Consider the following 57,671-nt stretch of genomic DNA (forward strand, 5'->3'; position numbering starts at 1 on the left):
CAAAACCTCCAGGACACGTTCCTGAACAGCGTACGCAAGTCGAAGACGCCGCTCACCATTTTCCTGGTCAATGGCGTGAAGCTGCAGGGCGTGGTCAGCTGGTTCGACAATTTCTGCGTCCTGCTGCGTCGCGATGGCCAGTCGCAACTGGTCTACAAGCACGCCATTTCCACCATCATGCCGGCGCAGCCCGTCCAGCTCTATGAGCCCAGCGCCGACTCCGACGACTGAGACGCTTGTCAAAATCCACATCACGGTCGATTGACCACGCCGCGCCGGTCCTGAAGGCGCTCGTCATCCATCCGGCGCGGCAACTGCGCGGTCAGGCGGCCTCCGAAGCCCGGGATCCCAACTCCCGGCTGGAGGAGGCTGTCGGCCTCGCGGTGGCGCTCGACCTTGAGGTCGTGGAGGCGTTGATCGCGCCCCTGCGCGCCGTCACGCCGGCGACCCTGTTCGGCAAGGGCAAGGTCGAGGAGTTCGCGGGCATCTGCGAGGTCGAGCATATCGACGTCGCGGTGTTCGACGACCAGCTCACCCCGATCCAGCAGCGCAACCTCGAAAAGGCGCTGGAGGTGAAGGTCGTCGACCGCACGGGCCTGATCCTTGAGATCTTCGCTCGCCGGGCGCGGACCCGCGAAGGCCGATTGCAGGTCGAACTGGCTAGGCTCGAATACGAGCGCTCGCGTCTCGTCCGAACCTGGACCCACTTGGAACGTCAGCGCGGCGGCACCGGCTCGACCGGCGGTCCCGGCGAAACCCAGATCGAAATCGACCGTCGCCTGATCGCGGGGACGATCATCAAGCTCAAGAAGGAGCTTGAAGAGGTGCGCCGCACGCGGACCCTGCACCGCAGCGCGAGGAAGAAGGTGCCGTACCCGACCGTCGCCTTGGTCGGCTACACCAACGCCGGCAAATCCACGCTGTTCAACCGCCTGACCGAGGCCGAAGTTCTGGCCAAGGACATGCTGTTCGCGACGCTGGATCCGACCCTGCGAACCGTGAAGCTGCCGGACGGCCGTCCGGCGATCATGTCTGACACGGTGGGCTTCATCTCAGACCTGCCGCACGAGCTGGTCGAGGCCTTCCGGGCCACCCTGGAAGAGGTGCAGGAGGCCGACGTCGTCCTACACGTCCGCGACGTCGCCAATCCCGACAGCGAGGCCCAGGCCCGCGATGTCGAGACGGTCCTGTCGGAGCTCGGCGTCACCCTCGACAGCGGCAAGATCGTGGTCGAGGTCTGGAACAAGATCGACCTGCTGTCCGAGGACGATCGCGAGATCGTCGAGGGCCAGGCGCGTCGCGTCGGCGCTTCGGCGGTGTCTGCCGTCACCGGCGAGGGCTGCGAGGCCTTGCTGCGCCGGGTCGGCGGGCTGATCGACGACTCCCCGCCGGTCGAGGTGCGTCTGGGGCCTCAAGATGGTCAAGCGCTGGCCTGGATCTATCGCAACGGTCGCGTCTTGGGCCGCTATGACGGCGAAGGCGGCGAGGTCACACTGGTGGCGCGGCTCGACGGTCAAGCGCTCGGACGGTTCGAGCGCCAGTTCCCTGACGCCCGGGTCGAGCCGGCGGCGACCTAGTCCTTCGCTTTTTCGGCTGCCTTGGCCTCGTTCCAGATCGCGTCCATCTCGTCCAGATCCGACTGACCCGGCGTCTTGCCGCGCTGGGCCAACTCGCGCTCGATGAAGGCGAAGCGGCGCGTGAACTTGGCGTTGGTGGCGCGCAGGGCGTCCTCCGGATCCACATCCAGTTTGCGCGCCAAGTTCGCGCAAACAAACAGGATATCGCCCAGCTCCTCTCGCGCCTTGGCCACGTCGCCGGCATCGATTTCGACGGCGATCTCGTCGGTCTCCTCGCGAAGCTTGGCGAGGACCTCGGCGGCGGTCGGCCAGTCGAATCCGACTCGGGCGGCGCGCTTGGTCAGCTTCACCGCGCGGGTCAGGGCGGGCAGGCCGGCCGGGACGTCGTCGAGGACACCAGTCTTGGCCTTGGCCTGGCGCTCCTGGGCTTTCAGGGCCTCCCAACCCTCGACCTGGGCCGAGAGGCTTTCATAGGCGTGGTCGCCGAACACATGCGGGTGGCGGCGGATCATCTTGTCCGAGATCGCGGCCGCGACGTCGTTGATGTCGAACGCGCCTTGCTCCTGGGCAATTCGCGAATGGAAGACCACCTGCAGCAGCAGGTCGCCCAGTTCCTCCTTCAGGTCCGACAGATCGCCGCGCTCGATGGCGTCGGCGACCTCGTAGGCTTCCTCGACCGTGTAGGGCGCGATCGTCGCGAAGGTCTGCTCCAGGTCCCACGGGCAACCGCCATTCGGATCGCGGAGCTTGGCCATGATCTCGACCAGGCGAGCGATGGGGCTTTTGTCTTCACTCGGCGGGGGCGGAGAAGGGGACATGGGACTCGGTCTGGGCTGCGGGCGACGCGGTGTTCGCCTCGGTCGAATCTCGCGCCGCGAGCTGGCGCTGAATCTCGGCGAGACGTTCCGCATCCAGCGGATAGCGCAGCATGATGACCGCGACCAGCACGCCCATGACGGCCGGGACGATGGCATAGAACATCGTCAACGCCGTATCGCCCGCCGCGGTCGGCGTCTTCGGATCGAACCCCAGCCACGCGAGAACCGGAAACACCCCGATCGCCAGCGCATAGCCCAGCTTCAGGGTCCCGGTGACGATGGCGTAGAGAAGGCCGGTGCGATCGACGCCGCTCTCCAGCCGTTCCTCGTCACCGATGTCCGCCATCATCGAGCGGACGAGCATCGGTGCGGCGGTATAGGGCAGGCCCGCCAGCACCAGGACGGCCATAGCAAGGACGGTGTTGCTGGCCGGGGTTAGAACAGCGGCGACCTGGACCACGGCGTACATCACCCCGCCAACGGCCATGGCCCCGTGCTTGCCGATTCGCTTGGCGACGGCCGGCCAGATCGGAGCGCCGGCCAGGGCGGCGATAAAGTAGACGAGCAACAGGATGCCCGACTGCGTCTTGTCGAAATTCTTGATCCGCTCGAAGAAGAAGATGAACAGCGCGCCGGCGATGCCGGGGGCTACGCCCATCAGCAGGTCGGCGGTCAGCAGCCTGATCACTGACGGCCGTCGCAGCAGCGCCAGATACTGCTTGATGCCAGCGGCATGGCGGACAGCGGGCGCCGGCGGCTCGCCCACCACGCCCACGGCGAGGATCACGCTGAGCGGCAACAGCGCGACGATGAACCAGCCCATCGCTTGGATGCCTGCGGTGTGATCGCCGCCGGTCAGCTTGGCGATCAACGGCGGCAGGCAGAGCACCAGGATCATCCCGACCACGTTGCCGCTCTGCCACCAACCATAGATGCGAGAGCGCTGCTGATAATCGGTGGAGAGCACGCCGCCCCAGGCCGTGTGAGATAGAACGCACATCGAATAGCCGGCATAGGTGACGAGGAGCCAGGCCCAGAGATAGACCGGCGTGACGCCGGGCCTCCCCATGAACAGCGCAAAGGCCCCGATCGCCACCAGGGGGGCGCCCGCCAGCAGCCAGGGTCGGAAACGGCCAAGGCGCGTCCTTGTCCGGTCCATCATGCCGCCGACGAACGGGTCAAACGCGATGTCGATCAGCCGCACGATCAGGAACGCCGCGCCGACCGCAGACAACGAAAGGCCTACCGTGCTGACATAGAACTCGGGAAGGTAGACAACCAGGGGCAAGCCGAGCGCTGAGATCGGTATGCAAGGGGCCGCGAAGGCCGCCAGGGCCCCGGCTGAACGTCGCTGGGTCACGCCTTACTCCTCCCCGCGCTGTTGATCGCGCTTCGATGCTCGCCGCTATGCGGACTAGGCGCCCAATGTGCGGGGATCGGGTGAGAAGCGCCAGAGGTCATGCACTTCAGTACGTCGAAAATCCGCCGTGGACGCGCGACGTTGGAACCTCAAGACCGCTCAGGCGCTCGCTTTCGCCGTTCCGCTTTGGCTCTTCCTGATCTTCGGCCTTTCATCCAAGGCGCTCGGCGGCGGAGTCGCGCTGGCGCCGCCGGCCATCTGTCACTTTGCGCTGATTACCCTCAAACGCCTTTCTGGTGCGGGCGCGGAGCGCTGGCTCCGCGCCCCCGCTCTATCAGAAGTCCACCGAGAGGCGACCGTAGTAGTAGCCGCCAGAGACGCCGAAGGGCGAGTTGCCGCCGAAGGGGGCGAAGCCGTTGGTGTCGGGGACGGTGTTGCGGTCGGGATAGACGTCGAACAGGTTGTTAGCGCCCAAGGCTACGTTGACCCGCTTGCTGGACCGCGTAGCCGACCTTCAGGTCGGTCAGCCACTTGGCGCCGTAATGCTGGTCGGAGGTCACCACGTTGTTCTGGCTGTCAAAGGCGCCATAGCGGCTTTCGCGAAGGTTCACCCGCCAGCTGTTCTTCGTCCACTCGGAGCCGAGCAGCAGCTTGGTTCGCGGCGCGGCGACGGTCACAGACCCCGCTGCTGGCGAGCGAACAGCGTCAGACCCAGTCCCGCCAGCTGGGCCGGGTTCGCGGCGACGCCGGCGATCCGCGTCTTGTTCCAGTTGAACCCAGGGTGAACCGCGCCCTGCCCAGAGCGCCGAGGTCCCGCGCATAGCCGCCGACCAGATCGACGCCGGTGGTGTTGGTATCGATGGGGTTGGCGAATTAGCGCACCGACAGGTTGGAAGGCAGGCCATTGCGGACGAGGATCTGGCTGACTCCGGTCCCCGAAAGCAGGCCGGTCAGGGCGTACGGTCGCGCATTTCGATGCGGTAGCCGTCCAAGGTGATCGACAGGCGAGGCCGCGGGGTGAGCGCCAGGCCGATGCTTTCGTTCGTCGAGGTTTCCGGCGTCAAGGGCTTGGCGCCAGGGCTTGGCCAAAGGCGGACTCCGGCCGCACCGTCTTGGACTCGACGAAGGTGCAGGCGCCGTTAACGATGTTGGCCTGGTTCGATGTCTGGGCGTAGCCCTGCTCTGAAAGCGATGGCGCGCGGAAGCCGTTGCTGAAGAGGGGGCAGAGCTGCACATCCATGAACAGCGACTGACGGCAAGAAGCAGGCGCATCAGCGCTCCAGGTCGATCAGTCAGCGACCCACTGCTTTTCCTGGCGGTGGCGCTTTCGCCGGAACATTGCAGATGCGTCACCGACCGCAGCGTCGCATGGAGACCGGCGACGCGCGTACGCTGGGAAGATTGCCTGGTGCTGATTGAGCAGCAGTGGTGATGTCACTGACTCTTGAGGTCGCGACTGTCGGCCTGAACGATTTCAGTGTGAGACCTGACTCCATAAGCCGCGACTGCCTCCAAAATCGCGCAAATAGACTCCGAAATGCGGGACTGCTTTAGGGCTTGTGCTGGAGGAGACCTCTCCGGCTAGCTGTCCTGAGATTTTGGAGACCGCCCTGGCCGAGGTTGTCGCTAAAGGAAGCCCCTGTTCCAGGCCACTAGCGGCCGGGCGGGGGAGAGCGTGCTCTCCTTCGCGGTGACGATCAGGATTGAGTGCGTTCCAGCGTCCGCGACGCTGTCGATCACGCAATGCGCGCGAGCCAGCCCGCCGCGATAGGCGGGGGGAGATCCTGGCGACAGGCGCCAGCGTTCAGGCGAGAAGCGTTCCGAGGCGCGGGCGGAGCTGGCATAGCGCCAGGCTTCGTCTCGGTCGTCGGCGCTCAGCAGGGCCACGCCGCACTCAGTCGCGGTCGCCAAGGCATCATGGCACCTTGCCTCCTTGCGGACGCAGAATAGGAAGCGGGGCGGATCGACCGAGAGCCCGGTGATCGAGCTGACGAGGAGACCGCGCGGCGTGCCCTCGTCCCAGCACGAGATGATGGCGACGCCGCCCGCCAAATGGGCCAGGACCTCTTTGAAGTCGGCCTGGACTGGCGCGGCGGACCGCGACGGCGAGGCGGCGTCGTAGGCCATGGCTCAGCTCGCCACAGCGGTCGGGTTGGCGTCACGCTCGGCGATCAGCTGGCGGACCAGCGGGATCAGATCGCGACCATAGCCGATGGCGTCCTCGACCGGATCGAAGCCTCGGATCAGGAAGGTCGAGACGCCCAGGTCGTAGTAATCCAGCAGGCTCTCGGCGACCTGCTCGGGCGTGCCGACCAGGCCCGTGGAGTTGCCTTGCGCGCCGGTGACGGCGGCGACACCGGTCCAGAGGCGCTTGTCGAGCCGCGAACCCTGAGCGGCGGCGTCGAGTAGGCGCTGCGAGCCGGCGTTGGGCGGGCGATGGCCGCTGGTCAGCAGGCCGGCCGCTTCGCGCAGGGCCTTGGTGCGCTTGACGATCTCGTCGGCGCGTTTCCAGGCGGCTTCCTCCGTGTCGGCGATGACAGGGCGCAGCGACAACGAGAACCGAACCTGACGGCCGTGCTTGGCGGCGGCGGCGCGCACGCGGGCGATCGTCTCGCGCACCTGGGCCTGGGTCTCGCCCCACAGCGCGAAGATGTCGGCGTGCTTGCCGGCCACCGGGATGGCGGCGTCGGACGAGCCGCCGAAATAGATCGGAATGTGCGGCGCCTGCAGCGGCTTCACCGCGCCAAAGCCCTGGTCGACCTTGTAGTACTGGCCCTCGTAGTCGAACGGCTTGTCGCCCGTCCACTCGGCGCGGACTATGTCCAGGTACTCGCTGGTCCGGGCGTAGCGTTCGTCCTTGGTCAGATGGTCGCCGTCCTTGGCGAGTTCCTCGTCCGAGCCGCCAGTGATGATGTGCACCGCCACGCGGCCGCCGGTGAAGTGGTCCAGCGTCGCAAGCTGGCGCGCCGCCAGGGTCGGCTGGGTGAAGCCCGGACGATGGGCGATCATGAAGTTCAGGCGCTTGGTCACCGAGGCGGCGTGCGCCACGACGAGCTGGCTCTCCGGACCCGTCGAGTGGAAGGCGACCAGCGCGCGGTCGAAGCCGCCTTCCTCGTGAACGCGGGCGGTCTTTTCGACATAGGCCACATCGATGGCAGGGCCGGTCGGCGGGTGGATCTCGGAGGCGTGTTGCGTGCCGATGAAACCGATGAATTCGACGCTCATGGCGTTCTCCAATGTGGTTGGACGGATGTTAGGGCGGGGCTCGCCCGGCGATGAGCGAGGAGTTCTGAGGTGGTTTATGAGCGGGGCTCATCAGGCGGTGACGGGCGCGGCCTCCTTGCGTAGGGCGCGGACGACCGAGGGGCGCGCGAAGGCGCGGGCCGCCTTGGCGCTCCAGGCCGGATAGAGGGCGGTGTCGATCGACCGGCGCTCCGCCCAACGCCAGATGACCAGCGCGTAAGCGTCGACTGCGGTGAAGGCGTCGCCCAGCAGCCAGGGGCCAGGGCCTCGCGCGAGGTGTTCGATGTCCGTGAGCGTGCGCGCGAACCGGGCTTCCCCGGGCGTCGCCAGAGCGGCCTTGGTCGCATCGTCGTCGGCATAGCGCTCGGGGCGGGCGATCTGGGCGAAGGCGACGTGGACGGTGCTGGCGAACCAACTCATCACCTCGTAGGCCTTGGCCAGTTTCAGGGGATCTGCCAGCGGTAGGAGCTCGCTGTGCGGGTAGCGATGGGCGAGGTAGGTCAGGATCGCCAGGACCTCGGTCACCGGCTGGCCGTCGACCACCAGGGTCGGCACACGACCGCGCGGATTGACCTTGAGGTAGTCCGGCTTGCGCTGATCGCCGGCGGCGAGGTCCAGACGATGTCCGACATAGGGGATGTCGAGCTCCTCCAGCGCCACGAGGGGCGCGAGGGACGAGGAGCCAGGCGCGAAATAGAGCTGCAGGGTCATCGCCGGCCTCAGATCACGTAGAAGCCGTGCGTGCCGTCGCGGGCTAGCTGGTCCACCAGGCCGAACTCCCAGTCGAGATAGGCCTGCATGGCTTCTGCGGCGTTGTCCGTGCCCTCGTAGGGGCGCTTATAGTTATCCGTCGGGGCGTTGGCGGCGCGGGTCAGACCCGTTTCCAGAGCGCGACCCGCGGCGATCCAAGCCTCCGTGCCGCCGGCCAGGACTTGGACCGGCCTCTCGGTAAGGGCTTCCAGCTCGGGCGCCGCGAAGGTCGCCAGGGCGCCGTCGGGCGACGTCAGGACGATGGTCTTGTTTGGCGGGACCTGGGTCACGGCGACATCGAGCTGGGCGCGGATCGCAAACCAGGCTCCCGGGACGTGGCCCTTGCGGTGAGCGGGGCTGGGCGCGAGATCGATCATCACGACCGCTTCGTCGGCGATGGCTTGGGCCAGGTCGCGCGGCGAGATGGTCTCGACCTCGGGCAAAGCCGGTAGGCTGGGCGTCCACGTTCCGCGTTCCAGCGCTTGGCTGAAGCCGCCGTCCAGTACGTAGACCTCCCAGCCTAGCTGGGCGAGCCAGGAGGCGGTCATATCGGCGCGCGGGCCAAGATCGTCAGCCAGCACGATGCGGCCGCCACGCACGGGCGCGAAGACGTCGGTCTCTTGGACCAGCTGTCCGCCCGGCGCGGAGCGGAAGCCGGGGATGTGCCCGGTGACGTACTCGTCCGGCGTCCTGACGTCGAAGCGGTAGAGGGTGCGGTCGACGTCTCGCTCCAGGTCTTTCAGGTCTTGGCTGTCCAGCCGTCGAACGCCGGCGCGGTAAGCGACGTCGCGGGCGCGGGCCCGGGCCTCTTCCAGCGTCTGTTCGCCCACGCTGGGGAACTTGCGGCTCTGGCCATGCTCGAGCGTCTGCTGGGCCAGGGTCCAGCCGATCGTGCCGTTGCGCAGGGCGAAGACCGGGTTGGGCAACCCGGCGTTCACCAGCGACTGAGCGCCGATCAAGCTACGGGTGCGGCCGGCGCACTTGACGATGATGGTCGTGGATGGGTCCGGCGCCAATTCCCTGGCGCGCAGCACCAGCTCCGCGCCCGGCGTGCTGATGCCGCCCGGGATGCTCATGGTGGCGTATTCCTCGAACCGGCGGGCGTCGAGGATCACCTGGTCGGCCTTAGCGTCGATCCGCGCCTTGACCTCCTGAGCGGGCAGGGACGGGGTGTGACGGCGCGCCTCGACCAGTTCGCCGAACGCCTTGCTGTAGGAATTGACGTCCTGGAAGAGCTCGTAGCCGGCCGCTCGCCAGCCCGCGAGACCGCCGTGCAGGGCGTGAACGTTCGTGTAGCCCAGCTCCGCCAGCCGCTCGGCCGCTGGGGCCACCAACCCTTCGGCGTCATCGTAGAGCACGATCTTGGTCGCCTTGCGGGGGACGCGGTCGAGGATCTCGATCTCCAGTCGGCTTAAGGGCAGCTGCGAGGCGAACAACGGGTGGGCCTTGGCGAACGGGTCTTCCTCGCGCAGGTCCAGGAGGGCGATTTCGCGCCGGGCGATCAAGTCGCGGCGCACCTCGTGCGGCGTGATCAGGGGCAGGGTCATTCGGCGGCTCCATAGGCCAGGGCGCTGGCGCGATCGAACAGGAGAGGCGGCGGCACGTCGGCGTAGCCGGAGATGAAGGTCTTGGGCTTGCCCTCGGAGTCGTAGGTCGAGCGCTTCACCGTCCCGATGTCGGCGCCGTAGACGTGGATGCTGATCGAGGTCCGGTCCTCGAAGGCGTTGGCGACGCGGTGGATGTCACCAACGTTTGGCGACACGGCCTCCACCTGGCCGGGCTCCAGGCGATGAACCGGACCGACGGCGGTCAGCGCGCCGTCCGTCCGGTCATAAGCTTGCGACAGCTCCGCGCCGCGCAGCACGCCGATCAGGCCCCAGACCGTATGGTCGTGGACCGGCGTGGCTTGCCCCGGTCCCCAGACGAAGCTGACCACCGAGAACCGCCCGGCCGGATCCCGGTGCAGCAGGTACTGCTGATAGCGCGTGGGATCCGGCAGGCTTTGCGCCTCGGGCAGCCAGTCGTCCTGGGCCACGAGTTCGGCCAGCAACGCGCCGCCCTCGCGCAGGATGACCGCCTCGTCGCCGGTGCGATCCAGCAGCGCGGAGAGCTCGGCGACGAAGTCGGACAGGCGATGAGGGCGATGCTGGCTCATGGATCACAGCGCGTACTTGAGGGTGACGAGGTAAGTCCGGGGATCGGGGAAGTTCAGCAGGTAGATCCCCGTCGACGGCGTGTAGGTGGAGCTGACCGCCTTCTGCGAATTGAGGATGTTGCGGACCGACAGGCTGACGGCCCACCGCGGGTCGGGCGTGGTCCAGGTCGCGACGCCGTTCAGGAAGCCTTGCGAGGGGATGTTGTTCTGGCCGCCAGCAGCCGGCGTGGCGCTGGTGACGATCCCGCTCTGCCACTGAGCGTTCAGGCCAAGCCGCACGGAGCCCGGGATGTCGAGCGCCGGGTCGTAGGTCACGCCGCCCGAAACACTCCAGCGGGGCGAGTTCAGCAGGCGGTTGCCGTCGGCGTTCACCCCGGCGCCGCCGGCGCCCTTGTAGTCGTCGTAGATCGCGTAAAGCCATCCGACGCTAAACTGGGCGCCCAGACGCTCGGTCGGGCGCGCGTCGGTCTCAAGCTCGACGCCATAGGTGTCGGCCTTGCCCGCGTTGCCTCGGCGGCTGCCGACATAGGCCGGATCGTAGAACGAGACCTGCAGATCCTGATAGTCGTTGTAGAAGGCGGCGAGGTTCGCCCGCAGTCGCTGGTCGAAGAGCTGGGTCTTCAGGCCCGTCTCGTAGGTGGTTACGTCCTCGGGCGCGAAGGGCAGGGTGGCTAGGTCCAGGCGTGTGGCCCGGTTATCGAAGCCGCCCGACTTGAAACCCTTCGAATAGCTGACGTACTGCAGGACGTCCGGCGTCCACTGGAACTGGGCCGAGACCTTGGGCGTGATCGCTGACCAGGTCTTGTCGGCCTTGCCCTTGATCGACTGCGACACGACCTGGCCCGCCAGATTCAGGCCCTTGTTGTCGAAGACGAATTCCTTCTCCTCGTTGGTCCAGCGTAGGCCGCCGGTCAGCGAGAGGCGCTCGCTCGCCTTCCAGGTCGCCTCGCCGAAGACCGCATAGGCGTCGGTGTTGGTGATGTTGTGGGCCCGGGCCAAGTTGTAGTTGCCGGGCGTCACCGTAGGGTCGGTCGCTTGGGCGTTGCGGCGGCTGTAGCCGTCGCGCTGCACGAAGAAGCGCTCGTGCAGATAGAAGAGCCCGCTGGTGAAGGTCAGAGCGCCGAAGTCGCCGTTCAGCTGCAGTTCCTGGGTGGCGTACTGATCGTTGTAATGGATCAGGTTCTTCTGGATCAGCGCCGCCTCGCCGTCGTTGTCATAGGCGACCGGATTGAGGTTGAAACCGCAATACGAGCTGATCGACTTCAGTTTCAGCTGGTCGGTCAGGTCGTACTGCACGCGTAGCGAGACGCTGGCCTGGTCGAGGTCCTGGACGGGCTCGACCTCAGAGTAAGACCGATCCTTGCGGAACGCGCCGCCGGGCTGCTTGACCGCGATATAGCTCCGCGTGTCGCTGCGATCGCGCAGGGCGTTGACCGTCAGCAGGGCGTCCAGCCGATCGGTCGGGGTCCAGCGCAGCTTGGCGCGGAAGGCGTCGAGGTCGATCCGGTTGACGTCGTGGTTCAGCGTCGGGTCGAAGGTGACGCCGTCGCGCTTGTGGTGAATGTACGAGAAGCTGCCCGAGAGCTTGTCCTGAACCAGCGGCCCCTCGATCAGCGCCCGGACATCGACCGCGCCATAGTTTCCCAGGCCCACCTCAGCCTTGGCGCGCAGCGTCTGGCCTGGATCGCGGGTGATGACGCGTAGAGCACCGGCGCTGGAGTTGCGGCCGTAGAGCGTGCCCTGAGGGCCACGCAGCACCTCGACCCGCTCCAGGTCGTTGAACTCGACCATCGAGCCGATCTGGCGCGGGATGTAGACGTCGTCGACATAGACGGCCAGCACCGGCTCCTGGATCGGATCGGCCTCGCCGACGCCGCGCAGGGCATAAGTCTGGGTCGTGTGGCTGATCGTGACCCGGCTGATCGACAGGTTGGGGATCTGGCCGGACAGGTCGCGGAGGTTGTCGATCTTGCGATCGGCCAGAACCTGCTGGCCGAAGGCCGAGATGGCGATGGCGGTCTTCTGCAGGTCTGTCGCGCGCCGCTCGGCGGTGACGATGACCTGCTCGACGGCGGGCGCGACGCCATCGGCGGCAGGTGTCGGCTCGGCGGCCTTCGCCGTTCCGAAAGCGGCGAGGCCTGAGCTCAAAAGTAGAAGAGTTCGCAGACGGCGATTGCCGCATATCTATCCCCGATTTATTTCATAGGGATTTGCCATCTGCTCAATCGCAACTCAACGAATATAAAATCTTCAAGTGAGTAGTTTTACTTAAATCATAAATGATGATGATCTATATTTGTTTTCCTCAATCTATTTGAAATAAGGCGTCAGCCGGTCGTCCCAGAGCGGCTTCACCTCGACGCGCTCCGGAATGATCTTGGCGGCCGCGAAGGTGTCGGCCACGGCCTGTTGCGAGGCGATCGCCGCGTCGCTGATCGGCTCCAGGATCGAAGCCGTGCTGCGTTCGCGGAACTCCTGCTCGTAGTAGGCTTGCTTGATCCCCGTGGCCTGGGCCCGAACCCGCGCCCAGCGCACGCCGTCCGCATTGATCCAGTCGAACACCTTGCGATAGCGGCGGACATAATCGCCGATGGCGGCCAGCCGCGTGGGATCGTCCAGCGCCTCCTTGGACGCGGTGATCAGATAGTTGCCGGAGAGAATGCCCTGGGCCGTGGTCAGGACCCGGGCGCCAGCCTCGCGCGCCTGGTAGACGATCACGCCATAGATGATCCAGGCGTCGAGCGCGCCGCTCTGGAAGGCAGCCAAGCCGTCCTGCGGCGACAGGGCCACGGGCATGATCCGAGAAAATTCGCTCGCAACCGGCGCGCGTCAGCGCATCGGCCTGGAGATCCAGACGCTGGTCGGCGGTCGATACACGAGCGTAGCCAATTAGCATGCTGTCATTGTCTCAAATCTCATCCGGACCGCCAAACGCGCGCGTTTGATTTCGCGACACGGTTTCAGGACCCCTCACATTCAAGTCAGCCGGGGAGGGCGGATCGCGCGAGAAGGGGGCCGATTAACCTGCGTTTTTCGGACAGCGCACTTTGCACAAGTGTTGGCCTCCCAGCAGCAAACTCATCAAATCATAGCAGCACGAATTTCTGCTGGGTTTCGGCTAGAGCTAGCAACGTCCAATAGCTATGGCGGGTGGACCCACGCCTCTATTTCGAGATCACTTAACTGCTCGGCAGAGCTGGGCATTGCTCCAGACGGTCATGTGCGGAGACGCGCAGACCACGCCGCCTGGGTGACTGGGCGTAACGGAGCCTGATGGCGTTGTCTTCTCGGTGTCTTGGTAGGGGATCCATCGGATGATCATCACCCCCGCAAAGGCGGCTACACCACCGAGCGCCATCCCGCCCAGATATCGCCAATCGAAATTGTGCGAAATTGCGAGGAGCACGAGGCATATACCTATCAGGCCTCCGCCCCCTTGGACGAGCAAACAAGACACCTGTCTAATGCTTGCTTGGGTACCAGGGGACATCCCGATCGCATCTCTAGTTTAGGTGAGCCATGCACCATTCGGGGGCGGGCCGCATTCAGGAAGCGTAGCAGCCTCTCCCGACAAATCCGACGGCACGCTTCTTCAACGTGGAGCGCAAGGCCAAGTCGAGAGCGACACCTCCGCGAGCATTGCGAGGAGCCCGCCCTTGATCTCTTGGCGTAGGAACTCAAACTCGTCAGCGTCTTCGCTGCGGCTCAGTATCTGACGGAACGCAAATACTCCCACCTCAAGGTAGGCGGCTGGGGCTGGCCCCTGGCCGGCGGCCACTAACCGGCCGACCAGTTCAGTGACGCCAGCACCCACTTCGTCGCTGGTTGGAGCGAAAATCACACTGATAGTGTGTAGAGCGTGGTGGCAAAGTCCGCAAGTTCCAATATGTGCCAGCGGATCCGGAACTTCGTACGATTGGGCAGGCGGTACGTCGACGCCGGCTTGAGCTCGGCATGAGCCAGGAAGAGCTCGCCGATGCGGCGGGGCTGCACCGAAACTATGTCGGTGGGATTGAGCGAGGCGAGCGGAACGTAGGCGTGAAGGCGATACTAGTGCTCGCGCGCGCTCTAGCCACGCGCCCTGGGACTCTTTTCGACGCCTACTGACTCATTGGCGACCTTAGGAACGTCCGCTTTCTGGCGGCGGGGATCGTGCTGATGACTAGGGCTCAGACTTGGCTCATCGCCGGTTGGATAAAGACGTCGGACAGCTTCGCTTTAGGCTGCGGCGGGCGCTGCTTTGGCCGGCGGCGGAATGACGAATATGCTGGCTGCAGAACTCGTCCCGTGTCATCGCCTGATAGAAAGCGAAGCTAGACTCAAACCGGGGACATGGGCATGGCGCTTGTGAAGACCACGACTTTGGCCGGTCGCGCCAAGTCGCGCACGAGCAACGAGCCGGCGCCGGTCGAGGCGCAGGCTGCAAAACGCAAGTCGACGCGCGTCTCCGCATCCCGGCGCGAAACCGCGTACGAGCGCATCGGCGCCGCGGTGCTCGAGCTTGGCAGCGGGATCGCCGAGGCGGCGGGATCCGTTGAAGAGCTGCGCCTGGCGCTTTCCGAAATCGCCGCTGGCGCCGAGGAAGCGGCCGGCGCCGCTCATGAATCGTTGGCCGCGATCACCGCCATGACCGCCTCGTTCGCGCAAGCTCGGGAACGCGCCGAAGTCGCCCGCCAGCGCGCTGACGCCCTGCAACTTTTGCTTACCGAGTCTGGAGCGGCGATCGCGGCTTCCGTGAAGGCTGTTCTCGGAAATGCGCGCCGCCAGGTCGCCACCATGGAAACCGTGGCGGCGCTGGAAGCCCACGCGGAGCGGATCGGTGAGATCACCAGCGGGGTGGCCGACCTCGCCGACCAGACCAATCTCCTGGCCCTGAACGCCTCGATCGAGGCGACGCGGGTGGGTGAGCACGGCCGCGGGTTCGCGATCATCGCCGACGAGGTTCGGACTCTGGCGGAGGTGGCCGAGCGGCGATCTCAAGCGATCGCCGCCGCGGTCGTGGCGGTTGCCGGGGGCGTGAAGGATATTGGTGACCGTTTGCGCGGGTCCGCCGCCCAAGCCGAAGCCGACGCCGCTTCCGCTGAGAGCGTGACTACGTCGCTCGACCAGATTCGATCGGAAATGGCGCGACTGGGCGAGGATAGCCAAGCGATCCTCATCGCCGCCGTCGAGGCGGTCGGCGCGGCCAATGAGGCGAGACGGGGCGCCGAGAGCATCGCCAGCGCCGCCGAGGAGCAGGCCGCCGCCGCGGCGGAGGCCCAGCGTTCGGTGCAGCAGCAAGGCCAGTCGCTGGAGCAGAGCGAAACGGCGGCGCGGTTATTGGAAGGTCTCACCGACTGTCTCGTGGAAAATGAGCAGGCGAATGACGCCGCCCAGCAGACGTCGGCCGCCGCCGAGGAGCTCTCGGCGGCGATCCAGGAACTGGCCGGAGCGGCCGCCGAGATCCAGATCGCGATCGATCAAATCGCCCGCGGCGCGCACGCCCAGGCGGCGGCGACCCAGCAAGCCAGCACCGCCATGGCGCAGATTGAAACGGCCGCGGAACTCTCGGCCACCAACGCGGCCGCCAGCGCCGAGCGTATTGGATCGACCCAAGTGCAGCTCCGCGAGGGGCGAGCGCTGGTGACGCACTTGGTCGACGGCGTGTCGACGGCGAACGAGAATGTCGTTTCGATCCTGGCGCGCATGGACAGCCTTGAAGACGAGATGGGGGCGATCGGGAAGCTCGTCGATGGTCTGGCGCTCGTCGCCGTCCAGACCACCATGCTCGCCACCAGCGGGGCCGTGGAAGCGGCGCGCGCGGGCGATGTTGGCGAAGGTTTCGCCGTCGTCTCCGCTGATATCAGGACGCTGGCGCGGGACTGCGCTTCGAACGCCGAGGATGTTGGCGCCCTGGTCGCCAAGATCGGCGCGCAATTGAGCAAGGCCCGGCGCGAGATAGAACAGGCTCTGGCCCTGGGAGAGGCGGAGGTTGATCGAAACCGCGCGATCGTGGAACGCTTGGCGCTGGTTGAGCACGACGCGACGAACTTGCGGGCGGGCGCCGACGAGATCGCCGATGGCGCGGCGAGCGTGATGACGCTGAGCTCTCAGGTTCTGACTGGCGTCAGCCACATCGCCGCGGCGGCCGAGGAAGCTAGTTCCGCTTCCGCCCAGGCGGCCATCGCCGCTCGCCAGCAGTCGCAGGTAGCCGAGGATCTCGCCGCAGCCATCGAAGAGATCGCCCTGTTGGCCAACGAACTGCAGACATCCAGAGCTTGAGATTGATGGCAGCGAGCGCGCGCCAGAGGCTGACTGTCCGCGCTGGCGACACGACACTCTGGATTGACGCCTCAAGCATCGTCGAAGTCGTGCGCACGCCGCGGTTAACCCGTACCCCGCATGGACCGCCGTCCTTACTCGGCCTGGCTCAACATCGCGGCGGCGTCCTCCCCGTGATATCGACCTCTGAACTCCTGGGTGTCGCCGGCGCTCGCCCTGAACGCGTCGTGGTGCTCGGCCGCGGCGCGCCGATCGGACTGGCGGTCGATGCGGTGGGCGAACTGGAAAGCGCCGCGCTGCTCGGGGAGCCGGAAGGAGCCCGCAGGGTCTTGGAAAACCAAGACGGGACAAGTCGCCTCGATCTGGATGAGGCCTTGCTGGCGCATTTCGAGCCCTTTTCGCTCGCGGGACGCCAAGCCGCGCGTCGTGACGCCGCTCGCCCGGCGCAGTTGACCCAGACCCAGTCGGCGGCTCGCTCTTTTCTAAGCTTTTGGGTGTCCGGTCAGATCTACGCCGTTCCCCTCCAGGACGTCAGGGAGGTCGCTGACGCAGAGCGCGCTCTCAGCGCCTCGGGCGCGGCGCGTGACACCGTTGAATTTCGGGGCTCAATTCTGCCGGTGATCGTGCTCGGCGACCGGCTTGGCCTCGCCGCAGCCGCTACAGCAAAGAGACTGATTATCGTCGGAGTGGGCGCTGGGGCGCTGGCGATGGTGGTCGATCAGATCGGCGCGGTCATCCGTCTGGACGATGCTCGGGTAGGCAAGGCTCCGAGCCTCTTCAACCGGCGCGACGACCAAGCCGTGATCGCATCGGTTTTGCGGATGCCCGATGGCAAGGGTGTCATCTCCGTTCTGTCGGTCGACAGCCTGATCGGAGACAGCTTTACTCAGTCCGCGGGCGGCGCAGCCACCCCCAACGGGAGCACGTCGGCCGAGGGGCGTTCATCGGAGCTAGGCTCAAGGCGGGCCCTTATCGTGGGCTCGGGGAGCGAACTTCGCGGCTTGCCCATGGAGATGGTGCGCGAGGTGATCCGTCGCCCTACTCGCTTGGCGAGGCCGCCGAGGTCGCCCTCCAAGCTCCAGGGGGTGATCAATCTGCGCGGCCGCGTGATCCCCGTTATCAGGGACTGGGCCGGCCCGAGCGTTTCGGGCGATCCAGCATACATCGTCGTCGCGTCGATCAGCGAGCGCTGGTTGGGCCTGCTCACCGACCGCGTTGTCGGCGTGGTGGACGCGCCTTGGGAAACGTCGATGCTCGAGCGAACCCGCGGCGGCAACTCGCCATTTCAAGGGGTGATCGGGCACGGAGGGGCGACTGTCCCGTTGATTGATCCCGACGCGCTTAGGCGATCCGCCGAAACGGACTTGGCGAGTCATACCGGCAGAGGAAAAGCCTCACATTGACCCGCGTTCTTGTCGTCGATGATTCCGCCCTGATGCGCCGCGTCGTGGGAGGCGCGTTGCGCGCCGCCGGCTTCGAGGTGGAGACGGCGAAGGATGGCGTCGAAGCGTTGGAGCGTGTCCATGTCTTCGCGCCCGATGTCGTCACATTGGATGTGCAGATGCCGCGCATGGACGGTTTGGCTTGCCTCGACCGGATCATGGTCGAGCGGCCGTGTCCGGTCGTGATGCTGTCCTCGACCACGACCGAGGGGGCGGAAACGACACTTGAAGCCTTGGAGCTGGGCGCGGTGGATTTCCTGCCCAAGCCCGACGGAGCGGTCTCGCTGTCGATCGACACCTTCGAGCCACTGCTGATCGAGGTTGTTTCGGCGGCGGCGACGGCGCGTGTCCGCCGGGCGCACCGTTTGCTCGAACGCGTGAGGAAGCGCGGTCCGGCGGGGCCAAAGGCGAACGTGAGTCAACGCCCGAAAGGCCCGCGCGCAAGTCCCACCAGTGCTGATGGACTTGTTCTGATCGGCATTTCCACAGGGGGGCCGCCGGCGCTCGATGTTGTGCTTTCGGCCTTACCGGACGCGTTCCCGTGGTCCATCCTGATCGCGCAGCACATGCCAGCGACGTTCACGGGGTCTCTCGCGGCCCGTCTCAACACCCTTTGCGCGTTGTCGGTTGTTGAGGTGACCAAGCCGACCAGGATCGAGGGCGGCTCTGTCTACATCGCGCGCGGTGACGCGGACATGATCGTCAGCAGAAGGGCCGAGGGGCTGGTCGTACTGCCGGCGCCGTCCAGCGCCGCGCATCGATGGCATCCGAGCGTCGATCGCCTTGTCAGCAGCGCCATGGACCATGTCGAAGCCAGCGCGCTGATCGGCGTGCTGATGACCGGGATGGGCAATGACGGCGCCGCGGCGATGACCGCTTTGCGGACCGCCGGGGGGCGGACGATCGCGGAGTCAGAGGATACCGCTGTCGTCTGGGGAATGCCGGGCGAATTGGTCCGCCGCGACGGCGCGGACCATGTCGATCCCGTGGGCTTGATTGGGCAACGGTTGCTGCAGTTGGTGGGCGTATGACCGACGTCAGTATCGACGACGACCAGCTCAAAAGCCTCTGCGAATATCTATATCGTCAGACGGGCATGCGCTTCGGCAAGGCCAAGCGCTACTACATCGAGCGCCGCGTGGCCGATCGCATAGAGGCGACGGAGACATCGGCTTTCGACGCCTATTTCGCTGTGGTGCGTTCCGACACTCGCGAGCGCGAGGCGCTGATCAACGCCTTCACCGTGAACGAGACGTACTTCTATCGCGAGGAACACCAGCTCGCGTGCCTCAGCCGTGATCTATTGCCCGACATCGCGAGCGGGCGACGTCCTGGCGACAGGATCAGGATCTGGTCGGCCCCATGCTCGACGGGTGACGAGGCCTATTCGATCGCGATCTGGCTGCTGGAGAATTGGCGCATGGTGGACGCCTACAATGTCGAGATCGTGGGTTCGGACATCGATACGCGCGTGATCGACCATGCTCGGATAGGCCTCTACGGATCACGCGCCCTTTATCGTCTCCCGGACGCGGTCAAGGAGGCGTATTTCGAACCGCAGAAGCATCACAGATGGCGTATCATCGAAGACCTCAGGGAGTCGGTCGCGTTCAATCCGGCCAATCTGATGGATGGGGGGAGCTTGGTCGGGCTCGGCGAGTTCGATGTCATATTCTGCCGTAACGTACTGATTTATTTCGATGAAGAATCGAGAAGAGCGGCCGTTAATAACCTCTATGAACGGCTGGCGCCGGGCGGCTATCTCTGTCTCGGCCATGCGGAGTCGATGAACCGCATCAGTGAGCGGTTTCTCACGCGGCGCTTCGAAGACGCCATCGTCTACCAGAGAGCGAAGGCGGCATGACGGACGATCTGCTCGGCTATTTCCTGGTTGAAGGACGGGAGCTCGCGGCCCAGGCGGGCGAGGACCTGGAAGCGCTGTCGCGGACGCCGAATGATCGCGCGCGGCTGGACAGCTGTTTCCGGGCGATCCACACGCTGAAAGGCTCCGTGGGCTTGTTCGATCTTCCCGCCATGGCGCGCCTGCTTCACGCAGCGGAAGATCAGCTATCGGCGCTGCGGAGCGGTTCGGCGATCACCGCCGAAGGCCTGTATGTCCTCGTCGAGGTCGCCGACCAGATCGATCGGTGGCTGGACAGCCTCGAACACGACGGCGCGCTGCCGGGAGACGCCACGGAAGCCAGCCGTGCGCTGATCGCGCGGCTGACGGGAAAGGAAGCGGGGGACGAAGTCGACAAGCGCCCGGTGGCGATACGATACGTCCCGCGACCCGACGCGTATTTTGTCGGAGATGATCCGATCGCGATCATGGCGAGCGTCCCGGGCCTGGAAGCGCTTGCTGTTTCACTGTGCGAGCAACCGCAGCGCCTCGACGACTACGATCCGTTTCAGTGCAATCTCTTGATCCAGGCGACTTCCAGCGCCCCCATGCGTGAGGTCGAGGCGGCTCTGCGCTGGGTGAAGGACCAGGTCGAGCTTTCCTACGCGAGCGATGAACAGGATCAGGCTATCGAGAGCGGTGGACGCGAAGGGACGGGGGGGCGAACGATCCGCGTTGAGGTCTCCCGTGTCGACCGCCTCGCCAATCTCGCGAGCGATCTGCTCATCGCCAAGAATGGCTTTTCGCCGCTTCTCGCTCAGGTCGACAGGCTTGAAGGCGGGCAAGCCTTGGGCCCGGCGCTCCGCGCACAGCAGGCGCGGCTCGATCGTCTAGTGAGCGATCTGCACGGCGCGGTGGGCAAGGTTCGCCTGACGCCTCTGGCGCCGCTGTTCGGGCGTCTGCCCCGGCTCGTTCGTGAGACCGCTCGCAGCCTTGGCAAGTCCATCGACTTCACTTGCCTGGGTGGCGATGTGGAGGTGGACAAGGACATCGTCGACGGGCTTTTCGACCCCTTGCTCCATGTGTTGCGCAACGCCATGGACCACGGCGTCGAGGGTGCGGATATCCGTCGATCCCTCGGAAAGCCTGAAAAGGGCGGGGTGCGCCTCGTCGCCCGGACTGACGGCGACAAGGTCGTCCTGGAGGTGATCGACGACGGTGCTGGCGTTGATGCCGCCAAGGTTCGAAGCCTGGCGATAGCGCGTGGCCTCGTCGATGAGGCGACCGCCGAAAGTCTGGACGATAGAGAGGCGTTGGATCTCATCTTCCTGCCGGGTTTTTCGACCGCGCGCGAGGTCAGCGAGATATCAGGCCGAGGCGTGGGCATGGACGCTGTCCGCGCCGCTGTGTCTGGCCTCGGAGGGCGTGTCGAGGTTGACAGCGTCCTGGGAGCCGGCTCGACTGTCCGGCTCGTGCTGCCTATCAGCATGGTGTTGGCCAGGGTCTTGATCGTCGCGTGCGGCGAGGAGCGTTACGGGTTGCCTTTGACCGAGGTCAGGGAGACAGCGCGGGTCGCTCCTGAGCAAATTGTTCCGGTAAGGGATGGCGAGGCCTTTCAGCTTCGCGATCAAGTCACGCCGCTTGTGTCCTTGCGCAGTCTGGTAGGTCTGCAGCCCGTCGCTGACCTCGGAACCTCCCGTCGCGTCGTGGTGGCCGAGGTGGATGGCGAACCCGTGGGCCTCTCTGTCGACGCCATTGTCGGGCGCATGGATGTTTCAGTTCGGCCTTTGACCGGCCTCTTGGCCCAAGCGCCTGGCGTGGCTGGCTCCGCGATCTTGGACGACGGCGCCGTGCTGATAATTCTCGATCTGGCGGAGCTTATCGCGTGGGGCTGACCGTCGACGGCGACGTCGTTGTTATCGAGGGGTATTGCAGGGTGGAGGACGCCGAGCCTCTGGTCGCCATTTTGCAGCGAGGAAAAGTCACGGTCGACCTCACCATCTGTGAAGGTCTACATGCCGCAGTCGCTCAGGCGATTCTTGCATTTGACTGTCAAATTGTCGGGAATCCGACGGATCAGTTTTTGTCGAAACTGCTGAAGCCGGCGCTTTCGCGTGGGGCTAAGCCGTAGTTTAAGCGTGTCCTAACGGACGGCGCAGTGGAGTTGTAGGCATGGGGGCGACGGTTCTGATCGTCGATGACAGCAAGCTGGCGCGCATCGTGGTCGGGAAGGCGATCGCGGCGCTACAGCCGGATTGGACGCGTATCGAAGCCAGCAACGCCGATGAAGCGCTGTCCTTGGTGGAAAGCCGTTCGATCGATCTTGCCATCTTGGACTTCAACATGCCCGGGCGTGACGGCCTGGAACTGGCCAGCGATCTGCGTGCCCGGTTTCCGGATATGCCGATCGCCGTGGCTACGGCCAATGTGCAGGATGAAATCATCGCCAGGGCGAAGGCGGTGAACGCCACCTTCATCGCCAAGCCGGTGACCGAAGACGGCATGCGCGGCTTCATTTCGGGCGCGGCTCTACGCCTCCGGCAGTCCGGACGATGACCGGTTACGCCGTTGTTCTGGACGACCTGGAACGCGATGCTCTGACCGAACTGGTCAACATTGGCGTCAGCCGCGCGGCCAGCAACCTGCGAAAGATGGTCGGCGAACAGGTCTTGCTCTCGGTTCCGTCCGTCGAGCTCGTCACGCGAGAGGGCGCGACGGGCCTGATACGCGAACGCGAGAGCGGAGAACTCGTCGCTGTTCGACAGGATTTCGAAGGGGTCTTTTCCGGACGGGCGCTGCTGATCTTTCCCGAGGCGAACAGCATGGCGCTAGTCCACGCCGTCACGGGCGACGCGCTATCGCCGAACGAGGCGCTGGAGATGGAAAACGAGGCGTTGGCGGAGACCGGCAACGTTGTTCTCAACAGCTGCTTGGCCACGATGGCCAACATGCTTCAGCGCCCGCTCAACATGTCTCTGCCGGAGGTTCTCAGGGGGACTGGTTCGACGCTGTTCACTCTCTCGGAAGAGAACGCCGAGAGCGGTGTCGTTCTCTTTCTCTACATCAACTTCGCCATCAACGATCGCGATATTCGCGGCTACATTGCAATGCTGATGGACCTGCCTTCGTTGCAGGCTCTGCGAGCCCTTATCCACGATTTCATCGAGCGGATCGCGGGCGATCTCGACTAGTCGACCGCGTACGAACCTATTGCCAAGCTTGGCGTTTAGATAAGTCATGATGGACGTCGCCCGATCAGAACCGCGCTCGGTGAGCGCCGAGGTCAGCGCGCTTCGCGCGTTGATCGGGCCGATGTTCGACGCGCTGAATGACCTTGGCGTGGCTCTTTCGGTCAGTGATCCTCGGCAAGCTGACGACCCCATCGTGTTCGTCAACGGCGCGTTCGAGGGGCTGACGGGTCTCGACGCTCGCGACATCGTTGGGCGCAATCGACGCTGTCTAAACGCTCCGGATACGGGGCCAGAGGCTTACGCCGCGCTGGAAGCCGAGCTCGCGCGGAAGGGGCGGGTCTCCGCGGATGTGCTGAACGCACGGCGCAACGGCGCGAAATTCTGGGATCGTATTGTCGTCACGACGATCCGCGATGCAGATGGAGTCGAGGCGTTTCGGGTCGGAACACACGCCGACGTCAGCGCCGAATATCAAGACGCGGCCTTGGGCGAGCAGTTGAGAATGACGCGACAGCGCCTTCTTGAAGCCAAGGAACGTCTTCGCATCACGCAGACGGTGGCCGGCGCGGTGGGCGCCTGGGAGTGGGACATCGCGAATGGCCGCCTGATAGCGGATGCGCGCTTCGCTGAACTTTGCGGTCTCGACCCCGTCGAGGCGGCGGAGGGGATGCCGACCAGCGCTTTTTTCCACACCGTGTATGCGCGCGACCGTATGAGGCTGAAGATCGCCGTGGCCGGCGCGCTTCATGGGGCCGAGGTCTTCGCTCGTGACTACCGCGTCGTCCTGGACGGCGATATTCGATGGGTGTCGGCCCGCGGGCGAACCTTTGTCGACGAGGACGACAGGCCCGTCCGGTTCGCTGGCGTTCTGGCGGACATCACCGAGCAGAAGAAGCTCGAGGAGCGGCTGCGTATCGCCCAGACGGCGGGGGGCGTTGGATCGTTTGAGTATCTGAGCGGCTTCGGCACGGCTGACGTCTCCGAGGCGTTCTGCCGGCTCTTGGGCTTGCATCCGGCGAGCAGCCTTCCCGTGCGGACGATCAACGCGCTCGTTCACCCCGACGATCCGCCTTTGATCAGCGCGCGGGCGGGAGCGCATGACATCGGGCCATCGTTCCAAGAGTTCCGCATTCGGCGCGCGGATACGGGGGAGGAGCGGTGGCTCGCCTCGCGAGGCGAGTATCAGGCCGCTCCCATGGGTGGGGTGAATTTCATCGGCGTCGTTTACGACATCACGAGCGCCAAGCACGACGAGGCGCGCTTGCGAGCGCTCAGCCAAGCCCTTGAGGAACGCGTCGAGGCTCGTACGCAAGAGCGGGATCGACTCTGGAATCTTTCACGTGACCTGGTGAGTATCGCCGGGGACGATGGCGTCTATCGGGCGATCAATCCCGCTTGGAAGACCTTGCTCGGCTATGACTCGGCGGACTTGATCGGACGGGCCATTGGCGATCTGGTCCATGCCGACGATCTTGAGCGGACCAGAATGGCGGCGCAGGCGTTACGTGCGGGCAACGCCGTGAGCGACTTCGATTGTCGGGTCCGAGACAAGGGTGGCGACTATCGGTGGATCAACTGGACCGCTGTTCCGGAAGACGATGCCATCTATCTGGTCGGGCGCGACGTGAGCCAGCGTAAGCTGCTCGAGGATCAGTTGCGTCAAAGTCAGAAGATGGAGGCCGTCGGCCAGCTGACGGGCGGGCTGGCCCACGACTTCAACAATATGCTGACCGGGATCTTGGGGGGGATCGACATGGTCCGGCGCCGTCTGGCGGATGGACGCGTGGGCGATGTCGAACGATTCCTGGACGCGGCGATGCAGTCGGGGCAGAGGGCGGCCGCGCTGACTCACCGACTGCTGGCCTTCTCGCGGCGCCAGACCTTGGACAATCGCGCGCTGGATGTTGGAAGCCTGATCGGCTCGATGGCGGATCTGCTCCGTCGGACGCTAGGCGAGCAGGTTCAGCTCAGCCTGGAGGTTCAGGACGAGCTTTGGTCCGCGCTGGCGGACGAAAACCAACTGGAGAGCGCGGTCCTCAATCTCGCGATCAATGCGCGGGACGCCATGCCACATGGCGGGCATCTGACCGTCTCGGCCCATAATGTCGAACTTTCGTCGGCCGAGCTGGCCAACAGCGACCTCGCGGAGCCCGGCGAGTATGTCGAGGTGCGGGTAAGCGACACGGGTCTTGGCATGACGCCAGACGTGCTGGCCAAGGTTTTCGACCCCTTCTTCACCACCAAGCCGTTGGGTCAGGGAACGGGCCTTGGTCTTTCAATGATCTACGGCTTCGTCCAGCAATCGAAGGGACATGTCACGGTCGAGAGCGTCGAGGGGCTTGGCACGACGATCCGGCTTTATCTGCCGCGGCATAGGGGAGACATCCAGCAGGAACCCGTCATTCAGCACCAGGCGCAGCCTGGAGCCGGTGAGACGGTGCTGGTGATCGAAGATGATCCCTCCGTTCGCCTGCTGGTCCTGCAGGTGCTGGAAGAGCTCGGCTACCGAACCGTCGAAACCGAAGGCGGACGTGACGCGACGCCTATCCTGCAATCCGGCCGAAAGATCGATCTGATGATCAGCGATGTCGGTCTGCCCGGTATGAATGGCCGACAGCTGGCGGAAATCGCGCGTGAGAGCCGGCCGGATCTGCCGGTCCTTTTCATGACCGGCTATGCCGAGCAGGCCTCTGACCAATCAGCGTTTCTCGACCCCGGCATGCAGATCATCGTCAAGCCCTTCGGCGTGGACCAGCTCGCCGCTCGCATCGAGGCGATCCTCAAGCCGCGATAGCGACGGCGAAGCTGGGTTCGCGTCCCTGCGTGCATGCGCGAGGCCGAGTGGGAGCTCGCCAGATATCAGGCTCGATAGAGATCCGCATCCGGGTCGCCTTCGCCTCGGATCGCGGCCGAAACGATCTGCGATGCGATGACGGAATAGGTGATGCCGTTGCCGCCAAAGCCCATGACGGCCCATGTATGGTCCATGCCCACCACCGGACCGATGCTGGGCAGGCCCGTAACGCTCTCGCCAAACGCGCCGGCCCAACTGTATTCGAGTTCAAACGACACGTCCGGCAGCAGCTTTTCGAGTTTCAGAGCGAGGGTCTCGCCCTTGCGCTTTAGTTTGAGCTTGTCCTGGTGCGCGGTCGCCGAGACCTCGTCCTCGCCGCCAACGATCAGGCGGCCGTCCCTGGCCATGCGCAGGTAGAGATACGGGTCGGATGCCTCCCAAACCAAGACGTCCTTCAGCCAGGTCGGACAACGCTGCCGCGGCTTGGAAGCCATGGCCCAGGTCGAGACGATCTTGGCGCCGGGTGTCGGTACGCCCTTTGGAAATTCGTAGCCGCAGCAGAACACCACGGATCGGGCGCGAACCGCGTGATCCGCATCCGTAAGCAGGGTCACCCCGTCCGGATCGCTGACCGCCTGAATAACCTCGACCGGAGACCAGATTCGCGCTCCTCGGGCGTGGGCTCGCCTGAGAAGGGCGGCGGCCAGTCGCGCGGGGTCCGCGCTCGCCGAGCCTCCTGAAAGGATCCCGCCTGTTCGCAAGACGCCATAGCGTTCGCGAAGCGTCGGGCCGCTTAGGAATTGGCTATCCAATCCAATTTCGGCCCGCGCCTCCGCTTCTGTCTCCAGAGCGCGATGACCGTAGGCGTCCCCGGCCAGATAGAGCGAGGTCTTGTCCTTCAGTCCGCAGACGATGCGCTCCTCGGCCACGATCGTTTTCAGCGCCTCGACCGCTTGGCGAGACCGGAGGTAGGCGCGCTTGGCTTTCTCTGGACCGATCTTTTGGGAGAGCGTCGTCAGCGGAAGGTCGATCTCCCATTGAAGCAGGGCGGTCGACGCGAGGGTCGACCCCATCAATGGGGCGCGTCTCTCGAGAACGGCGACTGAGTGATCGCGAGAAAGCTCGTGGGCCATCAACGCCCCGCTGATCCCGGCGCCGACGATAGCGACGTCGACGCTGATCGCGTCCCTTAGCGATCGCGTCGGCACGCCCAGGCCCGGGCTGTCAGCCCAGAGAGATCGTCCTGTCCTGAGATCCCGCTTGATGGTCGCTCCCGACATACGGCCTATGCCACCGGCTTCAGGGCGATCTTCTTTTCGATCACGGCCGCGGCCTTTTCGGCCTTCTTCCGACGCTCGAAGACCTTCCGCATGTAGCGCTGGTCCGCTTCCGACAGGACCTTTTCGGCCTCCAGAAACTGCTCTGTCTCCTCCTCGAGAATGTGCTCGAGGTACTCGTCCTTCAGCGTGGCGAAATGGGTCAGCCAGCCCGGTGAAGTGATGTCGCGCGCCGCGGCGTCGGCCATCAGCTTGTCGAGCTTGTGGTGGTCGCCAACCGCGTGTCGGGCGAATTCGGTGGTCTCGGGATTACGCATCACCGTTGACCAAAGCGCCTGCTCCTCCGCCGCGGCGTGACCGTGAACGTCCCGAACGAATTCCTCGAACAGCGCCTTTCTGGCGGGATCGTTCGGGGCGGTCGCCTCGATCATAGCCAGGAGGGCGCGGTGCTTGTCGTGATCCTCGACGAGTCGGCCGAAGATCTCGGGATTGCCGCGAAACTTCGTTGCTGGCGTCGAGCCAATTCGCGCTGGCACTTCGGGCGCGAGCGCGCGCGCCTGGCCAACAGCGTCGGCTTTTGCCTTGGCTTGTGTTGCCTGGTTGACCGATTTGGCCATGGCTGATCCTGTCATTTGTCGTGGCGGGAGAGCTACGGCTCGAAGCCCATGCTCGATCGTCAGGCAACGCGCGACGCTGTAGAAAGCTGCGCCGTGTTCGCGGGTGGCTGCGCCGGCCGGATAGCCGACGCGATCCGTCAGGCTTCCGACACGACGGATTGAGCCAACCGAAAACGGAAAGTGGTCAAGCTCGACTGCAACCAAAGACGTCCAGCGTCGTTCTAAGCTTAAGTGTTTCGTATGAGGGCGCCATGGACGATCAAGACAAGAAGACCTTCGAACGCGACCTGATCGCCCTGATCCCGCACCTGCGCGCGTTCGCCCGCTCGCTGTGCGGCGACGCGACCGCCGCCGACGACCTGGCGCAGGACGCCGTGGCCAAGGCTTGGGCTAGCCGCGGCAGCTTCACCATGGGCACCAACATGAAGGCCTGGACCTTCATGATCCTGCGAAACCAGTTCTATTCCGACAAGCGCCGCAGCTGGCGCTCGGTCGGCCTGGACCAGGAGACCGCCGAGCGGACCCTGGTGGCCAACACCAATTTCGACAGCAGCATCGCGCTAGACGACCTACGCCAGGCGATGATGATGCTCCCCGAAAACCAGCGCGAAGCTCTGATCCTGATCGGGGCCGGAGGCTTCAGCTACGAAGAGGCGGCGGAGGTGATCGGCGTCGCCGTCGGCACGGTCAAGAGCCGCGTCAGCCGCGCCCGCGCCGACCTCGTCCGCATCTTCGAGACCGGCGATTACGACCGCGACGGACTGCCAGTGCACGAAGCCATGGGGTCGATGCTGCAGGCCCTGGAGCGCCTGGCGGCCTAGAGGGAAACGCGCGCACGCGGCGCGTAACGGCGCCGTGTCGGTTTCGTCGTGATGGATCGCCAGCCGCCCACATTCATCCGAATGACCAGGCCTTGTCGCTGATAAATGCGCGCGGTGGGCCGGTACGGGCGATGTTGCGAACGTCTCGCGGATATTCTGGATGCCTTGCTCGGAGCGAGGTTTGCTCTCAAGCTCTCTGATCTGGCCTTATCGGATGACGTTTGCGCGTCCGTGCGGGATTTCCAGGAGGCCCCCTCGTGCTGAAGCGTATCCTTATCGGACTGCTTGTCGTGGCGGTCGTGGGATTGGTCGGTTTCGGGGTGTTCGCCTGGCGCCCAGCAATCGGCAAGATCGCGCCGCCAGCGCCCTCGAGCTTCGCGCCGGAACTGGTGGCGCGAGGCGAGGCCTTGGCCGGGGCCGGTTATTGCTCGACCTGCCACACCACCAAGGGCGGCCAGCCGTTCTCTGGCGGCTACCCGGTTAAGACCGGCTTTGGCACGATCTACTCGACCAATATCACTCCGGATCCCGAGACCGGGATCGGCGCCTGGTCCGAGGCGGCTTTCGACCGCGCGATGCGCCAGGGCGTGGCCCGCGACGGCTCGCACCTTTTCCCCGCCTTGCCGTACGACCATTTCACCAAGCTGTCGGACGCGGACATCTCGGCCCTCTATGCCTACATGATGACGCGGCCGGCGGTGGTCTCGCCGCCCAAGCGCAATACGGTCCCATTCCCCCTCAACATTCGCGCCCTGCAGGCCGGCTGGAAGCTGCTGTTCTTCAAGCCCGGACGCTTCGAGCCCGACGCCGCCAAGAGCGCCGCCTGGAACCGCGGGGCGTACCTGGCCGAAGGGATCAGCCACTGCGGGGCCTGCCACACGCCGCGCAACCTCCTGGGCGCGGAGAAGCGCGACAAGGCCTTCGCCGGCGCCGCCATCGACAACTGGATCGCCCCGCCGCTGACCGCGGCCAATCCCTCGCCCGCGCCCTGGGACCAGGCCGAACTGGTCGCCTATCTCCGGACGGGGGTCAGCCATTATCACGGTGTCGCCGCAGGACCGATGGCGCCGGTGGTTCACGACGGGCTGATCAAGTTGCCCGACGCCGACATCCAGGCCCTGGCGGTCTATTTCGCCGACATCGACGGATCGGCCGGCCGCGCGGGAGCCCTGGAGCAGGCCTTGCGGCGCGCCGCGGCGGCCGACCGCCTGAACGTGGGACCGCAGAACGCTTCGGCCGCGCGGCTCTACACCGCCGCCTGCGCCTCATGTCACTACAACGGCGTGGGCCAACCCAATCCGCTGCGGCCCGATCTCGCCCTCAATAGCGCCGTCAATCTGGACGATCCGACGAACCTGATCCGGGTGGTGCTCTACGGCGTCAGCGCCAAGGACGGCGCGCCGGGGGTCGTGATGCCCAGCTTCAATCGGTTCAGCGACGCCGATGTCGCCAAGCTGGCCGCCTATCTGCGGGCCACCCGCACCGACAAGCCGGCCTGGCCGGATCTCGAGAAGAAGGTCGCGGCGATCCGCGCGCAGGGAAAGTGAGCCAGCCATGACCCAGTTCACGATCAACGGTCGGGCCGTCTCCATCGACGCCGACGAGGATACGCCTCTGCTGTGGGTGATCCGCGACGACATCGGCCTGACCGGCACCAAGTTCGGCTGCGGGATCGGCATGTGCGGAGCCTGCACCGTCCATGTCGGCGGGCGGGCGACCCGCTCGTGCATCACGCCGGTCAGCGCCGTCGAAGGCGCCGAGGTGACCACGATCGAGGGCCTGGATCCCGCCGGCCAACATCCGGTACAGCAGGCGTGGCTGGAGCTGCAGACCCCCCAGTGCGGCTACTGCCAGTCGGGCCAGATCATGCAGGCCGCGGCCATGCTCAAGGACTTCCCCGCGCCGACCGATCAGGACATCGATGCGACGATGAGCGGCAATCTGTGTCGCTGCATGACCTACGCCCGCATCCGGGCGGCGATCAAGCAGGCCGCCGCCGCGATGGGGGGCAAGTCGTGAGCCGTCTTCCACCCCTGAAGGAAAAGCGGGGAGGCGAGGCCGGCCACGTTTTCTCGCGCCGTAATTTCCTGATCGTCTCGACGGGCGCGGGCCTGGCTTTCGGCTTTTCGGCCCTGGTCGAGGCGGCGATGGACCCGGCCGTCCCCGGCGGGGCGCCCCCCGCCAGCGAAGGGGCTCGGTTCGAGCCGACCCTGTGGTTCGCCATCGACGGCGAGGGGATCGTCACCGTCAACATCATCCGCGCCGAGATGGGCCAGCATGTCGGCACGGCGCTGGCCCGCATTCTCGCCGACGAGTTGGACGTCGCCTGGGACAAGGTGCGGATCGTCCACGTCGACTCCGATCCCAAGTGGGGGTTGATGGTCACCGGCGGCAGCTGGTCGGTGTGGCAGACCTTCCCGATCTTCAGCCAAGCCGGCGCGGCGGGGCGGATCGCCCTGGTCGAGGCCGCCGCCAAGTTGCTGAACGTCTCGCCGGCCGCCGGGACGGCGCGCGGCGGCATGGTCCATGTCGGCGGTCGTTCGATCTCGTACGGCGACATCGTCAAGCGGGGCGGCGTGGCGCGCCAATTCACGCCCGAGGAGTTGGCCAAGCTGCCGATCAAGCCGGCGGCCGAGCGCAAGCTCATCGGCAAGCCGGGCAAGGCGCTGGACATCGCCGCCAAGACGAACGGCACGGCGGTCTACGGGATCGACGCCAAGGCCCCGGGCATGGTGTACGCGCGACCCAAGCTGCCGCCCACGCGTCACGGGGCTAAGGTAGTCTCCGTTAACGACAGCGCCGCCAAGAAGGTCAAGGGTTACCTGCGCTGCCTGACCATCGAGGATCCGTCCGACACCGTGCCGGGCTGGGTGCTGGTGATCGCCGAAAGCTATCCCGCGGCCCTGCGCGCCTCGGAGCTGGTCAAAGTGACGTGGACGGCGGGGCCTGGCGCGACCGTTTCGGAAAAGGACCTGCAGGACCACGCCGCTGGTCTGATCGCCAAGCCCGATGTCGGCGCGCTGCTGGACACCAAGACCGCCGACACGGCCCCGGCTTTCAAGGCCGCCAAGTCGGTGCTTGAGCAGACCTACACCAACGCCACCGTGCTGCACTTTCAGCTCGAGCCGCTGAACGCCCTGGCCTTCGAGAAGGACGGGGTGATGGAGATCCACACCGGAAACCAGTGGCAGAGCCTGATCCTGCCCACCCTGGCCAAGGCGCTGGATCGTCCCGAAACCAAGATCATCATGCGCACCTACATGCTGGGTGGCGGCTTTGGGCGACGACTGAACGGCGACTACGCGGTGCCCGCCGCCCTGGCGGCCAAGGCGCTGGGCAAGCCGGTCAAGCTGGTGCTGACCCGGGAGGACGACGTTCGCTTCGACTCGTTGCGATCGCCTTCGGTCCAGACCGTGCGCATGGCGTTCGACGGCGCGGGAAACATCCTGGCCCAGGAGCATCACGCCGCCGCCGGCTGGCCGACCCTGGCCAATGCGCCAGCCCTGATGCCCAAGGGCAAGAACGGCGTGGCCTACGACCCCTTCGCCATTTCCGGCGCCGACCATTGGTACGAGGTGGGCGCCCACAAGGTGCGGGCCATCAACAATGACCTGGCCAACGAGACCTTCCGTCCGGGTTGGCTTCGATCGGTGGGGCCGGGCTGGACCAATTGGGCGAGCGAAAGCTTCATCGACGAGGCCGCCCATCACCTGAAGACCGATCCAGTCGCCCTGCGCCTCAAACTGTTGACCGGCGCGGGCGCCAATGCGGGAAGCGACGCCAGCACCAAGGGCGGCGCCAAGCGTCAGGCCGAGGTCGTGCGCCGCGCGGCCCAGGCCGCCGGCTGGGGCCAGCCCCTGCCCAAGGACACCGCCCTGGGCCTCGCCACCAGCTTTGGCCAGGAACGCGACATGCCTACCTGGGTGGCCTGCGTGGCCCGCGTCCATGTCGATCGGAAGGCCGGCGTGGTGACGGTCCAAAAGCTGACTGTGGTCACCGACGCCGGAACGATCGTCGATCCGGACGGCGCCCGGGCCCAGACCGAAGGCGCGGCGCTCTGGGGTCTCAGCATGGCCCTGCACGAGGGCACCGAGTTTGTGAACGGCCAAGTGAAGGATTTGAACCTCGACACCTATACGCCGCTGCGGATCTCCGACACGCCGGAGCTGGACATCCAGTTCGTCGACAGTGTCGAGGTCCCCGTTGGTTTGGGTGAGCCGGCGACGACCGTTATCGCTCCCGCAATCGCCAACGCCGTCTTCCGTGCCGTCGGTGTGCGCCTGCGGCATATCCCCATCACCCCGGCCGCCGTGCTCGCGGCTCTTGGGGGCAGGGCCTAGCACATGACAAAGGTCTGAAGGCGGCGCCCCGACGTCGCCGGCGATCAGCTTCGCGTCCCTTCGCGGAATTACATTGAGGGACTGCGCTTAGCGCCTGTCCTCCTAAGGACAGCGGCGCTCCCACACCCGCGAGGCGTGCGCCAAGCCGCGCGCCTCGCCCCATCACATCAAGCGAAGGCGACGCCCGTTAGTAGGGCGGGCGGTCTCGCCGGAGTCTGGCGCTCGCCAACGGGGGAAGCTCGGGGAGGGCCATGGGGACACACGGGGAGGGGCGTCAGCGAAGTCTCATCGCCGCCGACGGTTGCGGCGGCGTCTGTGGAGTCCGGACTATGGCGGGAACAGCGCGGGCTCGCCGATTTTCATCTTCTAATATATATTATCAGCAATATCATGCGTACGGCGTTGCAGTGCGCGGTGTTTCTACATTGCGGCATCCGGGTCGCAATCCAGCGCCTCGTCAAAAGCCGCACCGGATAACGTCGAGCTGAAACGGCCGATGTCATTAGCAACGCGCGCCGCTTGCCGTGATCCTCGCCGTCTAAGCGCGGGTGCAGATCCGTGCGCGGTCGAGCGCCTTTGCGGACGGAGGCGCCCGATATCTGCTCACTCCTCCATGAGGTCGACTGTCCTACAGGCGCTACCGCCTGCGCCCTTGCCAATAGATAGTTTTTATTATCGTATTTGATCGAGCAGTCGCAGTACTGGGTGAGATGGGGAGTTAGGCATGAAGTCAGCATGGCTGATGGGCGTATCCGTCTGGGCGATCTCCGGCGGTCTCGCCGCCGCGCAATCGACCGTAGCGCTGCCAAAGGACAACACCGCGATCGCAGAGATCGTTGTCACCGCGCAGAAACGCGCCGAGAACCTGCAGGACGTGCCCGTCTCGGTCACCGCCCTCACCGCCGACACCCTCTCCGCGCGCGGCGTCAACAATGTCCTCGCGCTCAACAACATTGCTCCCGGCATGCGGATCAGCGCCAACGACGCGGCCGCCAATCCCAAGATCTATATTCGGGGCGTCGGCCTCAGCGACTTCAATCCCAACGCCTCCAGCGGCGTCGGCGTCTATGTCGACGGCGTCTATATCGGCTCGCCCCTCGCGCAGATGGCCGGCTTCTACGACCTGGCCCAGGTCGAGGTGCTGCGGGGACCGCAAGGCACGCTCTACGGCCGGAACACCAACGGCGGCGCGATCAACGTCACGACCAAGCGTCCGAGCCAGAGCTTCTCAGCCGACGCTTCCGTGGAATACGCCAGCTTCAACGCCAAGACCGTCGAAGCCGCCGTCGGCGGCCCGATCGTCGCCGACAAGCTGGCCTTCCGCGCCGCCGGCCAATGGGTCAAGGACGACGGCTACACCTACAACCGCGTCACCGGCCACGACGTCAACGCCGCCGACCACTGGGCCGGGCGCCTGTCGCTGCTCTACACGCCGGCCGACAATTTCGAGATGCTGACCCAGGTCAGCCGCTACGTGAACCGGGGCGACGCCATCGCCCCGCAGCACCGCGCCCTGTTCCCGTCCACGGCCGCCGCGACCGGTCCGAACGGCCTCTGCGCGCCCAGCGCCTATGCCAGCGGCGCCTGCGCGGATCTGCTGGGCTATGCAGACACCGACAACAACAGCCGCGCCCTCGACGCCAATCTGGAGGGCAAGGACAAGGTCGACCTGTTCGGCGCGTCCAACCAGGCGACCTGGACCTTCAACGGCATGCAACTGGTCTCAGTGACGGCCTGGCAGTGGGCCCACCGCAACGACCTGGAGAACACCGACGGCAGCCCGGCCCAAATGCTGGAGATCAACTACCGCTCCCGCCAGCGGCAGTTCACCCAGGAGCTGCGCCTGCAATCCGACAACCCGTCCGGCCTTTTGAACTGGGTGCTCGGCGGCTATTTCATGGACGAGACCGTCCAGGACAACACGCGGCAGGACACTTTGCGCGACCTGCGCCCACTGTTCGTCACGCCCGACAACCCCACCGGCTTGAGCCTTGAGAACAGCGTCGCGGTGTTCGGTTGGCCCTATACGCAGAAGACCAAGGGCTACGCGATCTTCGGCCAAGCCGACTACGAACTGACCGACAAGCTGACCGGCACGGTCGGTCTGCGCTGGTCGGCCGACGACAAGCACATGAACTACCGCAGCCAGGTCGAGGACGGCCTGTTCGTCCTGCTGACGTCGGACCAGAAGAAGACCTTCTCGGCGTTCTCCGGGCGTCTGGGCCTGCGCTATGCGGTGAGCGACGACACCAACCTCTACGCCACCTACAACCGCGGCTATAAGAGCGGCGGCTTCTTCGGCGGTCTGGCCACCACGCCGGAAGAGGTCGAGCCCTACGACAACGAGACTTTGGACGCCTACGAAGTCGGCTTGAAGTCCGAGTTCCTCGACCGCCGCGTGCGGCTGAACGTGTCGGGCTTCTACTACGACTACAAGAACCAGCAGGTCTTCGCCCAGGCCCTGCGCAACGGCCTGACGGTGCTGGTGCTGGACAACGCCGCCAACTCCAAGGTCTACGGCGGCGAGGCCGAGATCACGGCGCGGCCGATCCAGCCCCTAACCCTGACAGCCGGCATCTCGCTGCTGCACGCCAAGTTCGGCGAGTACTTCAGCGAGGGCCAGGACTACAGCGGAAACCGCCTGCCGCAGTCGCCCAAGGTGACGTTCAACACGTCCGCCGCCTGGGTGGCCCCATTGGCCAACGGGGCGTCGATCGTCGCTAATATCGACGCCAACTATTCATCGAAGGTCTATTTCGACAACTCGAACGCCGAGCGCCTGTCGCAGGACGCGGTCTGGATCGCCGGCGCCCAGGTCAGCTGGCGCTCACCCGACCAAAAGATTGAGGCCGGCGCCTTCGCCCGCAACCTGTTCGACAAGAGTTATGTGGTGTCGATCTCCAACATCGACAGCCTGGGCGAGGACCTGCTCAGCATGAACCGGCCGCGCAGCCTCGGCGTCTTCCTACGCTATCACTACTAGCGTGGCGGTTGGTCGGCGGCGGTCATCTTGCTATCAGGACCTCATGGCCAGAAGCACCGCCACCAAGACCACCGCCGCCAAGGCCGACGCGCCTCCGCTCGACACCAAGTCGCGGCCCTCGCGCCGGCGCGGCAAGGACACGTTCGAGGTCATTCTGACCAACGCGGGCGAACTGCTGGCCGAGGTCGGGTTCGAGCGCCTGACGACCAACCTGGTCTGCGAGCGCGCCGGCCTGACGCCGCCGGCCCTGTACCGCTACTTTCCGAACAAGTACGCGCTCCTCAAGGAGCTGGCCCACCGGCTAATGGACGCCCAGGACAAGGCGGTTCTGGCCTGGCTTGAGGCCGGCGGGACCCAGGCGTCCTCGATCGAGGAGTCGGTCGCCAAGAACCGTGAGCTGCAAAAGCAGATCAACGCCATCACGCGCGCGTTCCCGGGCGGCGATTGGATCCTGAGGGCCCTCCGCGCCCTGCCCGTGCTGCAGGAGGTCCGGACCACCTCGCGCGACATGGTCGCCCAGACGCTGTTCGACATTCTCAAGGCGTCCAATCCCGGCGCCAGCGAGGAGCGCCTGCGGACCGCGACGAGGCTGACGACGCAGATGATGTACGCCGCCACCGAAATGGTTCTGGAAGAACCGGACCAGGACGAAGACCAGATCAACGAGGAAATCTGCTGGATGGTGGCGCTTTACTACCAGCACCTCACGCGGGCTGTTTCGGCCGCAAAACGCTGATCAGACCCAGGGCCAGCGCCAGGCAGGCCGCCGACAGGATCAGCGCGCCCCGAACGGGCCCGTCCCCCACCACCAGCGACGCCGCCAGCGGGCCCGCGCTGCTGCCCAGCAGCTGCGCCGCGCCCAGTTGCATGGAGGCGCGCCGAGTCGGGTCGATCCGGATCAGCAGCAGGGTCTGGAACGGCAGGGCGAACAGCCAGAGGAAGCCGAACGCGGCGACGCACGTGATGAAAAGGCCCCGCCCCGTACCGCTCCACAGCGTGGCCAGGATCAGCGCGTTGACCGTCCCTAAGGCGAGCAGCACCCGCGCGGGCGGCGCGCGATCGCCGACCGCCGTCGCCGCCACGCCGCCGAGCACCTGCAGGCCCAGGGCCAGAGCAACCGCCAAGCCAGCCTCCCTGGGCGATAAACCAGCCTTGGCCGCGAGGGGTTCCAGATAGACCCACAGGGCGACGATGAACGCCATCCAGAGAAACACGGCCGCCAGCCCCGCGATCGATCGCGCGTCCAGGCGGCCGCCCTCGTCGGATTTCGGCAGCGGCGCAAGCCGATCGGGTCCGGCCAGAGAGGCCAGGCTGGCCAGAAGCGAGATCGCCGCCAGGCAGGTCAAAGCGCCGTTGACGCCCCAGTGCTGCATGACGGTCGCCGGCAGCGCCGCCGCCAGCACCAGTTGGGCGAAGGTTTGCACCGTGACAAAGACGCCCGCGGCTCGCTCGGGATGAGACGCGCGCGCGATCACGCCGATGGCCAGCCACAGCATCACGCCGGCGCAGGCGCCGGCCGCGGCGCGGGTGACTATCACGCCAGCACCGCTGGTCAGGGTGGTGACGAACATGGCCGCCGCGTGGAGAAGGCAGGCCAGCGCGATCTTCGGCCGGACATGGGTCGGCTTCAACAAGGCCGCCGCCAGGCCGCAGGCTAGACCCAAGGCCATCAGTTCGACGGTCGCGGCCAGACCGATCTGCGATGTGCTGAGCCGCCCTTCCCGCTCCATCGCGCCCAGGATCACCGGCTGCAGTCCAGCGATCAACAGCGCCACCACGCCGACGCCCTGGCTGACCGCCGCCTCGCGGCGCGGCGGCGAGATCACGGCGGGCGCATGACCGCCGGCGACGCCTTCGGCCGCGCTCATCGGCCCTGCCCGTAGGATTGGAAGCGTTGAAGGATGTGGTTCATCTCGTCTTCGCCCAGCAGGCTGGGACCGCCGATCGCCAGGGTTCCCCAATAGACGGCCGCCTGCTCCTCGATCTCCTCAGCGATGGCCAGGGCGAAATCCAGGTTTGGGGCGGCGACGATCTGACCGTGGTTGGCCATCAGGGTCGCGTAGCGGCCATCCAGCGTCTCCACGACGATCCGGGCCAGTTCGCTGGACCCGAAGGTGGCGTAGGGCGCGACCGGCACGCTGCTCCCGCCGCTGACCGCGACCATGTAGTGCATCGCCGGGATCGGCTTGCCCGCGCAGGCCAGGATGGTGGCGTATCGCGAGTGGCAGTGGACCACGGCGCCGACGTCCGGCCGACGGTCCAGCAAGCCTTGGTGCATCCGCCATTCACTTGAGGGCTTCAGGGATCCTGGGGCGGTCGAGCCATCCGGCTGGACCAGCACCATCTGATCGGCGGTCAGGCGGGCGGCCGGCACGCCGCTCGGCGTCACCAGCATCGCCTCGCCGCAGCGCGCCGAGACATTGCCCGAGGTGCCGCGATTGAGGCCCTTGTCGTCCATCGCGCGCATGACCTCGGCCATGCGTTGGCGCAGCGCGTCTTCGTCCACAGCGGCCATCACGCGGCCTCGCCGAGCGTCATCTGGCCCATGGCCGCCTCGGTCGCCTCGAAACTCTCCAGCTTGCCGAGGGTCGCCAGCCCCTGGGCCACCATCGCGGCCGTGGCGGCTCCGAAGCGCGCGGCGTCCAGCGGCGTCCATCCGCGATCCAGCGCCGCGATGAAGCCGGCGCAGTAGGAATCGCCGCAACTGGTCGTATCCACGGGCTTGATGACATAGGCCGGCAGCGTCGTCCGGACGCCGTCCAGCACGACGATCGCGCCCTGCCCCCCGTTCTTGATGATGCAGCCTCCCGCCCCCAGCGTGCGAAACACGTCCGCGGCGGCGAACAGGTCGTCCTGGCCGGTCAGGAACAGGGCCTCGGCGGCGCTGGGCATGAAATAGTCCACATACGGCAGCAGCCGCTTAAGCTCGTCCATGGCCGTGGCCTGGGGCGAGATCAGGTCGCAGGTCACGGTCGCGCCCGCCTCCCGCGCCGCCTTGACGAGGCTCGCCCCCGCTCCGCCGTCCAGCATCGCCCCGCCGATCCCGGCGTAGTGCAGGAAGCGCGACGAACAGGCCGCCTCCAGCGCTTCGGGCGTAGCCTTGGCCAGCATGCCCGCCCCGAGCGCGTGGAAGTTCGGGCGACGCCCCGCGGAGTCGACCGCCAGCACGGTGGTCGAGCTGGGCAGGCCCGGCAGGGTCTCCAGCGCGGCCAGGTCAACCCCCGCCTCGTCCAGCGCCATGCGGATAAAGCGCCCGATCAGGTCATCGCCCACGGCCGAGGCCAGCTTGACCGACATGCCCAGCTTGGCGGCGACCAGGGCGGCCCCCGCCGCCGTCCCCGCCGGCGCGCAGGCGATCCCCTCGATCAAGGTGGTGCCCTCCCCCTCCGGCAAGGCGTCGATGGCCCGCGCCACCACGTCCAGGGTCGTCAATCCAATGCACGCCAGGCCGGTCTTCATCGCCGTCTCTCCCTACATTGACAGCCACTATGCCTCAGCCATTATGATAGTCAAAACTATCTTATTGGCGGGACGCTCGACATGACCTGGACCAACAGCAAGGACACCGCGCTGCGCGAGCGCGCCATGGCCGTAATTCCCAACGGCATGTACGGCCACCAGTCGGTCATGCTGCTGCCCGACGACTATCCGCAGTTCTTCGACCGGGCGAAAGGCGCCTATCTATGGGACGCCGACGGCAACCGCTATGTCGACTTCCTGTGCGGCTATGGCCCCAACCTGTTCGGCTACGGTCACGCCGCCATCGACGAGGCCTATGTCGACCAGATGAAGCGCGGCGACACCATGACCGGCCCTGGCCCGGCCATGGTCGAACTGGCCGAGACCCTGGTCGCCCAGGTCAGCCACGCCGACTGGGCCATGTTCTGCAAGAACGGCACCGACGCCACGACCATGGCTATGATGATCGCCCGCAACTTCACCCAGAAGAAGACCATCGTGCTGGCCAAGGGCGCCTATCACGGCGCTCAGCCCTGGTGCACCCCGCTGAAGAACGGGACGACTCCCGCGGACCGCGCCAACCAGTTGTTCTACGAGTACAACGACGTCGAGAGCCTGGAGGCCGCCGTGCGCGAAGCCGGCTCGGATCTGGCGGCGATCTTCGCCTCGCCGATCAAGCACGACACCTTCGTCGACCAGGAATTGCCCAATCCCGAATACGCTCGGCGGGCCCGCGAGCTCTGCGACGAGCACGGCGCCCTGCTGATCGTCGACGACGTCCGCGCCGGTTTCCGTCTGGCGCGCGATTGTAGCTGGTCCCTGGTCGGGGTGAAGCCGGACCTGTCCAGCTGGGGCAAGGCGATCGCCAACGGCCATCCGATCTCGGCCCTCATGGGCGCTGACATCGCCCGCTTCGCGGCCGCCACCATCTACGCCACCGGGTCGTTCTGGTTCTCCGCCGCGCCGATGGCCGCCTCGCTGGCCACGCTGAAGCTGATCCGCGAGACCGACTACCTGGAACGCACCATCGCGCTCGGCGAGCGGCTGCGCGCCGGGCTGGACGAGGTGGCTGGCCGCCACGGCTTCGGCCTGCGTCAGACCGGACCGGCGCAGATGCCGCTAATCATGGTCGATGACGACCCGACGGGGGCGAAGGGCTATTTCTGGAACAACGCTCTGCTCAAGCGCGGCGTCTACTTCCACCCTTGGCACAACATGTTCATGACCAGCGCCATGAAAGACGCCGACATCGATCACGCCATCGAAGCGGCGGACGACGCCTTCAAGCTGCTCAAGGGCGCGCTCCCCCTGGAGCCCGTGGCCAAGCTGGAGTTCCTCCACTCGGTGACTGGCTAACCTCCGCACGTCTTCACTCCAAGAGGGTCGAGCAAGCGGCCACGAAGGGCCGACCGCTTTTTGAAGCCGCCCTCCTTTCGCCTCTTCACGCCAAGCGTGAGGTCGTATCGCGCCTACGTCCGCGCCCGGTGGCGTCGTGGCTTCGCGGCTAACGATGCGAGCGATCAGCGGCGGCTGATGGCGCCTCATCCTGGAACCACGGAACGGGCGCGGCCCGGCGCTCGGGCCAGACCTGCTCCAGCGTCGCGGCCTGGTAGAGCCGACCATTCTTCATCACCTGGCCCAGCGCCTCGACATTGGCGATGTCTGCCAGGGGATCGGCGTCGAAGATCAGCAGATCGGCGAACTTGCCGGGTTCAAGACTGCCGACGTCATGCGTCCGACCGATGGCCTCGGCCGAGCCCATGGTCGCGGCCCGGATGGTCTCCAGCGGGGTCGCGCCGCCCGAGGCGAAAAGCTGCATCTCCCAGGCGAAGCCCAGGCCCTGCACTTCGCTGTGACTGCCCAGACCCACCACCCCGCCCGCGCGCTGAATGTTCAGGGCGTCCTTGGCGAAGCTGGCGTAGGACATGTTCTCCGGCGGCGTCCAATGACGGTCGGCCAGCTTGGCGGCCAGCACGCCCGGCGGCATGAAGCGCTTCAGGCGCGGATCGTCCTGCGGCCGGCGCGTGATGATGAGGTCGAACAGCGGCGGCTCGCCGCCGTAGAGCACGTTCAGGGTGGGCACCAGGCTGGTGCGCGACTGGGCGAACAACTGCACCACGTCCTCGCGTAGCGGCGACACCGGCAGGGCGTGTTCGTTGCCCGAGAAACCATCCAGGACGTGGGTCAGGTTGAGGTTCAGGTCCGACGCACCCTCGGTGGTCGGCATCATGCCCAGCGTCTTGGCGGCCTCGACCATGTACTGCCGCTGGGCGCGGTCGCCCACCATGTAGGATTTGATGTTCCGCGTCCGGTATTCATCCCGGTAGCGGCGCAGCACGTCCTCGGCCTCGGCCTGGCTATCGATGCGGCTGGCGGTGAAGACACCCGGTCCCGTCGAATAGAGGCGCGGCGCAAGGGTCAGGCCGGCGTCAGCCATGTCCTGATAGACGAACTGGTCGTTGGTGAAGGTCTGGGGGTCCAGGCTGCTGGTGATCCCGAACGAGAGACTGACCAGGAACGACCAAGGCTGCGGGTCCTGAATCTGGCGACGAATGTCAAACCAGTGGGCGTGGGCGTCGATGAGGCCGGGCGTAATCACCTTGCCGGCGACGTCGCGGATCACCGCCCCCTTCGGAAGCGGCACCGCGCCTGCCCTACCGACCGAGACGATGCGGTTTCCGGAGATCACCACGTCGGCGTTCTGGATCACCTCGTCCCCGCGCATGGTCGCCACCGTGGCGCCGCGCAGGACCAGCACCCCCTCGGGCGCGTCGCGCGGAACCTCGACCGGCGCGGCGACCCTCAGCGCCTTGGCCTCGCTGGCGCCGGGCGAGCTGCGGTCGATATCGGCCACGGCGATCTTGCGCAGGGTCGAACCAACCGACCAGACAATGGACTTGGCTCCCTCGGCCCAGTCGAAGAAGTCCGCGCCGATCCGCGTCAGCTTCACGACCCCGGTGGTCGCGGTCTCGAGATTGACCTCGGGCGTCTTGCCGCCGGCGGCGGGTGGCACATCGACCAGGTAGAGCTCCGACGCCGTGCGCAGGATGGCCTTGTCGCCCGCCGGGCTGAGCTTGATCTCCTCGACCGCGGTCTGGACACCCACGTACTGCGACCACGCCCGGGACTTGCCCACGAACTCGGTCCTGGGCTTGGCGTCGGCGCCGTCGAGCGCCACCGACTGGACACCGGAGCCGGAATAGAACCGGACACGCCTGGGATCGGCGCCGAAGCTCAACAGGCGAGCGGCGGAGGTGTGGGCCACCAGTTGCTGCGCACCGCCGCTGGCTGGCAGCTTGACGATGTCGGTCGGCCAATCCGGCGCGGCCTCGCTGGCGCGGCGCAGGCGATCGTATTGGCTGGACTTCAGGACCACCACGCTCGCGCCGTCCGGCGAGAAGGTCGGCTCGGTGTAGAAGGCGCCGTCGTTCGTCAGCTTCACAGCCTTCCCGCCCGCGGCCGGAACGCGCCAGACCGCGCCGCCCGCCTGGGGATCCCAGGTGACGAAGACCAGGGTCTTGCCGTCCGGCGACCAGCGCGGCTGGAAGGCCTTGTCGGGCGCGCCCTTGACCTTGGCCGGTCTGCCGCCGGGCTTGAGGTCCTGGACGTACAACCCGCCCAGGGCGATGAAGGCGACGCGCTGGCCGTTCGGCGAGGCGGTGGGGGTCTGGATCAGGCGGACGCGGACTGGACCCGTCTCCTCGACCTGGCTGACGCGGGTCAGCGGGCCGAGACCGATCTTGGCGTCGACGGTGAACGGGATCGGCGTCCAGGCGCCGGTGGTGACGTCGATCCGGCGCAGCTTGCCGTCGACACTGGCGATCAGGGCCCTGTCGTCGGCGGTGAAGGTGAAACGCGGCGTCAGGCCGTAGTAATAGCCCTGCTCCTGAGCGTCGCGGTCGATCGGGAAGGCCAGCCAGCGGTCCTGGCCGGTCGTGAGATCTCGCAAGCGCAGGCCGTCCTGGTTCTTCCAGCGGCTGGCGTAGGCGATGAGCCGGCCATCGTGCGACAGGGCGGGGCTCATCGCGCCGCCCTGCCCCTGGATGATCACATCCTCGACCTCGGTTGTGAGATCGCGGCGGGCGATGGACCAGTTTGGCGGGGCCTTCTCGGTCCAGGTGTGGCCCAGTTTCTTGGCGTAGTAGGCGTAGCGCCCGTCGGGCGAGATCACCGCGCCCATGGCGTTGATCCGGTTGTCCCAGTCCTCGCCGTTCGGCTGGGCCTTGACCACGACCTTGCCCCCGGAGCCATCCAACGGAAAGCGCCAGAGCTCGAAGGCCAGAACCGGGTGCTTCATGCGCGAGACGTAGACGGCGGAGCCATCCGGCGCCCAGGCCGGCGTCGCGAAGACGGTCAGCCTGTCCTCGCAGCTTACCTGCCGCGGGTTGGTCCCGTCGGCGTTGACCACCCACAGGTTCGTGACGCCCGAACGATCGCTGATGAAAGCGATCGACCGCCCGTCGGGCGAATAGACCGGCGCGGTCTCGAAAGCCTGACCGGTCAGCACCGGCCGCGCCTGACCGCCTTGCGCATCCACCGCGTAGATGTCGCCGAGGACGTTGAACAGGATGGTCTTGCCGTCGGGCGAGATATCCGGCTGCATCCAGGTGGCTTCGCGCAGCGACAGGTTCAGGGTCCGCGTCGGGAGCAGACTGAGCCCCGGCCCGGCGAATTGAGCCGCCGCCTCCGTCTCGGCCAGGAAAGGCGCGGCGAGGAAGGTCGCCGCCAGCAAGGCGCGGCGAGCCGCTTTCAAGGTTGGAAGAGCTCGCCGCATCTTGCTCGACTCTTAGAAGCTCACATCGACGCGCACGCCCATCGTCCGCGGACGCGTGACCGAATAGGCCGGAGCGGCCTGATCGGTGAAGGGGGCGTTGAGGATGCCGTATTCGTTCGTGAAATTGTTGACGAAGCCCAGGACCCGGACCTTGTCGGTCGGCTGGATCGAGGCCCGCAGGTCGATGATCGAGAAATCGCCGCGCGTGTTCGGATTGCCGAACGCCACCGGAGCCTTCGACAGGTAGCGCTGAGCGATCTCGAAGGTCGGCTGCAGCTTCACCTCCGGGAACTCGAACGACAGCGTGTTGGCCGTCGACCACTTGGACGAACCTGGCAGGGTCGTGCCGGACGCATAGCCGCCGCCGACCGCGAAGCTGTCGGGCAGCAGGGTCGTCAGCTTGGCCTCCTGATAGGTCGTGTTGTTGCTGAACCTGATGTGCTGGCTGATCTTCAGCTGGCCCGAGAACTCGACGCCGTCGACCTTGGCCCCGCCAGCGTTGGTCACATAGGAGTAGTAGTAGGGCGCGGCCGTGAACAGGCGAGCCTGGATGTCCGACCACTTCATGTGGAAGACCGAGACGTCCAGCGCCAAGCGGTTCTCCAGCAAGGTGGTCTTCAGCCCGGCCTCGTAGTTGTCGACCGTGTCGCTGCCGTAGCTCTTGGGCACCCCGGCCAGGATGGCGGCGTTGGGGTTCGGGCCGCCGACGCGGAAGCCGCGCGAATAGGTGGCGTAGGCCATGACGCCCTTCACAGGGCGGTAGGCCAGGGTCACCTTGGGCGTGAAGCCGTCTTCTTTCTGCGCGGTGCCGAAGGTCGAGTCGGTCGGCGAATAGGTCCCTGCGCCCAGGCTGCCAGCGGCGTTGGTGATCGTGGCCGTGTTCTTGGTGTCGTAGTAGCGGCCGCCCAAGGTGAGCTCCCACTGGGGCGTAATCTTGTAGGAGACCTCGCCGAAGATTCCGAAGTCCTTGTTCAGGGTGTCGGAGATATAGCCGTAGATCGCATCGCCCGGCGCCAGGACCGAGCCCTTGTAACCGCCGAAACTGGCCGGGTGGGCGTCGATATAGGCCGCTGCGCCAGCCTGGAAGATGCGGTCGGCGCTGTTCTTCTCGGCGTGCATGTAGCTGGCGCCGATGAGCCATTTCAGGCGGTCGTCGGCCTTTGACGCCAGGCGGACCTCGAAGGTGTCGAGATTGGCCTTGGCTCCGCCGCGGCTATAGGCGCTGTTGGCGCCGGTCGTGACGCCGGTCACATAGGCGTAGGGATACGAATAGACCGTGGTGTTGGTCTTGTGGTCGGTCGAGCCGATCACCGTCAGGTCGGCGAAGCCGACGTCCTGGTCCAGGCGCAGGCTATTCAGCCAGAATGCCGTCTTCTGCGGCTCGACACGCGCGGTCTCGCGGACATAGTCGTGCGACAGGTAGGTCTGGTCGTCCAGCAGGGTGTCCTGGTAGGTCGACAGCAGGGTGAACTTGGTCCCCTCCGCCGCCTGCAGCACCGCCGAGCCGCGCAGGCCGCGCGTGCGGAAGTCGTTGGAGCCGTCGACCTTGGCGCCGGTGTTGTCCAGATAGCCGGCGTCGAAACGCTGCAGGCCCAGCAGGCGCACGCCCAGCTTGTCGGCGACGATCGGGATGTTGACCATCGCCTTGGCCGCATAGTTGGCCTGGCCCGCGTTCTTGGTCGTGCCGATCAGGCCCTCGGCCTCGGCCTCGTATCGACTGACATTGGCCGTCTTGGCCACGTAGTTGACCAGGCCGCCCAGCGTCGAGGAGCCGAACAGCGTGCCCTGCGGGCCGCGCAGCACTTCCACCCGATCCAGGTCGAAGGTGTCGATGTCCGGGATGCCGATCGGGAAGCCCGGCTCCACCACCACCACCTCGTTCAGGTAGTAGCCCGTCGTGGTCTGGCCCTGCTCGTGATAGGTGGTCGCCGCGATGCCGCGCACCACCACTTCCGAGACGCCCGGCTGGTAGTCGTTGAAGGTCACACCCGGCAGTCGCGTGATGTAGTCCGCAAGGCTGTTGGCGTTGGATTTCCGCAGGTCCTCGCCGCTGACCGCGCTGATCGGGATGGCGACGTCACGCACGCTCTCGTTGCGCTTGGTGGCCGTGACGATCAGGGCGTCCAACTCGGTCACCGGCTGGGCGGTCGTCTGGGTCGTGGTCTGGGCGCTGGCCGTCGTCGCGCCCAACGACAGGCCGGCCGCGACCATGCAGGCCGTCAGCGACGCGGCGCTCAGAAGAATAGTCTTACTCATATCTCGATCCCCTTATGTCGGTCCGCCGGCGAGATGACCGCCGGACCTTCTGTTCAAACCCCTCGCCTGTCCGGACCCGGATCCGCCGCTCGCCTGTGCGCGATGCTCGCCGGTCCCCTCATAGCGTCCGTGATGGTGAGGCTTGCCCTTTCGTGGCGGAGCAAAAACATCCAAAAACGGCAGGCCGAGGGGACCAAGCCCGGATTGACTGGACCCCTAGGCGGACGCGGATTGGATGTTCCGGCCCCTGAACGAAGCGATCAGGCTGGGTCCAAAGACAGAGACGACGAGGGGTCCATGATCGATCGACGCAGCCTTCTTCGCGCGGGCGCGAGCCTGGCGTTGCTGACGCCGCTGCAGGCCCTGGCGGCCGAGCGCGGGTTGGACGCGGCCCTGATCAATGCGCGCGTCTGGACGCCGGGCGGCGGCGCGCCGCGCCTCTCCGCCGTCGGCGTTGTGGGCGAGCGGATCGCCGCTGTGGGCGCGGACCAAGTCAGGAGCCTGACGACAGCCAGGACACGGGTCATCGACCTGAAGGGCGCGTTCCTGATGCCAGCCTTCACCGACAACCATACGCACTTCCTCACCGGCTCGACCGCCCTCACCCAGGTCGACCTGCTAAGTGCCAAGGACCGCGCCGACTTCGCCGCGCGCCTGGGCGCAGCGGCCAAGGCTCGGCCAGGCAAGTGGATCCTGGGCGGCTCCTGGGACGAACAGCGCCTGGGCGGCGCCCTGCCCACACGAGAATGGATCGACGCCGCCACGCCCGATACCCCAGTCGCCGTACCGCGCACCGATCTCCACATGTACCTGCTCAACTCGTTGGCGCTGAAGCTAGCGGGTATCACCCGCGACACCCCCGATCCGCCAGGCGGGGTCATCGTCCGCGACGCCAAGGGCGAGCCGACCGGCGTGGTCAAGGACAACGCCAAGGCCCTGGTCGAGCGCGTCATCCCGCCGATGACGGACGCCGAGACCGATGCAATCATGCGTCTGGGCATCGCTCATGGTCTCAGCAAGGGCGTGGCCCAGGCGCACAATCCCGAATTGGACTGGAAGACCTACGAGGCGCTGCGCCGCCTACGGGCCAAGGGCGAAACGGAGATGCGCTTCTACGCCTTCGTCCCCCTGCCCGATTGGGAGAAGATGGCCGATATCGTCGCCAGGGACGGCCGAGGCGACGATTGGGTGCGTTGGGGCGCCGTGAAGGCCCTGGCCGACGGCTCGCTGGGCTCGCGCACCGCCGTCTTCCACGACCACTATGACGACGCGCCCGACCAGACGGGCGTGCGCGTCACCACCCTGGCAAACCTACGCGAATGGATCACGGCCTCGGACGCCCACGGCCTGCACGTTACGACCCACGCCATCGGCGACCAGGCCAATGACGAGGTGCTGGATATCTATGCGCAGGTGGAGAAGACCAACGGGGTGAAGGACCGCCGCTTCCGCATCGAGCACGCCCAGCACCTGAGCCACGCAGCGATCCCGCGCTTCGCCAAGCAGAAGGTGATCGCCTCGGTCCAGCCTTATCACGCCATCGACGACGGCCGCTGGGCCGTCAAGCGTATCGGGCCGGAACGTCTGAAGGGCACCTACGCCTTCAAGTCGCTGATGGACGCCGGAGCGACCGTGACGTTTGGCTCGGACTGGCCGGTGGCCCCGCTGGATCCGCTGACCGGTGTCTATGGTGCGGTGACCCGTCGGACGATCGACGGGGCCAATCCCGCCGGCTGGCTGCCCGACCAGAAGGTGAGCGTCGAGCAGGCTTTGACCGCCTACACGGCCAACAACGCTTTCGCCGGCTTCATGGAAGACCGCACGGGCAGGATCGCGCCCGGCTACTATGCCGACTTGGCGATCCTGGACGCGGACCTGACCGCGATCGATCCGTTGAAGATCCCCGACGTGAAGGTGCTCCACACCTTCGTGGGCGGCAAGGCGCGGTACTCCGCCTAGAATCCAGCGGCCTTCGCGAGGGTCATGAGCGCCTTGCGCGCCTCGTCCTCGCGAAGGCTGGCGAAGCCGATGCGCAGGCCGCGGCCCGCGTCCTCGCGGATCGCGAACGAACGGGACGACGCCAGGCGCACGCCCAGGCCCGGCGCGTTGGTCTCGATCCGGTCCAGATCGCGGGCGTCGGGGAAGGTCAGCCAGAAAGCCAAGCCGCCGTCGGGCGGCCGGCATCGCACACGGTCGCCGAATGCCTCCTCGACGGCGCGGGCGAAGGCCTGGCGCCGGGAGGCGTAGACCTGGGTGGCCTTGCGCGCGTGCCGGCGAAGCTCGCCGCTCTCGATCAGCTCGGCGGCCGCGTCCTCGGTCAGGGCGTTGCCCATGCCGTCCGTCAGCGAAACCGTATGGGCCACCGCATCGATGAAGGCCTTGGGCGCGGCGATGTAGCCGATCCGCAGCGCCGGCAGCAGTAGCTTGGACAGCGAGCCGGCATAGATCACGTATGAAGGCGCATAGCTGGCGATCGGCAGCAGCGGCTGAGACTCGAAATGGAACTCGTGGTCGTAGTCGTCCTCGATGATCGCGAAATTGAATTGCCGAGCCAGAAGCAAGAGGCGCAGGCGGCGCTCGGGCCGCAGAGCGACGGTGGTCGGAAATTGGTGGTGCGGAGTCAGGAAGATCGCCTTCACGCCTCCCTTCCGGCAGTGGCGCTCAACGTCCTCGACATCGACCCCCTGGTCGTCCAGGCCAACCGCTTCGACCTTGGCGCCGCAGGCGCGGAAGGCCGCCACGGCGGGCTCGTAGGTCAGGGCCTCGACCAGCACGGTGTCGCCCGGCGTGATCAGGGTGCGGGCCGCCAGAAAGATGGCGTTCTGACTGCCGCGCGTGATGCAGATGTTCTCCGCCCTCACCGCCAGGCCGCGTTCGGTGCGCAGCATGGCCGCGACGCTCTCGCGCAGCGGGCCTGAACCGCGCGGATCGCCGTAGAGCATACGGTTATGGCGCGCGGCTCGCTGGATCGCCGAGCGGTAGGCGCGTCCCAACACCTCCTCAGGAAACAGCCGACCGTCGGGCGAGCCCTCGTCGAGGCGCATGGGCGTGTCGCGGGGCAAGGCCAGCGGCCGGGCCGGCGGCGCGTGAAAGGCGTAGGCCGGCGCCTTGGCGTCGACCGCCTCGGGTACGATCTCGGTCTTGGTCCGACGCGTCGCCGGGGATTTTGGCAGGACATCCGAGACCGTTGTTCCCCGCGTGCCGCACGAGGTCAGCCAGCCCTGCGCGATCAGGTCCTCGTAGGCCAGCACCACGGTCTTGCGATTGACGCCAAGCATGGTCGCGAGGCCGCGACTGCTGGGCAGATAGGCGCCCGACGTCAGCCGTCCGCGTTCGATCTCGTGGATCAAGCCATGGACGATCTGCAGATAGAGCGGCGTCGGCTTCGAGGCGTCGATCACCTCGCCCAACGCCATGTTCCACGGCCGCGCCATTGGCCCCCTCCATGTATAGGAACGCTCATTTCTATGGGGCCAGGATGCGTCGACGCCAGCGCGACGGCAACCGCCAGGCTGGACCCGTGGCGCTGTCAGTCTTGGTGCTTGTTCGGCGCCAGGTGGTTCCGGATTGTGCTCAGGAAAGCAGCGCCGCTCCGACGGCCAGACTGAACGAGGCATGCATGTCCGAGTCGACGCCGGCCGGCGCCCCAGCGGGCGCACTAGACCCGTTCACGGGCGGCCCCGACGATGTGCTCGCGCTGATCGGCGAATTCCCGCTGGCCTGGGTGGCGCCGCGCAACGAAAGCGCCGCCCGCGTGGCTAGCTTGCTGCCTATGCTGGCCGAGTTGGATTCGGAGGGCCGGCTCGTCTCGCTTCTCGGCCACATGGCCCGGCGCAATCCGCTGGTCACCGCTCTGGAGGCCGCTCCCAGGGCGATGCTGCTGTTCACCGGCCCGCAGGCCTATGTCTCGCCCGGCTTGGTCTCGACCCCGACCTGGGCACCGACATGGAACTACGCCCAGGTTCGCATTGAGGCCGACATCCGCCTGCGCCCGGACCTGGGTCACGACGCCCTTGAGCGCCTGACCCAGGCGATGGACGAGACCGACCAGACGGGCTGGCGGCCGCGCGACGTCGGAGCCCGCTATGAGAGCATGGAACAAGCCATCATCGCGTTCGAGGCCAACGTCACCAGAGTGACCGCCAAGTTCAAGCTGGGCCAGGACGAAACCGACCAGTCGCTGGCGGAAATCCTAGCCAGCCACCCCGATCCCGTGCTGACTCGCTGGATGCGCCGCCTGAACGCCGCGAGGATGGGCGGATGACTCGTGACATCGTGCGCATCTGGACGCTGATCCACAAATGGGCCAGCCTGATCTGCACCGCCTTCCTGCTGATGCTTTGCCTGACCGGCCTGCCGCTGGTCTTTCACGACGAGATCGACCGCGCGCTGAACCACGCCCCCAATATCGTCGCCACGCCGGGCCAGCGCCTGTTGAACGACGATCAGGTGTTGGACATCGCCTTGAGGGCTCGCCCCGGCGAGGTCCCGCTGTTCATGAGCTTCGACGTCGACCGCCCGGTCATCAATGTCACGACGGGGCCGCGCGCGGACGCCCCCGAGTCCCTCATGCACTTCGCTCCGATCGACCAGACCAGCGGCAGGATCGTCGCCGCGACCGGCGCTGGCGGCGTGATGGATGTCGTCCTGCGCATCCATAAGGACATGTTCCTCGGACTGCCGGGCCTGCTGTTCCTCGGGGTGATGGGCGCCCTGTTCGTCGCCGCCATAGTCTCAGGCCTGGTGATCTACACGCCGTTCATGCGCAAGATCGACTTCGGCACGGTGCGGGCGTCGCGGTCCACGAGGCTGAAATGGCTGGACTATCACAACCTGCTGGGCGTGGTGACCGCGGCCTGGGTCACGGTGGTGGGCCTGACGGGCGTTATCAACACCCTTTCGGAGCCGATCCTGGCGGTCTGGCGGGCCGACCAGCTGGCGGCCATGACCGCGCCGTACAAGGACAAGCCCCCGCCGATCCGCCGCAGTTCGATCGCCGCGGCCATCGCCACCGCCCAGGCCGCGGCGCCGGGGATGCGGGTCCAATTCGTGGCGTTCCCAGGCGGCGCATTCTCCAGCAAGCATCACTACGCGGTCTTCCTGCAGGGCGCGACGCCGGCCACGAAGCGGCTGCCGACCCCCGCGCTGGTCGACGCCGAGACGGGGAGGCTCACCGCCATCCGCCGCATGCCGTGGTACGCCCAGGGCCTGCTTCTCTCGCAGCCGCTGCACTTCGGCGACTATGGCGGCCTGCCATTGAAGATCCTCTGGGCTTTGCTGGACATCGTGACCATCATCGTCACGGCCAGCGGCCTCTATCTGTGGCTCTCGAAGAAGAAGGCCGCCTGATGGACAAGAAGATCGCCTCGACCTTCCGCCACGTCTGGGCCGCGCCGACGCTCATCGCCGTCCTGAGCCTGGCCGGCCTTGTCGTCGCCCTGCTGGGCGAGGGGATCGAGGACTGGATTGGTTGGGGTGGGCTGGCGCTGCCGCTGGCGACAATCGTCTGGTGCCACTTGCGTCGTCGTTCCTAGACCTACCCCAAGGCGCGAGCGAAATGACCGCGCCTTGCTACGGCTGGAGACGGCGCGCGACCTGATGAGGGGCGCAAGCCTTAGCGTCGAACCACCTGCCCGGGGCGCGCCGAAGTTGGAACGCCCTTGTCGAAGACGATGACGCCGTTGACCCAGACCGTGCGGACGCCTGTCGCCAGGGCGTTAGGATGGTCCAGGTCCGAATGGTCCGCGATCCGCGCCGGATCGAACAGAACCAGATCGGCATGGCGGCCCGGCGCGATCACGCCGCGATCGGCGATGCCGAGCTGAGCTGCGGCCTGGCCCGACATCTTGCGCACGGCCTGCTCCAGGGTCAGCGAGCGCTGCTCGCGAACACTGGTGCGCAGGATCTTGGCGAAGGCGCCAAAGCCTCGAGGATGCAGCCCGTGGGTCATGCCGTCAGAGCAGATTACCGCATACTTCCAGCCGATGAAGGCTGCGATGTCGCTTTCGGCCATGGCTGAGCCGATCACGGCGTCCACGCGTTCGACCTCCGGATGGGCCGCGCCATAGGTGTCCGACTGCCGGGTGAGCGCCAGATAGGTCTCGACAGGATCAGCGTGCCGCTCACTTGCGATCTGGGCGATCGTCTTGCCGACGACAGACGGATCGGGCGCGAACACCGCGATCCGCAGACCCTCGGGCGTGGTCAGTTTGGTCAGGGCGAACCGCGCGGCGTCCCGATCCTCGAAGTTGCGTTCGGGAAGCAGCACCGACAGGTTGCTCTGCCAGTAGCTGTAGGGATAGACGTCGGCTGTGATGTCGACGCCTTGGGCGCGGGCGGCGTCGAGCTTGGCCAGGATCGCCGGCGCCTCTCCCCAGCGGTCGACCAGACCGATTTTCAGATGCGAGATCTGCACGGGCAGCCGGGCCTGCTGGCCAATGGTGATGATCTCGTCGATCGCCGCGTCCAGCTTCACATCCTCGCTGCGCAGGTGGCTGATATAGCGTCCGCCGCCGGCCGCCGCCGTCTTGGCCAGGGCGATCACCTCCTCCGGCGTGGCGTAGATGCCCGGGTCGTATTCCAGCCCCGTGGACAGGCCCAGAGAGCCGGCGCGCAGATCCTCGGCCAGCTCGGCGCTCATGCGCGCGATCTCGCCAGGGGTGGCCGGACGCTTGTAGTCTTGGCCAAGGGCGCGGGCGCGCAGGCTGCCATGGCCGGTGTAGGAGGCGACATTGACAGCCAGGGGTGAGCGCTTCAGCTGTTCGAAATAGTCTTTCAAAGGTAGGGCGGATTCGCCGTCCTGCCCGACCACGATTGTGGTCACGCCCTGGGCGGTCAGCATCGCCATCTCCGGCGTCTTCTCCGCAAGCCGATCGTGATGGCTGTGGGCGTCGATGAAGCCGGGCGCCAGGGTCAGGCCCTCGGCGTCCACGATTATTTCCCCCTTCGCGGGCTTGAGCTTGCCGACCGCCACAATGCGGTCCTTGTCGATCCTGACGCTGACGTCGCGCGCCGGCGCTCCGGACCCGTCGACCACCTTGGCGCGGACGATCAAGGTCGAGCCCAGGGCGCCGGAGGCCAGCAGGCACGCGATCCCCAGACCCAGCGCCGAACCAAAAAGGTGAAGTCTCATGCGTCCACACTTTGCTATCCGCGCGAGTCTAGCGCGCGTCGGCGAAGGTTTCCGCTGTTTCCGCCGCCTGAGACGCGAGGACCTCTCCGCTATCCTGCGCTGGCGCTTACCTTTTTCGCCGCCGGTGCGCTAAGCGTGGGAGAAGGATCAACAAGGGCGGATCATGACCGATCAGCGCAAGGACCTGGACCGGATCGACATCAAGATCCTGGCGCTGCTGCAACGTCAGGGGCGCGTCACCAAGGCCGCCATGGGCGAGCTGGTGGGCCTCTCGGCGTCGCGGTGCTGGGAGCGGATGAAACGGCTGGAGAAATCCAGGATCATACGCGGCTACCATGCCGAGATTGATCTTGGACGGCTGGCCAAGCTCTCGACCTTTGTCGTGCAGATCAAGCTGACGGACTACTCTTACGCCAAGGCCAAGATGTTCGAGGCCGGGATCGCGGGCCTGCCCAATGTCATCGGCTGCCAGGCCGTGCTGGGCGGGGTCGACTACCTGATCACGGTGGCCGCCTTCGGCATCGAGCACTACCAGACGATCATGGAGCAGATGCTAGACACCCTTGGTGTCTCGTTCGACTACGTGACCCTGCCCGTGACCAAGAAGTTGAAGGGCGAAGCTGGCCTTGATCTCACGGCGCTGCTGGCGACAGCCCAGGACCTCGAGAGCTAGAGCTTTAGAGCGTGAGGTAGCCGAAACCGGTTCCCGCTTTCGGCCTGGGGCTCTAGCCCCAGAGATCCGGCCCGTTCGGGCGCATCCAACCGTCCTGGTAGCCGAAGCCGCCATCCACGTCGTGGATCAGCTGCATCGGGCAATCGAGATCGACGATCTCGCAGCCTTGCGCCACCAGCAGCGCCGGAGCAACGCCCAGCGAAGTGCCCTCCATGCAGCCGACCATCAGCCGCAGGCCGGCTTCGCGCGCCGCCGTGACGGTCGCCAAGGCCTCGGTCAGCCCGCCGGCCTTGTCGAGCTTGATGTTGCAGAACGCGTAGCGGCCCACGACCCGGTGCAGGTCGGCGCGATCGTCGAACGACTCGTCGGCGCAAAGCGGCACGGCGCCGCGATAGTCCAGCAGCTCGTCGTCATGGCCGACCGGGAGCGGCTGCTCCAGCAATTCAACGCCCAGGCGCGCCATGACCGGCGCGCGGTCATTCAGCTGCGCCAGCGTCCAGCCCTGGTTCGCGTCGGCGATCAGGCGCGCGCGCGGAGCGGCCGTCCGGATCGCCTCCAATCGCGCCATGTCGCCAGCATCGCCGAGCTTGACCTTCAAGGCGCCGTAGCGCTCGGTCCAGCGAGCGGCCTTGGCCGCCATGGCCGCGGGCGCGTCCATGCCTAGGGTGACGAAGGTCTCGATCGGACGGAGCGGCGCAAGCCCCGCGCGCGCCGCGGCGGACACCCCGGATCGTTTCGCTTCCAGGTCCCAGAGCGCGCAGTCCAGCGCGTTGCGCGCGCCACCGGGCGGCAGCCGGGTCGCCAGGCTCGCGCGATCCAGATCCGCGCCAGGTTCAAGTTGCTCGGCGAGATCCTGGAGCTGACGCAACATCTGGTCCGGCGTGTCTCCCCGGTAGTCGACGCCGGCGGCCTCGCCGCGACCAATAAAGCTGTCCGCCTCGACCTCGACCTCCACGACCACGGCCTCGGTATAGGTCTTTCGGGCGATGACGAACGGTTCGATCAGGGCGTGGACCCGTTCGCGCGCCCTCAGGCGCATCAGGCGGCGTCCCGCTGGGCGGGGCCGCCCAGCAGCGCATCGACGATCGACGCGACACCCGTGCGGACCGGATCGCAGCATGGCAGGCCGAGGCTCTCGGCGGTGTCTTTCAGATAGGTTGCGGCTGCTTCGGGCGTGAGGCGCGAGGTGTTGATGCTGACGCCAGCGACGCGCACGGCCGGGTTGGTCAGTTTGGCCAGGCGAATATTCAGATCGATGGCCTCGGCCAGGCTTGGCGTCGGAAAGTGCTCCAATCCATCGATCGCCATCCGCGTGGCGTCATGGCAGACCACCAGGGCGTCCGGCTGGCTGCCATGCAGCAGCCCCAGCGAGACCGCCGCGTAGGCGGGGTGGAACAGCGACCCCTGCCCTTCGATGACGTCCCAATGATCCGCGCCCGCCGCCGGACTGAGCACCTCGGCCGCGCCGGCGACGAAATCCGAAACGATCGCGTCGATCGGCGCGCCCGAGCCGGCGATGAAGATGCCGGTCTGCCCCGTGGCGCGAAAATCAGCGCTTACGCCCCGGGACTTGAGTTCCTTGGCGATGGCCAGGGCCGCGTACATCTTGCCTACCGCGCAGTCCGTACCGACGGTGAGCAGACGCTGGCCGCTGCGTTTGAAACCCTCTCCGACAGCACTGAACCTGGGATCGGGCTCGCGGGCTTCGATCAGTCGTCGCCCCAGCCGCTCAGCCGTCTCACGAACCCGGGGCAGGCTGGCCAGGCGGGTGTGGAGTCCGGAGATCAGATCGAGACCGGCCTCCAAGGCCTCGATCAGCACGGCCTCCCAGTGCGGCGGGATATAGCCGCCGGCATTGGCCACCCCGATCAGCAGCGAGCGCGCTCCAGCGGCCTTGGCGGCGCTTGGCGTCATATCAGGCAAGCCGAGATCGACCTCGCAGCCTTCCAGCCGAAGCTGGCCGGCGCAGGCCTCTGGCCGCCAGTGGGCGACGCCGAGGGCGGTCTTGGCGCTGACGCGATCGACATCGGCCAGAAACATCAGGCTGGGATAGGGAAGATCCACGGAGGCTCTCTTCTTGGCGTTCGAGGGCGGCGAGTGGTCGCTCAGGCGACGGCGAAAACGCGGGCGCGGGACGCGCTGACCGAGGACCGCAGGCGCGCGGTCGTGGCCCTGCTGACGCCGGGCAGGCCTACGACCCTGGCGATCAGCGCATCGAGCGCCTCGCCATGACCAGCCTCGACCACTGCGACCAGGTCGTAGTCACCCGAAATCTGATGCAGGGCGGTCAAACCGGCGAGCTCGGCGAGAGCGCGCTCTGCTTCAGCCATGTCGCAACGCGCCAGACGCAACATGACGTGCGCCCGCAACAAACCGTCAGGACGGCCCGCGTCGGCCGCGACGCCCAGAAATGCTGGTCCGTTGTCGATCCGCTGGAGGCTCAAGGTGTTTCTCCGCTGAAGCTCGCGCATCAGCTTATGGCGACGCGGGCCGGGGAAACCGCCGACTTGCCAAGTTGCAGCGAGAGAAACCGTCGCCCCGCAGCCTAACGCAGGACTTTTGTCGCCAGCAGGATCGATGAGGTCGTCCGCTCGATTCCTTCGATTTCGCCGATCCGGTCGATCAGCGCATTGAGCTCGCCCACAGTCTCGGCCTCGATCAGGGCGATCAGGTCGTTCTCACCACTGATCGCATGCAACGCCGAAAGCTCGGGGATGGCCGCGAGCGCTTCTTCGATCGTTCTGGCGTGCTTGGGCAGGGCCTTGATCATCACCTGGGCGCGGATCAGGCGCCGGTCGTAGGTCTCACCCAGGCGCACCGTGTAGCCGCTAATAACCCCCTCCTCCTCCAAGCGGCTGAGACGGGCGTAGACATTGGCGCGGGACAGGCCCAGCTCGCTGGCGAGCTTGGTGACCGGCTGACGGGAATCTTGCCGCAGCATGGCCAGCAGGCGCCGGTCCAGGTCGCTCAGCCCCCGCTCATCCGATTTCGTCACGCCCCGCCCCCCTTTGCTGGCGCTTTGAGATCAACGCGGCGACGGCTCGTCGGCGTAGATCGCCGTCCGCGGCGTGGGCGCCGCCGAGGAGATCGCACCACGATACATGCCCAGGTCGTTCATGCCGAAGGCCGCCCGCCCCTCGCCGTCGATGGCGATCAGTCCGCCGTCGCCCCCGATCTTGGTGATCGAAGCCATGGTGGCGTCCGCGGCCTGCTGGACGGCCTCCCCTTTCCAGGCGATCCGGTCGCAGACCTGGCGCGCGGCGCTCTCCCGGATGAAGTATTCACCCGAGCCCGTGGCGGACACGGCGCAAACTCCGTCGCGCGCATAGGTCCCCGCGCCGATAATGGGGCTGTCGCCGATCCGTCCCCAGCGCTTGCCGGTCATGCCGCCGGTCGAGGTGGCGGCGGCGACGTGGCCCTTCTGGTCGAGCGCGACCGCGCCGACGGTGCCGAACAGGTGGGTGGGATCGAGCATGGCGTGCTGATCCTTGCGCCAGGCAAGCAGCTGTTTCCAGCGATCCTCGGTATAGAAATAGTCCGGCGCCGCCTGTTCCAGGCCCATGTCCTTGGAGAACTGGTCGGCCCCCTCGCGCGCCAGCAGGACGTGTGGCGACTTCTCCATCACCGCGCGGGCTAGGCTGATGGGATTGCGCGTGCGGGTCACCCCCGCGACCGCCCCGGCCTTGAGAGTGGCGCCATCCATGATCGCCGCATCCAGTTCATTGCGCCCTTCGGCGGTGAAGACCGCGCCCTTGCCCGCATTGAAAAGAGGATTGTCCTCGAGCACCCGGACGGCCGCCTCTACGGCGTCAAGGCTGGAACCGCCCGCCTTCAGCACCTTGGCGCCGGCCTCAAGCGCGGCGTTCAGCCCGGCGCGAAAGGCCTTGTCCTTCTCGGGCGTGAGCTCC

50 protein-coding genes and 1 pseudogene (1 of these 51 running past the window's edge) are annotated in these 57,671 nt (G+C 66.4%); 24 read left to right on the forward strand and 27 right to left on the reverse strand.

The features are described from left to right. Positions 1-231: RNA chaperone Hfq (hfq, locus tag DI526_RS08845; protein ID WP_304276629.1), on the forward strand; the 231-nt coding region annotated here is incomplete at its 5' end. 5 nt (positions 232-236) lie between these two features. Next, complete coding sequence (gene hflX, locus DI526_RS08850) at positions 237-1,577, forward strand: GTPase HflX (RefSeq protein WP_304276631.1); 1,341 nt, start codon at positions 237-239, stop codon at positions 1,575-1,577. Here hflX and mazG read toward each other — a convergent pair. From mazG to DI526_RS08915, 13 genes and pseudogenes are all read right to left on the reverse strand, one after another. Continuing rightward, positions 1,574-2,395 carry a nucleoside triphosphate pyrophosphohydrolase gene (gene mazG, locus DI526_RS08855; RefSeq protein WP_304276633.1) on the reverse strand — a complete coding sequence of 274 codons (822 nt, stop codon included), beginning with the start codon at positions 2,393-2,395 and terminating at the stop codon, positions 1,574-1,576. The two genes, hflX and mazG, sit on opposite strands and share 4 nt — an antisense overlap. Beyond that, positions 2,367-3,683, reverse strand: coding sequence for an MFS transporter (locus tag DI526_RS08860; protein WP_369691942.1), 1,317 nt, complete (start codon positions 3,681-3,683; stop codon positions 2,367-2,369). Before DI526_RS08860 ends, mazG begins: the two co-directional genes overlap by 29 nt. A gap of 406 nt (positions 3,684-4,089) precedes the next feature. Beyond that, on the reverse strand, positions 4,090-4,230 hold the full coding sequence (locus tag DI526_RS08865; protein ID WP_304276637.1) for a hypothetical protein: 141 nt from the start codon (positions 4,228-4,230) through the stop codon (positions 4,090-4,092). After that, on the reverse strand, positions 4,220-4,432 hold the full coding sequence (locus tag DI526_RS08870) for a hypothetical protein (RefSeq protein WP_304276638.1): 213 nt from the start codon (positions 4,430-4,432) through the stop codon (positions 4,220-4,222). The genes DI526_RS08865 and DI526_RS08870 overlap by 11 nt, the downstream gene beginning before the upstream one ends. A gap of 383 nt (positions 4,433-4,815) precedes the next feature. After that, on the reverse strand, positions 4,816-4,995 hold the full coding sequence (locus DI526_RS08875; RefSeq protein ID WP_304276640.1) for a hypothetical protein: 180 nt from the start codon (positions 4,993-4,995) through the stop codon (positions 4,816-4,818). A gap of 386 nt (positions 4,996-5,381) precedes the next feature. After that, positions 5,382-5,882, reverse strand: coding sequence for a flavin reductase family protein (locus DI526_RS08880; RefSeq protein ID WP_304276642.1), 501 nt, complete (start codon positions 5,880-5,882; stop codon positions 5,382-5,384). Positions 5,883-5,885: 3 nt separating this feature from the next. Beyond that, positions 5,886-6,980, reverse strand: coding sequence for an LLM class flavin-dependent oxidoreductase (locus tag DI526_RS08885; RefSeq protein WP_304276644.1), 1,095 nt, complete (start codon positions 6,978-6,980; stop codon positions 5,886-5,888). A gap of 90 nt (positions 6,981-7,070) precedes the next feature. Further along, positions 7,071-7,709, reverse strand: coding sequence for a glutathione S-transferase family protein (locus DI526_RS08890; RefSeq protein WP_304276645.1), 639 nt, complete (start codon positions 7,707-7,709; stop codon positions 7,071-7,073). 8 nt (positions 7,710-7,717) lie between these two features. Continuing rightward, entirely contained in the window at positions 7,718-9,295 is a 1,578-nt protein-coding gene (locus DI526_RS08895; protein ID WP_304276648.1) for a rhodanese-like domain-containing protein, read from the reverse strand. Further along, positions 9,292-9,903, reverse strand: a complete 612-nt coding sequence (locus DI526_RS08900) for a cysteine dioxygenase (RefSeq protein WP_304276652.1) — start codon at positions 9,901-9,903, stop codon at positions 9,292-9,294. Before DI526_RS08900 ends, DI526_RS08895 begins: the two co-directional genes overlap by 4 nt. A 3-nt stretch (positions 9,904-9,906) precedes the next feature. Then, complete coding sequence (locus DI526_RS08905; protein WP_304276655.1) at positions 9,907-12,051, reverse strand: TonB-dependent receptor; 2,145 nt, start codon at positions 12,049-12,051, stop codon at positions 9,907-9,909. Positions 12,052-12,213: 162 nt separating this feature from the next. Then, on the reverse strand, positions 12,214-12,699 hold the full coding sequence (locus DI526_RS08910) for a hypothetical protein (RefSeq protein ID WP_304276658.1): 486 nt from the start codon (positions 12,697-12,699) through the stop codon (positions 12,214-12,216). Next, positions 12,689-12,799, reverse strand: a pseudogene (locus DI526_RS08915) (recombinase family protein); the annotation flags it as partial. The pseudogene DI526_RS08915 and the gene DI526_RS08910, both read right to left, overlap by 11 nt. Before the next feature lie 992 nt (positions 12,800-13,791). On the opposite strand from DI526_RS08915, the gene DI526_RS08920 reads away from it, so the two are divergent. From DI526_RS08920 to DI526_RS08965, 10 genes are all read left to right on the forward strand, one after another. Further along, on the forward strand, positions 13,792-14,010 hold the full coding sequence (locus DI526_RS08920) for a helix-turn-helix domain-containing protein (protein ID WP_304276662.1): 219 nt from the start codon (positions 13,792-13,794) through the stop codon (positions 14,008-14,010). Positions 14,011-14,241: 231 nt separating this feature from the next. Further along, on the forward strand, positions 14,242-16,164 hold the full coding sequence (locus DI526_RS08925; RefSeq protein ID WP_304276663.1) for a methyl-accepting chemotaxis protein: 1,923 nt from the start codon (positions 14,242-14,244) through the stop codon (positions 16,162-16,164). Positions 16,165-16,169: 5 nt separating this feature from the next. Then, positions 16,170-17,567 carry a chemotaxis protein CheW gene (locus DI526_RS08930; protein ID WP_304276666.1) on the forward strand — a complete coding sequence of 466 codons (1,398 nt, stop codon included), beginning with the start codon at positions 16,170-16,172 and terminating at the stop codon, positions 17,565-17,567. Continuing rightward, entirely contained in the window at positions 17,564-18,637 is a 1,074-nt protein-coding gene (gene cheB / locus DI526_RS08935) for a chemotaxis-specific protein-glutamate methyltransferase CheB (RefSeq protein WP_304276672.1), read from the forward strand. The genes DI526_RS08930 and cheB overlap by 4 nt, the downstream gene beginning before the upstream one ends. Then, entirely contained in the window at positions 18,634-19,470 is an 837-nt protein-coding gene (locus DI526_RS08940; protein WP_304276674.1) for a protein-glutamate O-methyltransferase CheR, read from the forward strand. The genes cheB and DI526_RS08940 overlap by 4 nt, the downstream gene beginning before the upstream one ends. After that, the gene (locus tag DI526_RS08945) at positions 19,467-21,341 is read left to right on the forward strand and encodes a chemotaxis protein CheA (protein ID WP_304276677.1); all 1,875 of its coding nucleotides are present in this window, start codon (positions 19,467-19,469) and stop codon (positions 21,339-21,341) included. Before DI526_RS08940 ends, DI526_RS08945 begins: the two co-directional genes overlap by 4 nt. Further along, on the forward strand, positions 21,332-21,577 hold the full coding sequence (locus DI526_RS08950) for a hypothetical protein (RefSeq protein ID WP_304276680.1): 246 nt from the start codon (positions 21,332-21,334) through the stop codon (positions 21,575-21,577). The genes DI526_RS08945 and DI526_RS08950 overlap by 10 nt, the downstream gene beginning before the upstream one ends. A gap of 41 nt (positions 21,578-21,618) precedes the next feature. Then, on the forward strand, positions 21,619-22,002 hold the full coding sequence (locus DI526_RS08955; protein WP_304276682.1) for a response regulator transcription factor: 384 nt from the start codon (positions 21,619-21,621) through the stop codon (positions 22,000-22,002). Beyond that, entirely contained in the window at positions 21,999-22,637 is a 639-nt protein-coding gene (locus tag DI526_RS08960; protein ID WP_304276685.1) for a chemotaxis protein CheX, read from the forward strand. Before DI526_RS08955 ends, DI526_RS08960 begins: the two co-directional genes overlap by 4 nt. Positions 22,638-22,683: 46 nt before the next feature. After that, entirely contained in the window at positions 22,684-25,431 is a 2,748-nt protein-coding gene (locus DI526_RS08965) for a PAS domain-containing sensor histidine kinase (RefSeq protein ID WP_304276687.1), read from the forward strand. 65 nt (positions 25,432-25,496) lie between these two features. Here DI526_RS08965 and DI526_RS08970 read toward each other — a convergent pair whose 3' ends face one another. Together DI526_RS08970 and DI526_RS08975 are read right to left on the reverse strand one after the other, a co-directional pair. Further along, the gene (locus DI526_RS08970) at positions 25,497-26,711 is read right to left on the reverse strand and encodes an FAD-binding oxidoreductase (protein WP_304276689.1); all 1,215 of its coding nucleotides are present in this window, start codon (positions 26,709-26,711) and stop codon (positions 25,497-25,499) included. Between the two features lie 5 nt (positions 26,712-26,716). Continuing rightward, entirely contained in the window at positions 26,717-27,325 is a 609-nt protein-coding gene (locus tag DI526_RS08975) for a hemerythrin domain-containing protein (protein ID WP_304276691.1), read from the reverse strand. A gap of 251 nt (positions 27,326-27,576) precedes the next feature. Between DI526_RS08975 and DI526_RS08980 the strand changes: the two genes are divergently transcribed. From DI526_RS08980 to DI526_RS09005, 6 genes are all read left to right on the forward strand, one after another. After that, positions 27,577-28,146: a sigma-70 family RNA polymerase sigma factor gene (locus tag DI526_RS08980; protein WP_304276692.1), complete on the forward strand. Its 570-nt coding sequence runs from the start codon at positions 27,577-27,579 to the stop codon at positions 28,144-28,146. Between the two features lie 257 nt (positions 28,147-28,403). Beyond that, on the forward strand, positions 28,404-29,693 hold the full coding sequence (locus tag DI526_RS08985) for a cytochrome c (protein ID WP_304276694.1): 1,290 nt from the start codon (positions 28,404-28,406) through the stop codon (positions 29,691-29,693). A 7-nt stretch (positions 29,694-29,700) separates the two neighbouring features. Further along, the gene (locus tag DI526_RS08990) at positions 29,701-30,165 is read left to right on the forward strand and encodes a (2Fe-2S)-binding protein (RefSeq protein WP_304276696.1); all 465 of its coding nucleotides are present in this window, start codon (positions 29,701-29,703) and stop codon (positions 30,163-30,165) included. After that, positions 30,162-32,486 carry a xanthine dehydrogenase family protein molybdopterin-binding subunit gene (locus DI526_RS08995; RefSeq protein WP_304276698.1) on the forward strand — a complete coding sequence of 775 codons (2,325 nt, stop codon included), beginning with the start codon at positions 30,162-30,164 and terminating at the stop codon, positions 32,484-32,486. Before DI526_RS08990 ends, DI526_RS08995 begins: the two co-directional genes overlap by 4 nt. 724 nt (positions 32,487-33,210) lie before the next feature. Then, positions 33,211-35,469, forward strand: a complete 2,259-nt coding sequence (locus tag DI526_RS09000) for a TonB-dependent receptor (protein ID WP_304276700.1) — start codon at positions 33,211-33,213, stop codon at positions 35,467-35,469. 43 nt (positions 35,470-35,512) lie between these two features. Then, complete coding sequence (locus DI526_RS09005) at positions 35,513-36,205, forward strand: TetR/AcrR family transcriptional regulator (RefSeq protein WP_304276704.1); 693 nt, start codon at positions 35,513-35,515, stop codon at positions 36,203-36,205. On the opposite strand, the gene DI526_RS09010 is transcribed toward DI526_RS09005, so the two are convergent. The 3 genes from DI526_RS09010 to DI526_RS09020 are packed head-to-tail and all read right to left on the reverse strand — an operon-like array spanning position 36,174 to position 38,928. Further along, complete coding sequence (locus DI526_RS09010; protein ID WP_304276706.1) at positions 36,174-37,337, reverse strand: MFS transporter; 1,164 nt, start codon at positions 37,335-37,337, stop codon at positions 36,174-36,176. The genes DI526_RS09005 and DI526_RS09010 overlap by 32 nt on opposite strands. Then, the gene (locus DI526_RS09015; RefSeq protein ID WP_304276707.1) at positions 37,334-37,984 is read right to left on the reverse strand and encodes a class II aldolase/adducin family protein; all 651 of its coding nucleotides are present in this window, start codon (positions 37,982-37,984) and stop codon (positions 37,334-37,336) included. Before DI526_RS09015 ends, DI526_RS09010 begins: the two co-directional genes overlap by 4 nt. Then, positions 37,984-38,928 carry a carbohydrate kinase family protein gene (locus tag DI526_RS09020; RefSeq protein ID WP_304276710.1) on the reverse strand — a complete coding sequence of 315 codons (945 nt, stop codon included), beginning with the start codon at positions 38,926-38,928 and terminating at the stop codon, positions 37,984-37,986. Before DI526_RS09020 ends, DI526_RS09015 begins: the two co-directional genes overlap by 1 nt. A gap of 81 nt (positions 38,929-39,009) precedes the next feature. Between DI526_RS09020 and DI526_RS09025 the strand changes: the two genes are divergently transcribed. Continuing rightward, positions 39,010-40,284 (forward strand): aminotransferase class III-fold pyridoxal phosphate-dependent enzyme, encoded by a 1,275-nt coding sequence (locus DI526_RS09025; RefSeq protein WP_304276713.1) that lies wholly within the window; start codon positions 39,010-39,012, stop codon positions 40,282-40,284. Positions 40,285-40,432: 148 nt separating this feature from the next. Here DI526_RS09025 and DI526_RS09030 read toward each other — a convergent pair whose 3' ends face one another. Both DI526_RS09030 and DI526_RS09035 read right to left on the reverse strand, forming a co-directional pair. Continuing rightward, positions 40,433-43,702 (reverse strand): amidohydrolase family protein, encoded by a 3,270-nt coding sequence (locus DI526_RS09030; RefSeq protein WP_304276714.1) that lies wholly within the window; start codon positions 43,700-43,702, stop codon positions 40,433-40,435. Positions 43,703-43,714: 12 nt separating this feature from the next. Next, positions 43,715-45,958 (reverse strand): TonB-dependent receptor, encoded by a 2,244-nt coding sequence (locus DI526_RS09035; protein WP_304276717.1) that lies wholly within the window; start codon positions 45,956-45,958, stop codon positions 43,715-43,717. Between the two features lie 297 nt (positions 45,959-46,255). Between DI526_RS09035 and DI526_RS09040 the strand changes: the two genes are divergently transcribed. Beyond that, the gene (locus DI526_RS09040; RefSeq protein ID WP_304276720.1) at positions 46,256-47,917 is read left to right on the forward strand and encodes an amidohydrolase; all 1,662 of its coding nucleotides are present in this window, start codon (positions 46,256-46,258) and stop codon (positions 47,915-47,917) included. Here the strand turns inward: DI526_RS09040 and DI526_RS09045 are convergent. Further along, a complete protein-coding gene (locus DI526_RS09045) occupies positions 47,914-49,392 on the reverse strand; it encodes a PLP-dependent aminotransferase family protein (protein ID WP_304276723.1) in 1,479 nt (492 codons plus the stop codon). The genes DI526_RS09040 and DI526_RS09045 overlap by 4 nt on opposite strands. Positions 49,393-49,577: 185 nt before the next feature. On the opposite strand from DI526_RS09045, the gene DI526_RS09050 reads away from it, so the two are divergent. The 3 genes from DI526_RS09050 to DI526_RS09060 are packed head-to-tail and all read left to right on the forward strand — an operon-like array spanning position 49,578 to position 51,492. Next, the gene (locus tag DI526_RS09050) at positions 49,578-50,222 is read left to right on the forward strand and encodes an FMN-binding negative transcriptional regulator (protein WP_304276726.1); all 645 of its coding nucleotides are present in this window, start codon (positions 49,578-49,580) and stop codon (positions 50,220-50,222) included. Beyond that, complete coding sequence (locus tag DI526_RS09055) at positions 50,219-51,307, forward strand: PepSY domain-containing protein (RefSeq protein WP_304276728.1); 1,089 nt, start codon at positions 50,219-50,221, stop codon at positions 51,305-51,307. The genes DI526_RS09050 and DI526_RS09055 overlap by 4 nt, the downstream gene beginning before the upstream one ends. Further along, the gene (locus DI526_RS09060; RefSeq protein ID WP_304276731.1) at positions 51,307-51,492 is read left to right on the forward strand and encodes a hypothetical protein; all 186 of its coding nucleotides are present in this window, start codon (positions 51,307-51,309) and stop codon (positions 51,490-51,492) included. The genes DI526_RS09055 and DI526_RS09060 overlap by 1 nt, the downstream gene beginning before the upstream one ends. A gap of 80 nt (positions 51,493-51,572) precedes the next feature. Here the strand turns inward: DI526_RS09060 and DI526_RS09065 are convergent, their stop codons facing one another. Continuing rightward, positions 51,573-53,090: an amidohydrolase family protein gene (locus DI526_RS09065; RefSeq protein ID WP_304276733.1), complete on the reverse strand. Its 1,518-nt coding sequence runs from the start codon at positions 53,088-53,090 to the stop codon at positions 51,573-51,575. A gap of 163 nt (positions 53,091-53,253) precedes the next feature. Here DI526_RS09065 and DI526_RS09070 point away from each other — a divergent pair, with 163 nt between their 5' ends. Next, entirely contained in the window at positions 53,254-53,763 is a 510-nt protein-coding gene (locus tag DI526_RS09070; RefSeq protein ID WP_304276735.1) for an Lrp/AsnC family transcriptional regulator, read from the forward strand. A 52-nt stretch (positions 53,764-53,815) separates the two neighbouring features. Here DI526_RS09070 and DI526_RS09075 read toward each other — a convergent pair whose 3' ends face one another. The 5 genes from DI526_RS09075 to DI526_RS09095 all read right to left on the reverse strand — a co-directional run. After that, the gene (locus DI526_RS09075; RefSeq protein WP_304276737.1) at positions 53,816-54,802 is read right to left on the reverse strand and encodes a dipeptide epimerase; all 987 of its coding nucleotides are present in this window, start codon (positions 54,800-54,802) and stop codon (positions 53,816-53,818) included. Beyond that, positions 54,802-55,827 (reverse strand): DUF1611 domain-containing protein, encoded by a 1,026-nt coding sequence (locus tag DI526_RS09080; protein WP_304276739.1) that lies wholly within the window; start codon positions 55,825-55,827, stop codon positions 54,802-54,804. The genes DI526_RS09075 and DI526_RS09080 overlap by 1 nt, the downstream gene beginning before the upstream one ends. Before the next feature lie 41 nt (positions 55,828-55,868). Further along, positions 55,869-56,207, reverse strand: a complete 339-nt coding sequence (locus tag DI526_RS09085; protein ID WP_304276741.1) for an Lrp/AsnC ligand binding domain-containing protein — start codon at positions 56,205-56,207, stop codon at positions 55,869-55,871. 101 nt (positions 56,208-56,308) lie between these two features. Beyond that, positions 56,309-56,758 (reverse strand): Lrp/AsnC family transcriptional regulator, encoded by a 450-nt coding sequence (locus DI526_RS09090; RefSeq protein ID WP_304276744.1) that lies wholly within the window; start codon positions 56,756-56,758, stop codon positions 56,309-56,311. 30 nt (positions 56,759-56,788) lie between these two features. Continuing rightward, positions 56,789-57,671, reverse strand: the 3' portion of a protein-coding gene (locus DI526_RS09095; RefSeq protein WP_304276747.1) for an isoaspartyl peptidase/L-asparaginase family protein. The gene runs 152 nt beyond the window's last position; 883 of the gene's 1,035 nt are visible here — the last part of the coding sequence; the start codon falls outside the window, past its right edge — the gene reads right to left on this strand; it ends in the stop codon at positions 56,789-56,791.

Origin of the sequence: Caulobacter segnis, from assembly GCF_003243465.1 — a bacterium.
Lineage (GTDB): Bacteria > Pseudomonadota > Alphaproteobacteria > Caulobacterales > Caulobacteraceae > Caulobacter > Caulobacter segnis_A.

Bases quoted from the DNA above. Each gene is read 5' to 3' on its own strand.
- mazG (WP_304276633.1), bottom strand. From the start codon at position 2,395: ATGTCCCCTTCTCCGCCCCCGCCGAGTGAAGACAAAAGCCCCATCGCT.
- DI526_RS08875 (WP_304276640.1), bottom strand. From the start codon at position 4,995: ATGGATGTGCAGCTCTGCCCCCTCTTCAGCAACGGCTTCCGCGCGCCA.
- DI526_RS08880 (WP_304276642.1), bottom strand. From the start codon at position 5,882: ATGGCCTACGACGCCGCCTCGCCGTCGCGGTCCGCCGCGCCAGTCCAG.
- DI526_RS08885 (WP_304276644.1), bottom strand. From the start codon at position 6,980: ATGAGCGTCGAATTCATCGGTTTCATCGGCACGCAACACGCCTCCGAG.
- DI526_RS08890 (WP_304276645.1), bottom strand. From the start codon at position 7,709: ATGACCCTGCAGCTCTATTTCGCGCCTGGCTCCTCGTCCCTCGCGCCC.
- DI526_RS08895 (WP_304276648.1), bottom strand. From the start codon at position 9,295: ATGACCCTGCCCCTGATCACGCCGCACGAGGTGCGCCGCGACTTGATC.
- DI526_RS08900 (WP_304276652.1), bottom strand. From the start codon at position 9,903: ATGAGCCAGCATCGCCCTCATCGCCTGTCCGACTTCGTCGCCGAGCTC.
- DI526_RS08910 (WP_304276658.1), bottom strand. From the start codon at position 12,699: ATGCCCGTGGCCCTGTCGCCGCAGGACGGCTTGGCTGCCTTCCAGAGC.
- DI526_RS08925 (WP_304276663.1), top strand. From the start codon at position 14,242: ATGGCGCTTGTGAAGACCACGACTTTGGCCGGTCGCGCCAAGTCGCGC.
- DI526_RS08930 (WP_304276666.1), top strand. From the start codon at position 16,170: ATGGCAGCGAGCGCGCGCCAGAGGCTGACTGTCCGCGCTGGCGACACG.
- DI526_RS08940 (WP_304276674.1), top strand. From the start codon at position 18,634: ATGACCGACGTCAGTATCGACGACGACCAGCTCAAAAGCCTCTGCGAA.
- DI526_RS08945 (WP_304276677.1), top strand. From the start codon at position 19,467: ATGACGGACGATCTGCTCGGCTATTTCCTGGTTGAAGGACGGGAGCTC.
- DI526_RS08955 (WP_304276682.1), top strand. From the start codon at position 21,619: ATGGGGGCGACGGTTCTGATCGTCGATGACAGCAAGCTGGCGCGCATC.
- DI526_RS08960 (WP_304276685.1), top strand. From the start codon at position 21,999: ATGACCGGTTACGCCGTTGTTCTGGACGACCTGGAACGCGATGCTCTG.
- DI526_RS08965 (WP_304276687.1), top strand. From the start codon at position 22,684: ATGATGGACGTCGCCCGATCAGAACCGCGCTCGGTGAGCGCCGAGGTC.
- DI526_RS08970 (WP_304276689.1), bottom strand. From the start codon at position 26,711: ATGTCGGGAGCGACCATCAAGCGGGATCTCAGGACAGGACGATCTCTC.
- DI526_RS08975 (WP_304276691.1), bottom strand. From the start codon at position 27,325: ATGGCCAAATCGGTCAACCAGGCAACACAAGCCAAGGCAAAAGCCGAC.
- DI526_RS08980 (WP_304276692.1), top strand. From the start codon at position 27,577: ATGGACGATCAAGACAAGAAGACCTTCGAACGCGACCTGATCGCCCTG.
- DI526_RS08990 (WP_304276696.1), top strand. From the start codon at position 29,701: ATGACCCAGTTCACGATCAACGGTCGGGCCGTCTCCATCGACGCCGAC.
- DI526_RS09000 (WP_304276700.1), top strand. From the start codon at position 33,211: ATGAAGTCAGCATGGCTGATGGGCGTATCCGTCTGGGCGATCTCCGGC.
- DI526_RS09005 (WP_304276704.1), top strand. From the start codon at position 35,513: ATGGCCAGAAGCACCGCCACCAAGACCACCGCCGCCAAGGCCGACGCG.
- DI526_RS09010 (WP_304276706.1), bottom strand. From the start codon at position 37,337: ATGAGCGCGGCCGAAGGCGTCGCCGGCGGTCATGCGCCCGCCGTGATC.
- DI526_RS09015 (WP_304276707.1), bottom strand. From the start codon at position 37,984: ATGGCCGCTGTGGACGAAGACGCGCTGCGCCAACGCATGGCCGAGGTC.
- DI526_RS09020 (WP_304276710.1), bottom strand. From the start codon at position 38,928: ATGAAGACCGGCCTGGCGTGCATTGGATTGACGACCCTGGACGTGGTG.
- DI526_RS09025 (WP_304276713.1), top strand. From the start codon at position 39,010: ATGACCTGGACCAACAGCAAGGACACCGCGCTGCGCGAGCGCGCCATG.
- DI526_RS09030 (WP_304276714.1), bottom strand. From the start codon at position 43,702: ATGCGGCGAGCTCTTCCAACCTTGAAAGCGGCTCGCCGCGCCTTGCTG.
- DI526_RS09035 (WP_304276717.1), bottom strand. From the start codon at position 45,958: ATGAGTAAGACTATTCTTCTGAGCGCCGCGTCGCTGACGGCCTGCATG.
- DI526_RS09040 (WP_304276720.1), top strand. From the start codon at position 46,256: ATGATCGATCGACGCAGCCTTCTTCGCGCGGGCGCGAGCCTGGCGTTG.
- DI526_RS09045 (WP_304276723.1), bottom strand. From the start codon at position 49,392: ATGGCGCGGCCGTGGAACATGGCGTTGGGCGAGGTGATCGACGCCTCG.
- DI526_RS09050 (WP_304276726.1), top strand. From the start codon at position 49,578: ATGTCCGAGTCGACGCCGGCCGGCGCCCCAGCGGGCGCACTAGACCCG.
- DI526_RS09055 (WP_304276728.1), top strand. From the start codon at position 50,219: ATGACTCGTGACATCGTGCGCATCTGGACGCTGATCCACAAATGGGCC.
- DI526_RS09060 (WP_304276731.1), top strand. From the start codon at position 51,307: ATGGACAAGAAGATCGCCTCGACCTTCCGCCACGTCTGGGCCGCGCCG.
- DI526_RS09065 (WP_304276733.1), bottom strand. From the start codon at position 53,090: ATGAGACTTCACCTTTTTGGTTCGGCGCTGGGTCTGGGGATCGCGTGC.
- DI526_RS09070 (WP_304276735.1), top strand. From the start codon at position 53,254: ATGACCGATCAGCGCAAGGACCTGGACCGGATCGACATCAAGATCCTG.
- DI526_RS09075 (WP_304276737.1), bottom strand. From the start codon at position 54,802: ATGCGCCTGAGGGCGCGCGAACGGGTCCACGCCCTGATCGAACCGTTC.